Origin of the sequence: Alsobacter soli (genome assembly GCF_003004785.1) — a bacterium.
In the GTDB taxonomy this organism is placed as follows: domain Bacteria; phylum Pseudomonadota; class Alphaproteobacteria; order Rhizobiales; family Beijerinckiaceae; genus Alsobacter; species Alsobacter soli.
In genome coordinates, this window is the sequence record NZ_PVZS01000010.1 from 1 (window position 1) to 56306 (window position 56306).

A 56306-nucleotide genomic window follows, 5' to 3' on the forward strand; every position below is an offset into this window, starting at 1 on the left:
CGGGCCTCGGCCAGCGACTTGCCCTGCTCCGTGGTGAGGAGGACGGCGAGCTCCTCCTTGTTCTTCTCGATCGCCGCGGCGAGCTTGCGCAGCTTGTCGGCGCGCTCGGCGGCGGTGGTCTGGCGCCAGCTCTCGAACGCATTCTGGGCGGCCGCGATGGCGCGGCGGGTCTCGGCGGCGCCGCAGTTCGGCACGACGCCGATGGCCTCGCCGGTGGCGGGGTTGGTGACCTCGATGGTGGCGGCGGAGTCGGCGCCGCCCCACTCGCCCCCGATCAGGTTCTTCTCGCGCTGGAAGGGTAGCAGCTTGGGCATGTTCTCGGATCTCAGAGCGCAGGCATCAGGACGCCGCGCGGGTCTACGTGGTGACGAAGGATTTCCAGTTCCGATTCGCTCGGGTGCTCGGTTTCGGGAACGGCCGAAAGGTCGCCAAGATCGAAGCCCGTAGCGTCCTGCAGGTCTTGGCGGGTGACGCCCCGATGAATGGAGCGCACTTTCATGAGGCCGGCTTCTCGGTCGAAATCGAAGATGCACTTAGGCGTCACCACCAGGCAGGGGCCGCCCCAATCCAGGCCAAGCTTTTTGCGCCCTTCCAGGCCGCCCGGGTACCCGACCCCCGAGACATAATCGACTTTCTGCACGAAGTTGCGCCGGTCGTGGTGAGGCATCATAACGTATTCGCGTCGAAACAGCGTCATGTGCTCGGGCTGCAAGATGGGGCCGACAAGGCGCACCTTGGGCCGGTCGTGCGGGCCGACGCAGACACTGTTGATGTTGCCGACGCGGTCGACCTGCACGGCGCTGCTGAAGCCGAAGCTGACGTCGCCGCGCTTGAGCACGAACTGACCAGGATAGTCGACCATCTGCGCTTCGCAGGGCAGGTCGCGCAACATTGCGCTGTGCTCGGAATCGGGCAGCCGGTCGATCTCGCTAAAATCCGGGTTGTGGTAGCAACCCGCGAGCAGAATCGTCAGGTTAGGCGCATGCAAGCGCTTGGCGAGTTCCATAGCGGCCAGGGGAATTCCGGTCCCGAACAGGGCTGCGGCGGCGCCCGTGAGCAGGCCGGTGAAGCCGACCTCGCCATCGGCGAAGCTCCGAGCGAGCACCACCGCGAGCGTCTCGTTGAGGGTGGCGGGCGCAGTCATGCGAGGCTCCCCAGGTCAGTCAGGCGGGACAGTTGCGCGGACCCAAGCTTGTCCAGGTAGGCGAAGTGGTCAGCCGGACGGCGCACCCATTCGTCGAGGTAGGCGGCGAAGGCCGTGTCCGTGGCGGACGCCTCCACATAGGAGTCGAGGTGGCCATCATCCGAGAGATACCGCCCCAGCGTCGGAGTCGGGTGGGAACCCCAGGGAACCTCGACCACGGCGCTAATCCGATAGGAGGGGAGCTCAACAAAGCGGGCGTGCCGCTTGATGAAGGACTTCGGCACGATCTTCTCGGCTGTGACAATGACGTGCTCGCACGAGCGGCCCATCAGCACGTCGCCGCTCTGGGGGAGCAGGCGGCGGGCGGGAATGACGACGTTGCCCTGCTCGTCAGCGGCGATCGCATGGATAACAACCACGTCCGGGTTCGCGGCCGGAAACGCGTGGAGCGTGCGCCCGGTGATCGGGCAAGGGAATGTCTTGATTTCGTCGTTGTAGGTGACAACGTCGTTGCCGCCCAGGAACTTGGCCGGCCAGAAATCGAAATTGTCCTGGTTGGCCCGGAAACGGTCCCAGCAGGCCATCTCCGGATAGTCGACCACCTTCAGGCGACCGCCCTCGACCGCGCGGCGGAAATTGCGCGCCAGGCCGTGCTTCTCGAGCCCCACATAGGACGTCTCGACCCTGCTCAGGCAGCCGGCGCCGGCGAGCATGTCGACATCGAAGGAATTGGCCGAGCCGATTACGGTCAGTCCTCGGCGATTCTGGCGGATCAACTCGCGCACGAAGGCCATTGGCTTCTGGTAGACGGCGAAGCCGCCAAGGGCCAGCCGGGCGCCGTTCGGAACCCGTCTGGCAGCTTCCGGCAAACTGATCAGCTTGGAGACGAGAGGCGCTTTGCTCATGCCAATCCATCCGCTCGTGAACGCTGCCGGCGGAGCATGCTCCACCAGACGGCGAGGATAATGACGAGGCCCTGGGCGATCAGGAACACGACGGGGTCGATCCCGGCGAGCACCATGCCGTTGCGCAGGACGGCGACGAACATGACGCCCAGCACCGTGCCGATCAAACGGCCCCGGCCGCCGTTGAGGCTGGTGCCGCCGACGATGACCGCCGCGATCACGTCTAGCTCCACGTGCTCGCCTACTGTCGCGCTGCCCGAATTGAGCCGCGAGACGAGCATCACGCCGCCGATTGCGGACAGGACCTGGACGATGACGAAGACGGCGATGCGGATGGTCCGCACGGACACGCCGTAGCGGGAGGCCGTGATGGGGTTGCCGCCGATCGCGTAGAGGTGGCGCCCGAACCGCAGCTGCGACAGCACCAGCCACCCGAGGGCGACCGTGAGGGCCATCAGGAACACCGGCGCGGGCAGGCCGAGGATGGAGCCATACCAGAGGCTGTCCAGCTCCTTCGGCATCGGGCCGATGGTCAGACCGTCGCTTATGTAGAAGCCCATACCACGCAGCGCCGAGAGCAGACCGAGGGTCGTGATGAACGAGGGAATGGCCCAGATCACGCGCAACGCGCCGATGAAGGTGCCGATCAGCACGGCGATGCCTACCGCGAGCGCGCTCGCCGTGACGAGCGACCAGCCAAACTTCACCACCAGCAGCGACATCACCGTCCCGGCGAGGCCGACCGTGGCGCCCACGGACAGATCGATCTCGCCGGCGATGATGACCATCGTCATCCCGACCGCGATCATCGCCACCACCGAAGTCTGCGTGAGCAGCGTCGCGAAGTTGGCTACCGACAGAAAGTTCGAAGCGGTCGCCGAGAAGTAAACAATGAGCGCCGCCAGCGCGATACCGACGCCGATTTCCGCGCGCCAACTGGCCAGGGTGGCTTTCAGCCGCGCCCTGTCGACGCCCTCTCGAGGCTGGGCGAGCGTGCTGTTCATGGACATGGGTCCTCGCAGGGAGAAGCGAGGGGGCTGCCGCCAGCCCCCGTCGCCAATCAGTTGGAGAGGGAGCGGACGAGCTCCAGGTAATCTTTCACCGGCTGAGGGTCGCTCTTCGTATAGAGCTTCACCGGCACACTCACATAGCGAGGCTGGGTTTCGCCCCGCTTGGCCTTCACCGCAGTTTCGACCGCCAGATAGCCGACACGATAGGGCTGCTGGTCGGCGATGGCCTCCACGGCGCTGGCCGGGTCCAGCAGCATCTGCGCCAGGTCCTGGCTCATGTCGATGCCGTAGAGCTTGGTCTGGGTGTTCGCCCGGCGCGCCGCCGCGGCCGCGCCCGCGACCGTGCCGGCGTTGGAGGCCCACACGGCGGTGGTGTCGGGCTTGCGGCGTAGGATATTCTCCAGGCCGTTCGCGCCTTCTTCCGGCGTCGCGCCGCTGACTTCCGCGACGGTCTCGTATTTCAAGCCCTCGAGGGCGGACAGGAAGCCTTGGCGTCGCGGCTGCATGTTGGCGTTGATCGGGGGCAGGGTAATCATGCCGATGGAGGGCTGGCCGCCCTTGCTCTCCAGGTACTTGCGCATTTCCTTGCCGACGGCGGCCGCAAGTTCCCGGCTGTCGACGCCTATGGAGTGGCTGGCGATGGAGGCGTCTTCCAACTTGGTGTCGTATTCCACGACCATGATGTTGCGGTCCTTCGCCCGGCGGGCGGAGGCGATCGAGCCCTGCTTGTCGAGCGGGGGCATGACCAGCACGTCGACGTTGCGGGTGACGAAATCCTCGACGACTTGGCTCTCTGTGGGCAGCTTGCGCTGGTTGAGACCGAACGTGATCGTGGCGCCGTATTTGCCGGCCGCGTCCTTCATGCCGCGCTCGATCTGCTGCCAGAACTGCGAGTCGCGCGCGTAGATGATGGCGCCGATGGTGATCTTGTCCTGAGCCTCGGCAGGGGCGACGCCGGCCAAGCCGGCGGCGGCCACCAGCGCCATCACCGGCGCCTTGAGCCAACGTGCAGCGAACATGTGTCGTCCTCCTGAATGTGGCCGGCCCAAGCTGGGTCCTCGGCGCTTGGCGTTTCCTCGGCGTCTGGCGCGCCCTAAGCAAGAAACGATTTCCGAAAACGTTTCTGTTCCAATGGAGCAGGCCGGAGCTCAAAGGTCAACAGCGAACAGGGCGCGCTCGACGTCTCTGAGGTCGGGAACGACGTCGTGGCCCCGCCTCCGGCAAATCTCCGCACCATCGGCCCAGTCGCTTGCGCCCGACACCATGACGAAGCGGGCCTGGACCGCTTCGGCGGCGTCCAGATCGGCGCGGCTGTCGCCGAAGTAGAGGAGAGGTCGCGCGATTACGCCGGCCGCCAGCAAGTCCAGCACATGATCGGCCTTCTTGCGGTCGCCGCCCCGGATGGCTCCCAGCCGATGAGCGATGCCGCGCCCGCCTAGAAGGACGGCCAAGTCGGCGGCCTCCGCCGCCGACACGACCACGCAGGGGACGCCCTCATTGTGCAGCCTGGCCACGAGCTCCAGGGCGCCAGGAACGGCCGCGCAACCGCCCAACGCGTCCAGCGTGCGCCGACTGAACTCGCTGACGCAGCGATCGGTTTGGTCTCTGAAGTCAACCTGAGGAGCGATTTCGGTGAAGAAATACGCGAACAGGTCGCGCCGATGGAGGCCTGGATGAGCCTGCTGGTATGCCGTGAAGGCGGCGACGGCGTCGCCTGGATGGCCGGCGAGGATATCCCGGAAGATCCCGGCCTTGATCCGGTTGGAATCAAGCAGCACGCCGTCGCAATCGAAGACAACGCCGCCGAACCGGCGAAAGCTCATCCGATCACCTGCTGTGCGATCATCTCGTTGCAACGTTCGGCCGACCAGCCGAGCCACTCGGCCGCGACCTCGCGCGTGTGCTCGCCTACGAGCGGCGACGGCCGACGCACGCCGCCGGGCGTATCGCCAAGCGTGACGGTGATACCGTGGGTGGGGTACGCGCCCGCGCGGGGATGCTCCACCGTGAGGATCTGGTTACGCGCCTTGAGTTGTGGGTTGTCGACCACGTCCGCCATGGTGGAAACCTTAGCGCAGGGGACGCCGGCGCGATCCATCGCCTCCACCACCGCGTCCGCCGCGTGCAGCCTCACCCAGGCCTGCACCTCAGCCTCGATGGCGTCCGCATTCTCCACACGCTTGTTGGCGCAGTCGAAGCGCGGGTCCCGCAGCAGATCCTCCCGCCCCATCGCGTTCGCGAGACGCCGGAACAGCGGGTCGGTTCCGGATGCAATATGGACCCAGGCGCCGTCGGCGGCCTGGAAGGTGTTGACGGGTGACGTATAGCGGTCGCGGTTCCCCTGCCGCCGCATGCCACGGCCGAGCAGCGCCTGCTCCGGAATGGCCGTCATCAACAAGCTGGCGGCGCTTTCCAGGAGGGTCGATTCCACGAGCTGCCCTTGGCCAGTACGCTCGCGCGCAGCGAGCGCGGTCAGCGCGCCGATGGTGGCGTAGAGGGCCGTAGTGTAGTCGACGACGAACGTGCCGGCCATCGTCGGCGGGCCATCCGGCTGGCCGGTGATCTCCATCAAGCCGCTGGTGGCCTGTGCGATCACGTCGAAGCAGGGGCGCTGCGCCAAGGGGCCGGTCTGGCCAAAGCCCGAAATGCGAACCATGATCAGGCGTGGGTTAAGCGCGTGCAGCGTCTCCCAGCCGCATCCCATCTGCTCCATAGTCCCGGGGCGGAAGTTCTCGATCAGGATGTCCGCTTCGCAGGCGAGATCGCGCAGCACCTGCTGGGCCTCCGGCTTGCGGAAGTCGAGCGCGAAGCTGCGCTTGTTTCGATTGTACGTCATGAAGTAGACGCTCTCGCCGCCGAGCTTGGGCTCGTTTCCGCGTGTGTCGTCACCAGTGCCGAGGCGCTCGACCTTGACCACGTCAGCCCCGTGATCGGCGAGCTGCATGGCGCAGAACGGGCCAGCGATGAAGCGCGACACGTCGAGCACCTTCAAACCTTGCAACGCGCTGAACATCTTACTCCTCTCCTGATTGCGGCGGGTTAAGCCCTTCCAGCCCTTCACGCAAAGCGGCGTAGCGCCGCCTCAATCGCGCGTAGCCGGCGACCACCTCGGGATCTGGCTCGACACGGTCGCGGATGCGCACCATTGCCGCGCTCGCACCCCTGAGGCTCGGGTGGATGCCAACGCCCACTGCTGCGATCATCGCGGCGCCAAGCGCCGACGCCTCCACCACCTCGGGGACGATGAGAGCCTTGCCGAGCATAGCGGCGCGGATCTCCAGCCAGAGCCGGGACTCAGCGCCGCCGCCGACGGCGCGAATCTCGTTGACAGTCATTCCGGCGAAGGCCAGCGCGTCGAAGACTTCCGCGACCTCGGCGGCGATCCCCTCGAGGGCGGCGCGGAACAGGTGCCCGCGGCCGTGCTCGAACGCGAGCCCGGCTATCCCGCCGCGCTCGGAGACGTTCCATCGCGGCGTGCGCGAACCGGCCATTACGGGAGCGAAGACGAGGCCTTCGCTTCCGGCCGGGATCGATGCGGCCTCGGCCGTGAGCGCGCGCAGGTCGGCGCCCAGCACGCCTGCAAGCCAGGCGACCGCACCGCCAGTGGCGGCCATGGGTCCCCCGACGCTCCAGGCCTCGCCGACGGGAAAGCGATTCAGCACCAGGCGGCGCAGCGGATCAAATGACGGGCGGTCGACGCAGGCGAGAATGACGTCCGTTGTTCCCATGACATTGACGGCGATGCCCGGCTCGACCATGCCGCCCCCGATGCCGCCCACAGTGCCGTCGGGGCCGCCGACCACGACTGGCGCGCCATGGCGCAAGCCCAGAGCCGAGGCGGCGCCAGGCGTCAGCAGGCCGGCCAAAGCCGTCGCGTCCCGCACCTCGGGGAAGAGGTGGCGCGGAAGACGCAGTTCGGCGATGAGATCGTGACTCCAGGCGCCCCGGGCGACGTCGAACAACAGGGAGTACGAAGCGCCGGCCGGGTCGCACACGGCCTGACCGCACAGTCGCTGCACAAGCCAATCCTTGGCGGTGAGCACCAGGTGCGCCTTCGAGAAAACGTCGGGTTGGCGTTCGCGGAACCAAAGCAGGCGCGGTCCCGTCAGCTCGGGATCGATGCGTCGGCCCGCGACGCTGTAAACGGCTGCCGCTCCGCAACGGCTCTCGATGGCGGCGGCCTGCTCCGTCGCGCGCCGGTCCTGCCACGTGCAAATGGGGGACAAAGGCTCGCCGGAGGCGTCGGTGAGCAGCATTCCGATAGCCGCGGTCACCCCGATGGCCGCGATCCGCGAAGGGTCGGGCTGCAGGTCGCGCACCGCGTCTGCAACCGCGGTCCAGAGAGAAGCCGGATCCGCTTCTGCGAACGCCGATTGATACGCCACGGTAAACGGGCGGCTGGCCTGGCCGAGCGGCTGGCCCGCTGCATCGAACAGAGTCGCACGCGTGCTGCTGGTGCCTGCGTCGATGGCGAGGATTAGGTCACCCGGCATGAAGCGGTCCATTCGGAGGCAAGACCGTAAGTGCGAGCTTGATTGATCTGACGAAAATCATGCGTCCTGGCGCTCGGTGGCGATGTCGCCATAAAGGCACAAAAAACGATTTCCGAAAACGTTTTTTTCTGTTACGCCTCTCACCCATGGGCCAAGGGCCGCAGCCATCCAACAAACACGCAGGAGAGCCGCCGATGACGACTTCGCAACCCGCGCCAGGGAAGATCAGCGCTGCTCGCGCTGTCGTCCAATGCCTCAAGCTCGAGGGCGTGGAGTTCATCTTCGGAGTGCCGGGAGGCCAGACGCTGTCCATCATGGATGCGTTGTTCGACGAGCCCGGCATCCGCTTCATCACCACGCGGGACGAGCGCGCGGCAGCTCACATGGCAGACGCGTATGGCCGCTTGACCGGCAAGCCCGGCGTCTGCCTCGCGACCACCGGTCCCGGCGCCACGAACCTTCTCACCGCCGTGGGCGGTGCCCACCGCGACTCCAGCCCGGTCGTCGTGATCACCTGCAACAACAGGCGTCGCCATATCGGCCAGGACGACAACCAGGACGCGGATCACGTCACACTGTTCCGGCAGTTCACGAAGCTGAGCCGCTTTGTGCCGGACAGCGAGGGCATCCCGCAGGCGGTGCGCGAGTCTTTCCGCGTGGCGACCACGGGCAATCCTGGTCCGGTTCTCCTGGATTTCGCGCGTGACGCCGTCGAGGGCGGCGAAATCGCCTTCGAGCCGATCAAGCCGGAGAAATACCGCTTCAATGACCGCCCGGTCGCGCCGGAAGCGTCCATCGCCGCCGCGGCGCGGGCCCTCGCCAACGCCAAGAAGCCGGTCCTGTGGCTCGGCCGCGGGGCAATCATCGCGAAGGCGAGCGAGGCGGCCATCGCGTTCGCCGAAGCGCTCGGCATCCCCATCGTGACCACATTCAATGGCATTTCCGCCGTACCGGGCGACCACGATCTCTGCTTCGGCCCTCGCAGCCGCTTCGGCACCAAGGTGTCCAAGCATCTGCTGCAGGAGGCCGACTGCATCCTGGCGGTCGGCAACAGCATGAATGCCGCTTCGACCTCGCGCTGGACCCTTCCTATTACCCGCAACATCGTCCAGGTCGATCTCGATCCGGCGATCATCGGCCGCAACTATCCCGTGGAGGTAGGCGTGATCGGCGATGCTGCAGACGCGCTTAGCCGCATCCTCGACCCGGTGCGCGGCAGGGCCACGGCCACCGCCGGCGCGCGTGCCGATTGGCTCGCGACCGCGAAGCGCATGCGCGAAGACTGGCGCAAAGACGTGTTCCAGCCGTCTTACGCCACCTCCATGCCCATCAAGCCGCAGTGGGTGATGAAGGTGCTCGGCGACGCGGTCGACGCGAACACCGTGGTTGTGGCGGACGCCGGGAACCCCGGCGTGTGGACCCACATGCTGCCCATCAAGACGCCTGGCGCCTACATGAAGCCGGTCGGCTTCGGCAACATGGCGTTCGGCCTGCCGGCCGCCATCGCGGCCAAGCTCGCCCAGCCCGGGAAAGACGTGATCGCGATCGTGGGCGACGGCTCTCTCGGCATGAGCATGGGGGACATGGAGACAGCCGTGCGCGAGAAGGCTCCGTTCACGCTCGTGGTGATGAACGACATGGCCTACGGCAACATTAAACAGGAAGAGCTGCACTTCCACGGGCAGCGTTACATCGGCGTCGACTTCGGGGACGTGGATTACACCGGCATCGCCAAGTGCATGGGCGGAAACGGCGAGAAGGTCACGAATCCTGGCGAGCTCGCAGACGCCGTCGCCCGCGGCAAAGCGTCCGGCCAGTTCTACCTGATCGACGTTCGCATCGACGGTTCGGAGAACGTCTGGAAGGATCCGATGTGATGACCACCCCGGGCGCCGGTTCGGACTCCGCCCCGACCTCGCTCGCTCAGCGCTGGCTGGGCGGGCGGTCGGACGAGACCCGCAAGGAACTCGTGCTGCGATGGGTCATGACCAACGCGGCGTTCGTCGGGTTGGTCGCGCTGATCGTGATTTCGACGATGCTATCGCCTTACTTCCTCACGGAGCAGAACCTCTTCAACGTCCTGCGCCAGTGGACAATGGTGGGGTTGATCGCGGTCGGCCTCACCTTCGTCATCATCTCGGGCGGCATCGACCTTTCGGGCGGGGCCATCCTGGCCTGCGGCACGGTGGTTGGCGCCCTCGCGATGTCCAAGCTAGGCGCAGCCGGGGCGATCGTCTCCGTGGTGTTCATGGGCGCCGCGTTCGGATACCTGAACGGCGCCGTAATCACCTGGGGGCGGGTCACGCCCTTCGTGGCGACGCTCGGAACCATGACGGTGGCCCGGGGCGCCGCGCTGATGCTGAGCGACGGCCGCACGGTGATCACGCAGACGCCGGAGTGGTTCCAGTTCTGGTTCGGGCGCGGCTTCATCGGGCCGGTGCCCGCGCCAGTAATCATCGCCGGGCTGTTCTTCGTGGCGGCGGCCATCGCGCTACGCATGACGCGCTATGGGCGGCTCGTCGCCATGGTGGGCGACAACGAGGTGGCCGCCTACCGCTGCGGCGTCAACGTTCCGCGCGTGAAGCGCAGCGTCTACGTGATCCATGGCGTCGGTGCGGCCTTGGCCGGGCTGTTGTTTCTTGGTCGCCTCGGGGTCGGCGAGCCTGCCTCGGGCGCGCTGTTCGAACTCAATGGCATTGCCGCGGTGGTGATCGGCGGCACGCCGTTCACCGGCGGAGCGGGCGGCGTGGGCCTCACCTTCATAGGCCTGATGGTGATCGGGCTCACATACAACATCCTGAACCTGCTCTCGGTGTCTCCCTACGCGCAAGACATCGCGCGGGGCGTGATCATCGTGGTCGCGGTGATGTTCAGCGTCCGGAGCATCCGGGCGAGACGTTGATTCCAATCTCAATCAAAGCAAACAGAACAAACGGAGGAAACACCATGAAGCGCAGCAGCCTCATTGCAAGCCTCGTCACCGGCGCCTCCCTCCTGGCAGGCTACGCTGCGCAGGCGCAGGACAAGGTCTGGAACATCGTCGTCGCCCAGCCCAACGTCGAACACCCGTATCGCGTCGGCGGCATCGACCGGGCCAAGGCCTGGGCCGCGAACCGCAAGGACGTGAAGCTCACGATCCTCGATGGCCGTCGCGACAGCGCTGTTCAACTCGCCGGGCTGGAGGACGCGCTGGTGCGGGGAGCCGACATCGTCGTCATGTCGCCCAACGACTCCAATGCGCTCGCGCCGATCGCCGCCACAGCCAAGCGCGCCAAGGTCCCGCTGGTCATCTTCGACCGCAAGCTGAACGTGCCAGAGAGCGACTACGCCGCCTACATCGGGGGCGATAACGTCGAGATGGGTCGGGTCGCCGCCCGCTATATCGCCGACAAGATCGGCAAGAAGGGTGTCGTGATTCAGATCGAGGGCACGCCGGGCGCCTCCGCCACGACGGAGCGCAAGACAGGCTTCGAAGAGGTGATGAAGCAGTTTCCAGACATCAAGATCTTCAGCTACGTGGGGCACTACCGGATGCACGACGCCGCCGCGGCCATGGAAGACGCGGCCATCGCCCATCCGGACGTCGCAGCCGTATTCGCCCATAACGACTCGATGGCGCTCGGGGCCGGCAAGATCCTCGCCGAGCGCGGCAAGAACAGCCTGCCCATCGTGGGCATGGACGGCGGTCTCGAAGCCTGCCAGGGCCTGAAGGAAGGCAAGATGACCGGGTCGGTCCATTACCCGACCATGTTCCCGGAGTCGCTCGAGCTCGCGATGTCGGTGCTGGCCAACAAGCCCGTGCAGAAGTCGAACCTGGTGCAGACACCGATGCTGACGGCCGAGAACCAGGCCCAGTACTGCAAGTGAGCGACGTGGCGTCGGGTTCACGGCCCGGCGCTCCGTTCTGCCGAGGACCGCATGAGCAACCTTCTCGAACTTCAGGGCGTCACCAAGAATTATGGCGCCGTCCGAGCCCTTAAGGGCATCGACCTCACCCTCCGCGCGGGCGAGGTGCTGGCGCTGATCGGCGACAACGGCGCCGGCAAGTCAACGCTGATCAAGGTGATCTCCGGCGCTATCGTTCCGGACGGCGGGCGCATGCTGTTTGAAGGCCGCGAGGTGCACGTGCGTCGGCCCGAGGATGCCCGCGCGCTCGGCATCGAGACCGTGTACCAGGATCTGGCGCTGTTCGATAACTCCGATATCGCCGAGAACCTGTTTGCCGGGCGCGAGCCCGTGCGGCACATCCTCGGCGTCCCATTCCTGCGCAGAGCGGAGATGCACGCGGAGAGCGCGCGGATCCTGTCCACCCTTAAGATCCACATCCGCTCAACCAAGGCGCTGGTCAAGGAGCTCTCTGGCGGGCAGCGCCAGACAGTCGCCATCGGGCGAGCCGTGGCTTTCTCCCAGCGCATCGTCATTCTCGACGAGCCGACCGCTGCGTTAGGTGTGCCCGAGCAGGAGAAAGTTCTGGAGCTCGTGCAGCAGTTGCGCGGGGGCGGCTATTCGGTCGTGCTCATCAGCCACAATCTGGAGCACATTTTTCGCGTTTCGGACCGCATGCACGTGCTTCGCCAAGGCGAAACAGCGGGCGTGCTGAGCAGGAGCGCAACTACGCCGGAAGAGGTTGTCCAGCTGATCACGGGCGCCAAGCGGCTGGTGCACTGAGGCCCTGACCTGGCTTCTCCTCGCCCCTAAGAAAGGCGCGCAAGGCCAGAACATGGGCGCGGCCGTTTCAAAGGTTTCCCTTCCTCCCTCTCGGGGAGAGGAACGGGTTGCGCCTAGACTCGAAGCACGCGATCGCGCGTTACACCAAGTAAGCGACGAGCGCCTATGCGGTCGAGTGCGGACCAATGGTCGGCCGGGCCGAAGACGTGCGCGTCAAGCCACGCGTCGAGCGTCTCGGGGGCACGGATCGCAGCAACTGCCTCGGCGAGGGCTTGTTCCGCAACCTCGTAACGGGTTTCGCAGGCCGTGGGGTAGGCGCCATAAGGGGCTTCCGCCACGCAAGCAATCGTGGCGCCGGGCAGGCAAGGATCGGTCGCGCGGCGGGTGATCGCCTCGGCGCTGACGATCTGCTCCACCGAGGCGATCACGGATGCCCCGGCTTGCGCCAGCAACAGATCTGGCGACTCGGGCTCCCAGGTCTCCACGGGGAAGCGCACGTCCCCGACCGAGTCGGCCCACTCTCCATGCAGTAGAACGACATCGGGGCGAAGCGCGAGGGAGGGGGCTCCGGCCCCGGACGGCGCAGCCGTCCAGCCCAGTGCGGCGGCGCGGATGCGGTCGCGAACGGCTGGGCCCGTCTCCACGCTCGCGGCGCAGCCGGCGGCCTCCAGCAGGTCAAAGGCGAAGCCGCCATCCCAGCCGACCAGACGGAGACCCGTGCAACCCTGGCGGATGATCTCGCAGATCAGCGCCATGGGCGAGCGACGGCCGTCGTGGCCGCCAATGGCGACGCAGGCGCCGTCGGGTACGCGGCTTACGGCCTCGGCCAGAGACGCTAGCTTCGATCCGGATGTCATGGGCATGCTCTTGGACCTTAGCGTTCGCCGCGGCCGACATAGACCCCCTTGGGGTCGATGACTTCGCGCAGAAGGCGCAGCAGATGGGCGTCGGGTTCCGGCTCCGCTTCGAGCGAAGGCGACGCTTCGATGGGGAAGGCGCAATGCTCCTGGACCGCTGCGAGGGTCTCGCCCGGGTACAGGCGCTCTATCCGCATGCGCTTCGAGTCGGGACCGAAGCCGAGGATAGCGCGGTCGCTGATGACGCGGACCGGGCCGGCGCCCGGAAGACCCGCGGCCTCGCGCGCGCCCGGGCCAGTGAGGAAGCCCGGCGTCGTCAGGTATTGCACCTTCTCGACGAAGCGCTTGCGGTCGAGCCGCGCTATCACGACGAAGCGTTTGGCCATGCTGGCGATGTCGTTCGCACCGCCGCTGCCTGGCAGGCGCACCTTCGGCCGGTGGTAGGGGCCGATCACCGTGGAATTGAGGTTGCCGTACGCATCGATCTCGGCCGTGCCGAGGAAGCCGATATCGACTTTCCCCTGCTGCAGCAGGCTGAGGGCGTAAAAGGTGCCGGCGATCTTGGTGGAGCCGTGCGCCAGGCGATAGTCCCCTACCCCCGTCGCCAGGTCCACGGGACGGGGATCAATAATGCCCGACTCGAACACCAGGTTGACCCGGGGGGCATGCGTCGCCTTCGCGAGGTAGGCCGCCACCATGGGCAGGCCGGTGCCGATGAAGGCGGTGTCGCTGTCGCGGATCTCCCGCGATGCGGCCACGGCCATATATTCGTCGCGACTGACCTCAGCCATGGCTGGCCTCCCGCAGATAGCCGAGCGCCGGATCGACGCGGAGTTGCAGCAGCCGCGTCATGCCCAGGGCGTCGAGGTAGTCGAAGTGGTCAGGAAGGCCGTGCGCCCACCGGTCCAGCCAGACGGCCGTGTCCGGTTCAGTGCGTGAGGCGGCATAATAGTCAGCCAGATGGGCGGAGTCGTGGTCGTAGTAGCCGTAGACGCCTGTGGGATGCGCGCCGTAGGGCAGGTGGACCACCATGTCGACCATCAGCGCAGGAAGCAGCGTCATCTCCGGCTGGCGGCGGATGATGTCGGTGTCCACGATCTCCTCGACGGTGACGATCACCGTGCCCGCAGCGCGCGCCTGCTCCTCGATGACCGAGGTCGTACCGAACAGCTGGACGTTGCCGAGGCGGTCGGCCCGGGCCGCGTGAATCACCGCCACGTCGGGTCTGAGCGGCGAAACGGCGGTGACGACCTCGTGGCCGAACGGCGATTGCATCCGTCGGGCCTTGCGATCGGGCGGCTCGAAGCCGGAGATGGCGAGGATGTCCGTGCCGGCCATGGCCTTCATGGGCATAAAGGGCAGGCCCAGGCCCGCGGCCATGAGGCGGGAGACCATGCCGAAGTGACTGTGATCCTCGACCGCGACCGCGCCGGCTTCGACAGCCTTGGAGAAGCGCTGACAACGGCCATAGCCCTCGAACATGAAGTTGGAGAAATAGACCTTCTCCAGCATTCCGGCCGCCGCCAAGAACTCGGCCACCCAGCATTCCGCCACGCTCATCAGGGTCAGGCGCGAGCGGCCTTGCCGGATGAGTTCGCGGGTAAAGGCCAGCGGCTGGTGGGAATGGGCGAAGCCGCCTGCGGTGAGGGACGCGCCGCTGGCGACGGCCTGCGCGGCCTCGACCAGGGAGACCAGTTTGGAAGGGGTGGCCGCCATCGGGAGTCCTTGCGTAGGGGTTTGGCGTCAGGCCGCCTCGATCCACATCTGGCGGGCGCCTGTGATGAGCGAGACGATGTCATCGCCGGTTACGGACGCGGTCGGGATGTCGCCCACCTTCGTTCCGTGCCGTAACACCACCACGCGGTGGCTCATCTCCAAAACCAGCGGCATGTTGTGGGTGATGAGAACGATGGACACACCCTGGTCCTGCAGCTTGCGCACTGCCTCCATGGCGCGCTTCGTTTCCTGCACGCCAAGCGCAGCGGTCGGCTCATCGAGCAGCACCAGGGAGGACTTCCAGAGTTTGGTGCGCGCCAGAGCCACGGCCTGGCGCTGGCCGCCGCTGAGGCCGGACACGTTGGCGTCCGGGCGGGGCACGTTGATGGACAAGCCCTTCAGGGCCTCCCCTGCTGCGGCGCGCATTCCGCGCTTGTCCAGGAAGCGCAAGGGGCCGATCCCCCAGCTACGCTCGCGCCCCAAGAAGATGTTGTCAGCGACGTTGAGGTTATCGCAGAGACCCAGATCCTGGTAGACGGTCTCAATGCCAAGGCTGCGGGCCACGTCCGTCGACGCGATGGCGACGGGACGCCCGCCGAAGCTGATCTCGCCCCCAGTAGGCTGGATCGCGCCTGAGAGGATCTTGACGAATGTGCTCTTGCCCGCACCGTTATCGCCTACGAGCGCAATGGTTTCGCCCTTCCCGATGCGGAAGTCGATCCCCCGCAGCGCCTGCACCGGGCCGTACGATTTCTTAATGCCGCGCGCCTCGAGAAGAGCCGGGCCGTTCGCGCCGGGTGCCATCTGCATCCTCCCCGCAACCCTAAGCGGGCCACGAAACGATTTCCGAAAACGTTTCTTGGAGACGCAAGCTACACGTGCTATCAGCAGCACGTCAACCGCGGACCTGATCTGCTTGCGATGCGCGTTCTCTCCCGGTCTCTAATTGGACTTGGCTCGTCACCGCTTAGGCGCGGTCGGGCTTGGGAACGCCGAGGAGCCTGAGCTATGAACGACAGGAAGCGCGTGACAATCAAGGATGTCGCCAACGAGTGCGGCATCGCCCTGTCAACCGTCTCCAATGCCCTTGCTGGCAAGCAGCACGTCAGTGAGGAAACGCGCCAGCTCGTCAAGGAGGCCGCGGAACGCCTCGGCTATCGCGCTTCAGCCGTGGCCCGGGCGCTGCGCATGCAGCGCAGCTTCACCATCGGGGTTCTGATCGCGGATGTCGCAAACCCCGCCTTCCCGGATTTCGTACGCGGGGTCGAAGACGTCGCGATTCGCGAGAAGTGCAATCTCCTCCTCTGCAACACGGACGGAGATGAAGAGAAGCAGCTGTGGCACATGCGCGCCTTGCTCGACAGCCAAGTCGACGGCATGGTGCTCATCTCCCAGTACACGGATACGCCACGCGTGCGCGAGTTGCTCGAATCGGGCACGCCTTTCGTGCTCGTTCAGCGCCGCAGCTCGCGGCACGAGGACGACTATGTCGGATCGGACAACGTCGGAGGGATCACCCAAGCTGTTGAGCACCTAGCCGGGCTCGGCCATCGCCGCATCGGCTTCGTGCGCGGCCCTATGGGATCGACCACCGCGGCGGAACGCTTGGATGCCTACAAGGCCGCCATCCGCCGGCTTAAGCTCGATCGCGATTCCGACCTCATCTTCAACGGCGACTACAACCTGCCGACCGGCTACGACGCCGGGCTGAAGTTCCTGTCCATGGCTGACCGGCCGACCGCCATCATGGCCAGCAACGACCTGAACGCCATGGGGGTCATCGAGGCGGCCATGGAACTCGATATCGAGGTGCCTGGCGAACTTTCAGTTGTTGGCCTCGACGATATCCAACTGGCCTCCTTTCGCCGCATCGACCTCACGACCATCCATCTGCAGAAGCGGGCCATGGGCGCGGCGGCGGCCGAGATGCTGATGAAGCGCATCCGCAACCGCAGACCGTCACCGGCCCGGGAGCAGATCTTCCCGACGGGCCTCGTGGTCCGTGGATCGACAGCCCGCGCTCCCCAGTTGGGCGCAGGGTCCAAACGCAAGAAAGAAACTGTGTAGGGGAGGAGCATGGCGGGTTCGCTGGAGGGCATCAAGGTCCTGGATTTGTCGCGCTTTATTGCCGGTCCCATGTGCGGGATGCTGCTGGGGGACATGGGCGCCGACGTCGTCAAAGTGGAGCGAGCCGGCAAAGGCGAAGACGCCCGGGTGATCGCGCCCAAGGTCGGAGGCGAGAGCCTCTACGTGATGATGTACAACCGTAACAAGCGCAGCCTGGAGCTCGATTACCGGAGCGCTGAGGGGCAGCAGCTCCTGCGTGACCTCGCCTCGAAGGCGGACATCCTCATCGAGAATTTCCGGCCAGGCACCTTGGAGAAGATGGGGTGCAGCTATGAGGAACTCGCCGCCCTCAACCCGCGCCTGATCGTGATTCGCATCTCCGGTTTCGGCCAGACCGGACCGCACGCCCAGCGTCCCTGCTTCGATGTGATCGCCCAAGCGATGAGCGGGTTGATGGAGATCACCGGCGAGGCGGGTGGGCAGCCCGTTCCATCCGGCGCCTTCGTGGTGGACCAGGTTACGGGCCTCTACGCGACCGTCGGCGCGCTCGGCGCGCTGCACGCGCGGCAGAGCACAGGGCGGGGGCAGGTGGTCGACGCGGCGCTTCTAGACAGCGCGGTGACTCTCCTCCTGACGGCCATCCCGGAATACGCCCTGTTCGGAAATCAGGCCACGCGAAAAGGCGCGCGCGATCGCTACTCTGCACCTGCCAACAATTATCGCTGCAAGGACGACCGCTGGGTTCACTTCAACGCGGGGAACGACGCGCTCTTCCCGCGGCTGTGTAAAGCCGCCGGACTGGACCATCTGCTCGCCGACAAGCGGTTCAACACGCATGCGGCGCGCATGGCGAACGCCGACGCGATCGAGACGATCGTGGCCGGCTGGGCCGCGCAACACGACTCGGATGTAGTCGTCGAGATCCTCGCCCGGGCCGAGGTGCCCTGCGGCAAGGTCGCCACCATCGCGGAAGTGGCCTCCAATCCGCAACTCCGCCATCGGGACCAGATCGTGGATATCGAGTACCCCAGCGTCGGGAAGGTGCCCATGCACGGCGTTACGGTGAAGCTGTCAGAGACCGCCAACAGCATCCGGCGGCGCGCGCCGCGCATCGGCGAGCATACCGCCGAGGTGTTGGCGGACTGGCTGGGCTGAGTTGTCTCCGAAGCCGAACGACAAAGGGGCGCCGGTAAGCGCCCCTTTTCGTATTCGCGTCCGCCGCCTCGGTCAGACCTCCAGGGCGGGGCTACCGTCGAAGCTGGTGATGGGCGGATAGGCCTTCGGGTCCGTCACGACGTCCAGCACCGTGGTTCCGGGCCGGTCGAAGGCTTCTCGCAGGGCGCCCGCGATTCGGCCTGCTTCGTCGATACGCTCGCCGTGGCAGCCGCAGGCGCGGGCAATGGCCGCGTGGTCAACGGGCTCGAAATCGACCACATCCGTATGGTCGCCGAAGATCACGTCCTCGGCGTGCTTCTGATAGCCGAGGATCTGGTTGTTCAGCACCGCAACGACCACATTGAGCTTCATCCGGCGGGCTGTTTCAAGCTCCGACCAGACATGGGCGAAGCCTCCGTCGCCAGACAGGCAGAAAACGCGCGCGCCAGGTCGCGCGACTTTGGCGCCAAGCGCAAACGGCAGGCCCCAGCCCAGGCCCGCGAGGCCGCGGGGAGTGATGAAACGCATGCCGGGTCGGCGGGCTCGCAGGTAGTTGGCGACCCAGATCGAGGAGTAGCTGGCGTCGGCCACCACCACGTCGTCGTCGCGCAGTTGAGCATCAAGCTCCGACATCAGCCGTTCGGGCCGAATAGGCGCGGCATCCGAGCACATCTGCGCGGCGCTTTCGTTACGCCAGGACTGGCGGCCGGCCGCGATCTGGCGCTCCAGGACCGGCCGCGCTTCGCGACGACGCGACAGGTCTCGCTGGCTCAAGGCCTGGGTTAGCGCGTCAAGCGTCAGCTTGGCGTCTCCCACCAGGCGCAGGGCTTCGTAGTTACGTCCGACCTCCATCCCGTCAACGTCGAGGTGGATGATCGTGGCGCCTTCGGGCAGCAGGCTCCAAGAATCGGTACCGTTCTGGTTGGTGCGGTTGCCCACCAGCAGGATCACGTCGGCCTCGCTCACCTGGTCCCGCAGATGGCGGGCGACGCCGCGCGTGCCCATGAAATAGCCGACCACGCCCACCGACAGGGGATGGTCCTCGCCGACCCCGCCCTTGCCCATGGCCGTCGTGGCGACGGGAAGGCTCGCCTGCTCTTGCAGGTTCGCGAGAGCGTCCTGGGCGCCTGAGAGGTGGACGCCCCCGCCGGCGATCACGAGCGGTCGCCTCGCGCTGGCGAGCAGGTCCGCCGCTTCGGCCACGCGGGCAGGGTCCGCCACGGTGCGGTCGAGTGGGAAGCGACCAAGCGCTACAGATCGGCGAGACGCGGCGTCGGACGGCATGTCGACGAAAAGGTCGATCGGGCACAGCAGCACGGCCGGGCCCATCCGTCCGGTCGCGGCCGCGGTGAACGCCATGTCAACATAGTCGTCGATGCGGTCCACCTCCGTGACGCGCCGGACCCACTTGGCGCAGCCCTTGAAAAGCTCGATGTGGTCGAGATCCTGAAAGGCGTTCTTGTCCGTCTGCTTGCGATGGACGTCTTGGACAATGGCTACCATCGGCACGGAGGCCTTCAGCGCCTCAGCGAGGCCGGCGACGAGCAGCGTCGCGGCGGGGCCGTTCTGGGCTGTGACGACTCCCACCCGGCCCGATACGCGGGCGTAGGCGTCGGCCATTACTGCGCCGGCGTTTTCGGTCCGGTACCCGATCTGGCGAATGCCGAACTGAGGCGCGACGAGATGCAGGGCGGACGGGATGCTTTGGCCGAACACAGCCTCCACACCATGGCGGCGAAGCGCTGCCGCCATGACGTGGGCGCCGGATCCGTTGGCGATGCGCAGGCCGCGCGCGCGTTGCGCTTCATGCTGGGACGACATCAAGGTTTCCTCCTCGTGGCTGGCGTTGGGCGCCGCGTTCGGTTCAGACCCGCATCATCACGCCGCTCGGGTCGATGACCTCGCGCAGGAGGCTCAACTCCTCATAAGTCGGCGCCTGGGTGACCGGGATGTCCCCTTGCGGGAGCGCGGGCTCGAAGCCCATGCGCGAGAGTACGTCTTCGGCGGAAACGCCGGGGTGCAGCGAGCGAAGGCGCATCGCGCCCTCGGCTCCAAAGTCGAACACGGCCTTGTCGGTCACCACAAGGGCGGGCCCGGGACCGGGCAGGCCGAACTCGCTGCGCGGCGTCCCCCGCACGCGGTGGCCGACGCTGGTCACGAAGTCCACCTGCTCAACGAAGGTGCGGCGGTCGAGATCGACCACGATGATGGGCTTGCGCACGAAGGCGAGGTGCTCGGGCTGCGCCAGGCATCCGACCAATCTGACGCTCGGCTGGGCGTATTCGCCGATTGCCGTGATGTTCAGGTTGCCGTAGCGATCGACCTGCGCGGCGGATTCAAACGACACGTCGAAGCGGCTGCGGGCGAGCATGTCGCATTTGAAGCCGGTGTCGGCGGGGCATGCGGCAGCCTGCCAGCGAGTTAGGCTGTCCTGGCGCAGGTTATCCGGCATTCTGGAGAGGTCTGGGTCCAGAAGATTGCCCCAGTAGACGGTGGCCCCGGGCGCTTGCCTCAGTTGGGCGAGGCGGGCGGCGGTGAGCGGAATGCCGACCGCCAGCGTGAACGCGCGGCCGTTGGTGCCCACGCCGACAAAGATCAGGTCGTCATCGCGAATCTCGCGGGCGATGACGCAGGCAGCGAGTTCGTTGACGGTGAAGCCGGAGGGACCGGTGGCGATTGATGCGCTCATGCGTCAGCCCTGCTGAACGGAAAGGGAGGGGAGGCGCGCAGCGGCGCCGCTGGCCTGGAGGTATTCGTCGTGCGTCCGAGGGGTGCGGACGTAGCGGTCGAGGTAGGAGCCCATGGAATCTGGAGTCTTGGCGTGATCGAGGTAGAGCCGTAGGTGCTCTTCGTCTTCGTCGTAGAGGGAATCACAGGCGACCGGGTGGGCGCCGTGTGGAACCTCGACGATGGCCTCGACCCATTGACCCGGGATGTAGGTGAGGGTCGGCTGCGCCTTGACCTGCTCGTGAGGAATGATCTTTTCGACAGTCACGATGAGGCGCCGAGCCCCGCTCGCCATAAGTTGGTCGATGTCGTCGCTGTCGCGCACCACGGGCCACTGGACGTTGCCATACCGGTCGCCCGCATAGCCATGGATGATGGTGAAGTCCGCTTCGGCGGCAGCCACGGCGTGTAGCTTGTCGCCCGTGAACGGGCAGGCCATGGGCCGGATCTGCTCCGGGTTGCGGGTGGCCATGTCGGAACCAAGCAGCGACCGGACCGGCATGAAGGCCAGCCCCGCTGCCGCGGCGCGGAACCGGGCCACGATGGCGCACTCCGAAAAATCGCGCACGGTGATGGCGCCGCTCTGGACTCCGCGCCGGAAGTTGGGCGCGAGGCCGTGGCTGAACATGCCGGCATAGATGCCCTCCCAGCGCCGGACGGCTCCGGCGGCGGCCAACATGTCCGTCGCCGTCGTCGTCGCCCAGGTCAGCAACGTCAGGTCCTTCACGCCGCGGCGAATGAGTTCACGGACGGCGGCGTTGGGCTGGCGCCGCAGCAGGCTTCCGCCAATCGCCAGCGTCGCTCCGGATTGCACAGGGGCCAGTGCGGCTTCGAGAGAAACAAGCTTGTTCTTCATGGCGGCTCCCGACAGGGGTGGGGCGCGCGACGCCCCTGAGATTTCCGATTGATTCGCCGCCTTGCTTTTTCGGCTTGCGCGGATCGTACAAAAACGTTTTTATATCGGTCACGCGCCGCGCCACAAGCCTGAAAATCAGAGCGCGCCTGCATGAAAGCAGATGTCGTGGGAGGAATGATTGGCCGCTGGCCCGCCCTTTCTTGAAGCGCGCAATATCGGAAAGCGATTTCCGGGCGTTGTTGCGCTCGACCAAGTGTCCATTTCCGTCGAACGTGGGCAAATTCATGCGCTGATCGGAGAGAACGGCGCTGGCAAGTCCACGCTGATGAAGATCCTGGACGGCATCTACAAGCCGGACGAGGGCGAGATCTTGCTGGATGGCAAGGCCGTCGTGGTCGCCAGCCCCTTCATCGCGCTTGGCCTGGGTATCAGCATGGTGCACCAGGAGCCCAAGCTGTGCGATCCTCTATCTATCTCAGAAAACGTTTTTATGGGAAGGCTGCCCCGGACATCGTGGGGCCGCGTGGACTGGGCCAAGGCTAACGCCCAATGTGAGAAGCTGCTTGCGCGCGTGGGCCTGCGCCTGGATCCCCGCATGCCTGTCGAAGCGCTCTCGATCGCACAGCGCCAGCTGATCCAGCTCGCCAAGGCGCTGGCGTTCGATGCGCGGCTGATCATACTCGATGAACCAACCGCAAGCCTGACGCCTGTGGAGGTGGACCGCCTTTTCGCAATCGTCCAGGCGCTGCAGGCGGAGGGGGTCAGCTTCCTCTATATCTCGCACCATCTGGACGAGATCTTCCGCATCGCATCGCGCGTCACGGTGCTCAAGGACGGCCGGAAGGTGTCGACGATATCGGTCGCCGAGACCAACAAGGACGCGCTCATCGGCTTGATGGTTGGCCGCGACCTCGGCGAACGCTTCCCGGAGAAGGGGCGGGCGCCCGGCAGGCCGGTGCTGGAGGCGCAGGACATCTCGGGCAAGGGCTTTCGAGACGCCAGCCTCACCCTGCGCGCGGGCGAGATCGTCGGCCTCTCCGGTCTTGTCGGCGCGGGCCGCACTGAGCTCGCCCGGGCGCTGTTTGGGGCCGATCCTATCGCCCGAGGGCGCATCCTGATTGACGGCCATGTCGTCTCGCTGCGCAGCCCGGCAGACGCCATCCGTCGGGGCGTGGCCTATATCGCAGAAGATCGGCGCGACGGCCTGTTCATGCCGCTGTCGGTGCGCGAGAACATTGCGCTCGCCGCGCCCGAGAAGCACAGCCGTCTCGGCGTGCTCGAACCTCGCAAGCAGGCGCAGCAAGCGCGTTCGTTCATTGGTCGCCTCAACGTTCGCACGCCCCACTCCGAGCAGCGGATCGCCTTGCTCAGCGGTGGCAACCAACAGAAGTGCATCCTCGCCCGCTGGCTCCTGAAGGGCGTCCGTGTCCTCATTCTCGACGAGCCGACGCGCGGCATCGACGTTGGCGCCAAGCGCGAGATCTACGCGCTCGTCGACCAGCTCGCCCGTGAGGGCATGGCGGTCCTGCTCATCTCATCCGAACTGCCTGAAATATTGGGCATGGCCGACCGCGTTCTCGTGATGAGCGGCGGGCGCATCACGGGCGAGGTAGAAGGCCAACGTGCCACCGAGGAGCGCCTGCTCGCCCTCGCCCTGCCTACTGAATCTCCGAAGCAAGAGCTGCACGCATGACCGACACCGCCATCACGGAAAGCGCGAGCGCTTCCACGTCCGCGAAGCCCGGCCACGGCGGCGCCATGGGCTTCCTGGTTCGCTATAGCAACGTGCTCGCGCTCGTACTGCTGTTGGTCGCGGCGAGTCTGCTGTCGCCATATTTCCTGTCCTCTCGAAACATCCTGAACGTCCTGCGCGGGGCCACGATGATCGGCCTCGTGAGCATCGGGATGACCTTCGTCATCCTGAACAGGGGCATCGACCTTTCCGCCGGCTCGATTGTCGGGCTATCGGCCGCCCTGATGGCTGCATTCGCGCCTTATGGGGTGGGCGTGGCTGCGCTCGTTGGCGTCGCCGCAGGCGTCGCCGTGGGTGTCGCGAACGGCCTGCTCATCACTCGCCTAAGGCTGCAGCCATTCATTGCGACGCTGAGCACGATGATCTTCGTGCGGGGTCTCGTCTACATCTACACGGAAGGAAGCAACATCATCGTCCGGGACGCCTCGGCCGCCTTCTCCTATCTCGGCTCGGGCTTCCTCGGCCCGGTACCGTTCCCGGTCGTCCTGTTCGCGATCGTCTGGCTGATCGCCGCGCTGACGCTGCGCTACACCGTTTTCGGTCGAACGATTTACGCGGTGGGCGCCAACGAGGAAGCGGCGCGGCTCTCGGGTATCGCCGTCGAGCGCAACAAGGTGCAGGTCTATACCGTCAGCGGGCTCCTGGCCGGCCTGGCCGGTGTGGTCCTGGCAAGCCGGTTGACCGTGGGCGAGCCAAACGCTGGCACGCTCTACGAGCTCGACGCCATCGCCGCCACTCTGATCGGCGGCACCACATTCGACGGCGGCGTGGGCGGAGTCGGGGGCACGGTGCTCGGCGTGCTGATCCTGGCCTTCCTGTCGAACGTGCTCAACCTGCTGAACGTGTCCCCCTACTCACAAATGCTGCTGAAGGGCGTGATCATCGTCCTGGCCGTGGTCATGAGCGAATGGAGAAAGCGGCGCTGAAGCCCGCATTGGAGGAGGAACGATGACTCAAGACACCTTTGGGCGAGGGAGCCGCCGAGAAATCCTGAAGTGGGGCGCTGGCGCAGCGGCTTTCGCCACCGCTCCCGCGATCTGGGGAAGCCAGTCATTCGCCCAGGCGGTTCAGGGCAAGACCGTTGGATTCACCATGTCCTTTTCCAACACGGAGTGGATCAAGCAGCAGCAGGCGGGCGTTGAAGAGACGGCTAAGAAGTACGGCCTCAAGACCGTGGTTTATGACGCCAATGATCAGCCGGCCAAGCAGATCCGCGACATAGAAGACCTCATTGTCCGCAACGTGGACGTGATCATCATTTCCACCTACTACGCCGAGGCGATCACGCCGGCCGTGAAGCAGATCAACGAGGCCAAGATCCCGATCGTGGTGCTCAGCTCTCCCCTCGCCGGCAGCGTGGACTACGCCTGTCACTTGGCGACGGACACCCTGGCGACCTCGCGCTCGGCGGGCGAGTATTACGTGAAGAAGCTCGGCGGCAAGGGTATGGTGGCCCAGATTGAGGGCAAGCCGGGGTCGGTCATCAATCAGCAGCGCGGCAAAGGCTGGCGCGAGGTGATTGACCAAAACCCGGGCATCAAAGTCGTAGGCCACATCGTCGCCAACTACGACCGCACGCAGGCAATCAAGGGCATGGAGGACATGCTCCAGGCCAACAAGCAGATCGATGCGGTCTACTGCCACAACGACGACATGGCGCTCGGAGCCGTGCGCGCCGCCAAAGAGGCGGGCCGCAAGGATCAGATCTGGTTCACGGGCTACGACGGGCTCACCGTGGAAGCGTTGGAAGGCATCTACAAGGGTGATCTTGAGGCCGTTTGGGAATACCTGCCCTTTGGCGCCGAAGGCGTCGAGGCAGCCGTGCAGATCCTTCGCGGCAAGCCGATCAAGAAGACCATCGCTTTCGAGTCGCCGCTCATCACCAAGGCGAACGTAACCGATTGGTATGACCCGGAGAGCCGCAAGAGAAAAGTCCTGCCCTCCCGCTTGACCTTCTGAGCTCCCCGCCCTGACCCGGCCAGGCACGAGCCTGGCCGGGCTCTCACCTGCTCTCGCCGGCCGGAAGAGCCGCCGACCGCTCCCCTCGATCTAGCAAGACGACCCAGGACATGACGATGACCCAGTCGACCGCATCCGCCCCGGAACCCTGGCGCGACCTCACCGACCCTCGCAAGGCCGCCACCGTGGAGGACCTCGAGGCGGGCCTGAAGGAGCCGGTATTTGAGAACCTCGAAATTCCCGAGGAACTCGGTCCGGTTACGATTGTGGTTGACGACCACAAGATCAAGCGCTTCGCCTTCACTCAGGACGATTACGGCGATTGGTATTTCAAGGGTGGAAGCCCGTTTGGCGGAGCCCGCATCGGCCAGCCAGCCCTGCTGGGCAACGACCTCGTCCAACTCTTCACGACGCGCTATCGGGCGAGCAAGACAGTGGGCTTCCACACTGAGGAGCAGATCTGGTTCGATAGCCCGGTGAAGCTCGGTGAGCTGGTCACGCTCTCAGGCAAGTACGTAGAAGCCTATGAGCGCCGCGGTCAGGGGTACGTCGTCATGGAAGCCCAGGCCACCGGCGAGGACGGCCGCAGCATCATCCGTCACCGAGGCGTCGAGATCCTCCGCACCGTACCAGGCCTCATCGCCGGCCGCGGCAGCAGCGAAACGCCAGAGCGCAGAGTAACTGGCGAGGCCCCGGCGAACGCGCGCCGGATTGAGAGGGCGGAGGCCGATTTGGCGGTCGGCGACGTACTGGCGCCCCTGCGCAAGGAATTCACCGCCGAGCAGACCTCCGTGTTTTCGCGCGTCGGTGAATACGTCCGAAATACGCATAACGACCTCGAGATCGCCCGCAAAGGCAAGCTGCCCACCCTCATCGTGCAGGGGCAGCAGCAGTATGGGGCTGCAGCTGAGCTCCTTGCGCGCGCCTTTGGCGCGAAATGGTTCACCAAGGGCTGGCTGAAGATGAAGTTTATCAACACGTTGCAGGTGTTTGACCCTGTGTCTTTCTCCGGCGTCGTTACGTCAATCACCCATCAGCCCGCTGGGTCTCGTCTCGTAGAACTCGATGTCTGGGCCCGGCGTGAGTCAGATGGAAAGCTGACGGCCGTCGGTTGGGCCTCGTGCCAGATCTAGATTAGCCTGATCGTGCGGGAACGCCCCGCCAAGAGGGCGACGCCGCGACAGAGTAAGGGGTGTACGACAAGGTCACGGAACTCACCTCTCGCTCCCTATTGCAAGTGCTCCTTCGGCGGGGGTCGTGAGCTCGCAGTCGCACGTCCTTCATTTCAGCCAAGAAGGAGCGATCGAGATGATTGACGCTTTGCGCGCCATGCCGGGTGAACGATTGAGCTTGTTCGAAGGCTACGTGGACGCCGATGATCGGGCTCGCACTTGTCGAACAACCGCGGAAGCAATTATTCGATACTCGCGACAGCCAGGTGGACGCAAACGTTCCAGCGACTTCCTGCTCTTCAGGGCGATGGCCGTGGGATTCGCTCCTCGGTCGGGTTGCTGACGATCTTTGGCCGGGAGGTCCTGCACGCTCGTTCATTCCTCTCGTGTCACCGTTGCGCCTCTAGCGACTACGGCAAGCGCAGGCCAGCAAGCCGCTTAAATCTGAGCCAACAGGGCCGAAGGGGACTCTCTCAACGTCAGCTAAGGGTCAAGTCCAGCCGGGCAAGCCACTCAAACTCAAGGTCCGAGTTGGGTCGAGTGCAGGCATTGGAGCGGACCGAGGCCAAGAGCCGCTCAGGGTCGCGAATGTCTTTCAGTCTCCCGACCCCAGGCAACTTCGAATCGAGACCGGCAATCGGGATAACGAGGGACCGTTCTAATCTGGCCCGATCACAGCGCGAACGTTCCGGAGCCTGCCCCAATTTTCAGCCTTGCTGACTTCAGGCGAGGCGGTCAGCATTGTTTACAAGTATCTATAAGGGTTTATTTTCTTATTGTGTTCGTAAACTGGATTTGTTCAATGCCCAGGCAGGTGGGTACGACCGGTCGCGCGGCGATCGTCCCAAGAAGCGAGTTCGAACGGCTCCTTGTCGCCATTAAGTGTCGGACCTATCCAGCCCGCGATCGCGCCATAGCTTGCGTCAGCTTCTATCTAGGTCTGCGAGCGAAGGAGATCGCAGCTCTCAGGCTCGACGACATTTACACCAGAGATGGCGAGGTCCGCGCGGTGCTGCACCTGCGGCCTGCTTACAGCAAGAAGGGGCGCATGCGCGACGTCTACATGTCGTCTGAACAGTTGCGTTCTGCGCTCTCGAGCTATCGTCTGGTTCGGCAGGCTGCGTCTTGGTCCGAGCCGCTATTCCCGACCCGAACCGGGCGGCATTTCACGCCCAATGGAATGGTTCAGCTCTTTCGCGATATGTACGCCCAAGCAGGGATCGAGGGGGCGTCCTCGCACTCTGGTAGACGCACGATGATCACCCGCCTGGCCGAAATGGGGGTGGACCTCAAGGCGATCGCCACGCTGGCGGGACACGCCAGCATCGCGACCACGTGCATCTATGTAGAGAATAATCCCGCTCGACTGGCCCGCATCATGGGCCAGGTCGATTTCGACTGAGCTCAGTTGACCGAATTCGATGGGCTCACACCCACTTCGCACAGCATACGATCGAGCTTGTTGGAGAAGAACCCATCCGACAGGACCTCACCCCTGCTGTGCGGGATGACAAGAGCATCGGGTGCGCCGACACGCGTGTAATAGCGTGTTCCGTCTGACTTGCCCCGGTGCCAACCGTTCGCTTTCAGATGTTTGCTGACGCGGAGCTTGTCAGATTGGCGGATGTACGCCCGCTTCACGTCAAGCGCATCGCTCAGCACGTCATCCACGGTCACTCGATGTTTGCCGACGAGATATTCGTCGATCGCCTGCGACCAGGGATCCGCTGCATAGCGCTGTTTCTGCTCTCCGCGCGCCAGCGCTTCCTCCGCCTCCGTCAGATGCCACTGATTGCCAGCCTTGTACAACGCCAAGGCCTCAGCCCAGAGCTGATCGCGATCAGCCGCGAGGGCCACGAGATCAACCTTGTTGCAGGCGACCGGCCAGAAGCGACGAGCGCCTGTTGCATCTCTGAGATACTCGTCCGAGTTCGTTGTACCAATGAAAACGCACTGCCGCGGCACCTTCTCCGCCGTGCGGCCGTAAACAGGGCGGTAGTCGTCAACTGCACGGGAGAGGAAGCCCTTGCTGTCGCCATCGTTCGCTCGCGCGAGGACCGACAGCTCCGCCATCTCTATAATGAACTTGCCTCTCAGCTGGATTGCAGCGTCCCTTTCGTTCAGCTTGGGAGGCATAGAGTCCGTGAACCAGTCCTCACCGGCCAGGACCTTGATCGCGGTGCTCTTGCCGATTCCTTGGTCGCCCTCGAGGATGAGCATGGTATCGACCTTGCAGCCGGGCTCCATGATTCTAGCCACTGCGCTGATCAAGAATTTGCGCCCAACCGCGGCGACATAAGGGGAGTGCTCGGCACCAAAGTAGGTGGAGAGCCAAGCGCTCGTGCGCTCTCGGCCATCCCAGACCAGGCCCTTGAGGTACTCGCGAACCGGGTGAACCGGATTTGCCCGAGCGACGACGAGAGCAGCTTCAGCCACGGCATTCGGCTGCACATCAAGACCAAGCCGCTGCACAGCGACTGTCAGGCACAACCGATTGTGCTCGGTCCATTGCCTGTCGATCGCGGTCCAGGGCGGATCGCGGGTGAGGACCACGGCCTGGTTGAACTCGTCGAAAGCAAGCAACCCTACCAGCTCAGGGCACTCAAGCAGCGCAATGTAAGCGTTGGCCAAAACAGACCTAAGGGGCTGCGCATCTTTGCGATTGGACCGCAGCAACTTGTCTTTCCACTCTTCAGAAACAAGGTCTTCCACGATGTCCTCCCGTAGTGAGCAGGAGGGTAAATGAACTTGCTTGCCGTGACTTGCAAGAGGCTGATGCATGCACAGGTGACGGGCCGACCCGTTGCAAATTCGCAGCTACAACCCTTTGAAATCACTACGAAAGAATGTTGTCAATCTTGCCGGTCTAAATTCAGCGGGGAGCGGACCGGCGGGCAACCCGTTCAGAAGCTACCGTTGAGGTGCTCTAACTCTTGTTTAACCGGCCACAATATCCTGATGTGCGGGCCGCCGGGGGCAGGCAAGTCCATGCTGGCCGCGCGGCTGCCGTCCATCCTGCCGCCGCTGCTGCCGCAGGAGCTGCTGGAGGTCTCCATGATCCAGTCGGTGGGCGGGCTGCTCGCCGGCGGCGCGCTGACGGACCGGCGGCCGTTCCGGGCGCCGCACCACTCGGCCTCCATGGCCGCCCTGGTGGGCGGGGGCATCAACGCCCGGCCGGGGGAGGTCTCGCTGGCGCACCACGGCGTGCTGTTCCTGGACGAGCTGCCCGAGTTCCAGCCGCAGGTGCTGGACAGCCTGCGCCAGCCGCTGGAGACGGGCGAGGTCGCCATCGCGCGCGCCAACCGGCGGGTCACCTACCCGGCCCGGTTCCAGCTGGTGGCGGCCATGAACCCGTGCCGCTGCGGGCGCGCCGCCGAGCCCGGCTACGCGTGCAAGCGCGCGCCCAACGCCCAGTGCATGGCGCAATACCAGGCGCGCCTCTCCGGCCCGCTGCTGGACCGCATCGACCTGCAGATCGACGTGCCCGCCGTGAGCGCGGCGGACCTGATGCTGCCGCCCCCGGCGGAGGGCTCGGCCGAAGCAGCCGCCCGGGTGGCGCGGGCGCGCGCCGTGCAGCAGCAACGCTACGCGGCGCTGGGGGCGGCGGGCGTGTCCACCAACGCGGCGTGCCCGGCGGGGCTCGTCAACGACGTCGCCCAGCCGGACGCGGCGGGCCTGAAGGTGCTGCGCGAGGCCGCGGACGCCATGCGGCTCACCGCCCGCGGCTTCCACCGCGTGCTGAAGCTCGCCCGCACGCTGGCCGACCTCGACGGAGACACGAAGGTTGGCCGCATTCATGTCGCGGAGGCGCTGTCCTACCGCAGCCGGGAGGTGGCGGACGGGTAAGCGCGGGACGTCCCCTGCACTTTCCGCGTTCAGGCCAACCCTTTTTCAATTCCTCGGCGCCATGGTGCGGGGGTGAGGGGTTGATGGGCGCGTTCCAGTTCACCTTGGCCGGCTGGGCTCTCCTGGCCTTCGGGTCGCTTTCCGTCGCGGCGGTGGTCGCGGCGGCCTTTCTCCTGCGCGACTACTTCCGCATGGAGGCGCACGCCAAGGGGCTGGAGGCGCAAAACGAGAAGCTGCACGACGCCATCTGGGAGCTGCGCGAAAGCGAGGACCGCTACCGCAGCCTCATCGAGGGCCAGGACGACCTGATCGTCCGGCGCGACCAGGCGGGCCGGCTCACCTATGCCAACGAGGCCTTCGTGGCCCTTGCCAACCGCCCGCGCGAGCAGCTGATCGGGACCGACTTCCAGATCCCGGCGCTGGAGACCAGCGACGAGCGGCAGGCGCCCGACGGCGCCCGCAGCTTCGACCAGGCGATCGCGACGCCGCACGGCGAGCGCTGGATCTCCTGGCTGGAGACCCCGGTGCGCAGCGCGCGCGGCGACACGGAATTCCAGGCCGTGGGCCGCGACATCACGGCCCGCCGAGAGGCGGAGGCCGCCCTCGCGGCCGAGCGCGCCCGGGCCCAGGCCGCCAGCGAGGCCAAGTCCCGCTTCCTGGCCACCATGAGCCACGAGATCCGGACCCCGCTCAACGGGGTGCTCGGCATGGCCGAGCTGCTGCTCGGCACGCGCATCGATCCGGAGCAGCACACCTATGTGCGCGCGGTGAAGACCTCCGGCGAGGCCCTGCTGTCGATCATCGACGAGATCCTCGACTTCTCCAAGATCGAGGCCGGCAAGCTGGAGCTCTCGTCCGAGCCGTTCGACCTCGCCGCGCTGGTGGAGGGCGGGGTGGAGCTGCTGGCGCCCCGCGCCCAGGGCAAGGGCATCGAGATCGCGGGCTTCGTGGCTGCGGGCGCGCGCCGCATCGTGGTGGGAGACGCCGCGCGCCTGCGCCAGGTGCTCACCAACCTCGCCGGCAACGCGGTGAAGTTCACCGACCAGGGCGGGGTCGGCGTGCAGGTGGAGCGGGACGCCGAGGGCCGCATTGCGTTCAGCATCGCCGACACGGGGGTGGGCATCCCGGCCGACCGGCTGGCGCGCATCTTCGACGAATTCGAGCAGGTGGACGGCTCCGCCTCCAGCCGCCATGGCGGCACCGGCCTGGGGCTCGCCATCTCGCGGCGGCTCGTCGCGGGCATGGGCGGGGACCTCACGGTCGCCAGCGAGCCGGGCCGGGGCTCGACCTTTTCATTCGCGCTCCCGCTCCCGGACGCGCCGGACCAGCCTGCGCAGGAGCCGGAGGCGCGCTTCCGCGGAATGACGGCGCTCGTCGTCTGCCGGTCGCCCTTCGAAGGGCCCTTCATGCTGCGCCGGCTGCGCGAGCTCGGCATGCACGCGCATGGCGTCCCGAGCACGCAGAGCGCCGTGATGCGTCTCAACGAGGGCGGGACAGTGCCCGACCTCCTGATCATCGACGGCGCGCTCGGGGAAGAGGACGCCCGCATGGCGGCGGCGCTCGCCAAGCGGTGCGGGGTCACGCGGCGGCTGGTGCTGCTGTCGCCCTTCGAGCGGCGGTCGTTCGGTCCGCCGTCGGCCGCGGGGTTCGACGGCTATCTGGTCAAGCCCGTGCGGGCGCGAGGGCTCGTCTCCCGGCTCGAGCCGGAGCCGGCCGCGGCCCCCGTGGTCGCCACCATTGCGCCGGCCCAGGGGCCGTCCGCCGCCGTGGCGGTCACTGGCCGCCGGGTGCTGCTGGCCGAGGACAATGACATCAACGCCCTGCTGGCGACCAAGCTGATGCAGCGCATGGGCGCCGCCGTGGACTGGGCCAAGAACGGCCTGGAGGCCGTGGAGCGTTTCAAGGCCTCCCTGGAGCCGGGCGCGGCGCGCTACGACCTGGTGCTGATGGACGTGCGCATGCCGCAGCTCGACGGACATGAGGCCGCCAGGCGCATCCGCGACATGGAGGCGGCTGAGGGCCCGGGCCGCACCCGCATCGTGGCGCTCACGGCCAACGCCTTCGAGGAAGACCGCCGGCTTGCGCTGGCGGCCGGCATGGACGCGACCGTCGCCAAGCCGCTCGACCCCGCCGCGCTCAGCGCGGCGATCGGCCTGGAGGCGCTCGCCAAGTCGGCGTGAGCCTCTCGGGGTTCGGCGGCCTCATCGACCGTCATCCCCGGGGTCCTCCCGGGGATCCACGCGGCGGAAAAGCGTGGGTGGCCGGGACAAGCCCGGCCATGACGCGGAGCGGTCGTTGCGACCGCTGCAAGGCGGGCCAGGGTCCGCGGGCGCCCTGGATCGCTTCGTCACTGCGCTCATTGCGATGACGGCGTCGGTTCGGGTCAGAGCGCGATTGCAGCGGCCTCATCGGCCGCCATCCCCGGTCTCGTCACCGGGGATCCCCGTGGCGGAAAAGCGTGGGTGGCCGGGACAAGCCCGGCCATGACGCGGAGAGGTGGTGGCGAGCGCGCCAAGGCGGGCCAGGATCCGCGGGCGCCCTGGATCGCTTCGTCGCTGCGCTCCTCGCGATGACGGCGTCGGTTCGGGTCAGAGCGCGATTGCAGCGGCCTCATCCGCCGTCATCCCCGGGCTCGTCACGGGGGATCCCCGTGGCGGAAAAGCGTGGGTGGCCGGGACAAGCCCGGCCATGACGCGGAGAGGTCGTGGCGACCGCGGCAAGGCGGGCCAGGGTCCGCGGGCGCCCGGATCGCTTCGTCGCTGCGCTCCTCGCGATGACGGGACGGTCCGCCGTGCCGAGGCGAAGCCGTTACCGAAACGTCCGAATTGTCACATTCGCGTCAGCCGAATATGGTCCAGACGCTGCGGGCGGCGCGAATTGTCTGCGGGCCGGCGCTGGCGTCGCCACCGGCAAACAGGCCAAGGCGCCCATGTCGCAGCAATCGCCCACGGTCACCGCGACCGTCTCCGCCGTTTTCGCGTCCCGAGTCCTCGTGTCCCTTCAACGCCGCTCCGCCGGGCTCCTGGCCCGCGCCGCCTCGCTTCGCCCCGACCCTGCTCCGGAAGGCTTGCAGGGAACGCTCGGACGCATCGGCTCCCTGGAGGTGCGGCTCGCCCGCACCAAGAAGGAGGTCAAGAAGGCCCAGCGGCTGCGCTACCGGGTGTTCTACGAGGAGATGGCCGCCGCCCCCGACATGATGTCCCGGCTGAAGCGTCGCGACATCGACGCGTACGACCTGATCTGCGACCACCTGCTGGTGATTGACCACGAGGCGCCGGCGGCCTTGTTCGGCAAGCCCAACAAGGCGAAGCGCAAGCCCAAGGTGGTGGGCACCTACCGGCTGCTGCGGCAGGATGTGGCCGAGGCGCATGGAGGCTTCTACTCGGAGAGCGAGTTCGATATCGCGCCGCTGCTGCAACGCCATCCGGGCAAGCGCTTCCTGGAACTGGGCCGATCCTGCGTGCTCGCGCCCTACCGGGACAAGCGCACGGTGGAGCTGCTGTGGCACGGCGTCTGGACGTATGTGCGCCGGTACAAGATGGACGTGATGTTCGGCTGCGCCAGTCTGGAGGGCACGGACCCGGCCCGTCTGGCCCTGCCGCTGAGCTTCCTCCATCACCACGCGCCGGCGCCTGCGGAATGGCGGGCCCGGGCGGTGGAGAACCGGCGCACGCCGATGGACGTCCTGGGCAAGGGGGACATCAACCCCAAGGCGGCGCTGCAAAGCCTGCCGCCGCTCATCAAGGGCTACCTGCGGCTCGGCGCGAGCTTCGGCGACGGCGCCGTGGTGGATCGCCAGTTCGGCACCACGGACGTGCTCGTGGTGCTGCCGGTGAGCGCCATCAGCCCACGCTACATCGACCACTTCGGAGCCGAGGCGACACGCCACGCGGCGTGACGGACCGGGTTGCACCCAGTCTCCTGGATCCCCTTCCCCTCCGCGCCTTCGGGCGCTCCGGCCGGGAATGACGGCGGAGAGAGCGAGCCTGGGTGACGACGCGAGCGCCCGCCGCACCCTCGGCCGTCATCCCCGGCGGCGCGCAGCGCCGGGAAGGGGATCCAGGGCCGACGCTGGATCCTTCGCCGACCAATTTGATAGCCTGGCCTTGTAAACCAGGGTCCAGGACACTGCACCCAGTCCCCTGGATCCCCTTCCCCTCCGCCGCTCCGCGGCTCCGGCCGGGGATGACGGTGGAGGGGATTGGGCGCATTCGCCAGGCTTGTCGAGCGTCAGACCCAGCCGCCGTCGACGATGTAGTGCTGGTTGGTGCAGGCGCCGGCTTCGTCGGTGGCCATGAAGACCACGAAGCGGGCGATGTCGTCCGGCACGAGCTTGCGCTTCAGGCACTGACGCTCCATCAGCTCTTTCTCGCCCTCGGGGGTGAGCCAGAGGTCGATCTGGCGCTGGGTCATGATCCAGCCCGGCGCGACGGCGTTCACGCGGATGCCGTAGGGGCCGAAATCGCGCGCCAGCGAGCGGGTGAGGCCGAGCACGGCGGACTTGGCGGCGGTGTAGGCCGCCATGCCGCCCTGGCCGACCATCCAGGACACCGACCCCATGTTGATGATGGACCCGCCGCCGGCGGCCTTCATGTCGTCCAGCACGGCCTGGGCGGCGAAGAACTGGTGGCGCAGGTTCACGGCGATGCGGCCGTCCCAGTATTCGGGCGTGACGTCCTCCGTGCGGTGGCGCTCGTCATGGGCGGCGTTGTTGGCCAGGACCGCGACGGGCCCAAGGGCCGAGCGGATGTTGGCGACAGCCGCGCGCAGGGCGGCGACGTCCGTGAGGTCGCAGTGCTCGAAGCGCACCGTCGCGCCGTGCCCGGAAAGGTCGGCCACCAGGGCCTCGGAGGCCGGGCGGTTGATGTCCAGGAAGCCCACCTTGGCCTTCTGCCGCGCGAAGGCGCGCACGATGGCCTCGCCGATGCCGCTGCCGCCGCCCGTGACGACGACGACCTTGCCTTCCAGATCGGGGTAGATGGCTCCTGCCATGGCGTTCCTCTTCGCATGCGGGGGCGGTTTGTCCCGCCCGCCCGGACCATGGCACAGGGGGCGCCCGGCATCCACCGGGGCATGGCCTTGAGGGAACGACCCAGTCCGACCGTGTCAGGCCAGCACGCCCCGCAGGATCGTGCGGGCGACCTGCCGCGTGGCCTCCGCGAACTGCTCGTCGCTGAGCGGCCGGCCGCCGTTGAGCACCTCGATCTGCCGGGCGAAGTCGGCGTAGTGCTGGGTGGTGGCCCAGATCATGTAGAACAGCACCTTGGGGTCGACCGGGGCGAGCTTTCCCTCGGCGATCCAGCGGCGGACAATGGCGCCGCGGCGGGCGACCCAGTCGGCCAGCGTGGTCTCCAGATGGTCGGTGATGGCGGGGGCGCCGCGCATGATCTCGCTGGCGAAGATGCGCGAGCCGAGCGGCATGGCGCGCGACAGCTCCATCTTGGCGGCGATGTAGCGGGTGAGCGCGTCCTTCGGGTCGTCGCTGTCGTCGAGGGACGACGCGGCGGCTAGCCAGCGGTCGAGCACGCGGGCCATCACGGCGCGGTAGAGGTCGTCCTTGCTGGGGAAATAATAGTGCACGTTGGCCTTGGGCAGGCCGGCGCGTTCGGCGATCGCGCCCGTGGTCGCGCCCTTGAAACCGAGTTCGGCGAAGACCGCCTCAGCGGCCTCCAGAATCAGCCTCTCGTTTTCTTCGCGCCCGCCCCTGCGCGCCCCTGTGCGCGCTTTCTCCCGAGCCGCCTGAGCGGTCACCATCAGCCTCCGAAAAAGTCCCGCTTCTCGCGGCGGGCCATTGTTGACCAAACGGTCAGGGCCATAATAGCCTCGACTCGGCGGGCGCGGGAGACAAAAATCAGCGCCGTTCCCGCGGCTTCCGGCGAGGCTCGCAGCCCGCCGCGTGGGTAGGGGAATTCGGGGATGAGCGGGACGGCGGCCGAGCTCGGCAACGTGCGCATCGACGGCGCGCGCCTGTGGGACAGCCTGATGGAGATGGCGAAGATCGGCGCCACCCCCAAGGGCGGCTGCAAGCGCCTGACGCTGACGGATCTCGACAAGCAGGGCCGCGAGCTGTTCACCCGCTGGGCGGCGGAAGCCGGCTGCACCGTCTCGGTGGACCGCATGGGCAACATGTTCGCCCGCCGGCCGGGCGTCGACGACAGCCTGCCGCCGGTCGTGCTCGGCAGCCACCTCGACACGCAGCCCACGGGCGGCAAGTTCGACGGGGTGCTGGGCGTTCTCGGCGCCCTTGAGGTGGTGCGCACGCTCAAGGACCTCAACATCCGCACCAGGCATCCGGTCGAGATCGCCAACTGGACCAACGAGGAGGGCTCGCGCTATGCGCCCGCCATGGTGTCCTCCGGGGTGTTCGCCGGGGTCTACACGGAAGAGTTCGCCTATTCGCGCGTGGACTCCGAAGGCAAGACGCTGGGCGACGAGCTGAAACGCATCGGCTTCCAGGGCGATCGACCCGTGGGCGGGCGGCCGTTCCACGCCTTCTTCGAGCTGCATATCGAGCAGGGCCCGATCCTGGAGGACGAGAACGTCGACATCGGCGTGGTCACCCACGGGCAGGGCCAGCGCTGGTACGAGATCACGCTGACCGGGTTCGAGAGCCATGCCGGGTCCACGCCCATGCCGGCCCGCAAGGACGCGCTGCTGGGCGCGGCGCGCGTGGTGGAGCTGGTGAACCGGATCGGGCTCGCCAACGCCCCGAACGCGGTGGCGACGGTGGGCATGCTCAACCCCTACCCGAACTCGCGCAACGTCATCCCCGGGCAGGTCTGGATGACGGTGGACTTCCGGCACCCGGACGACGGCGTGCTCGCCGGCATGGACAAGGCGCTCCGGGAGGGCGTCGCGGAGATCTGCGCCGGGATCGGGCTCACGCAAGAGACGCAGCAGATCTTCTACTACCCGCCGGTCGCGTTCGAGGAGAGCTGCGTGGCCGCGGTCCGGGAAGCCGCGACGAAGCTCGGCTATTCGCACCGGAACATCGTCTCCGGCGCCGGGCACGACGCCTGCTACATCGCCCGGGTCGCGCCGACGGCCATGATCTTCACGCCCTGCGTGGACGGGATCAGCCACAACGAGACGGAGGACATCAAGCCCGAGTGGGCGACCGCCGGCGCGAACGTGCTGCTGCAGGCCGCCCTGGCCAAGGCGGAGATCGTCGCGTGACCCGCTAGGGCGCGCGGCTTCGGAAGCATCCCGGGGGCCGCGATCGACCGCGCCCCCGCCTGGAGGGGATCATGTCGACGCTCATCAAGAACGGAACCGTGGTCAACGCCGACCGCACCTGGAAGGCGGACGTGCTGATCGAGGGCGAGCACATCAAGGCGGTGGGCGAGGGCCTCTCGGGCGACACGACAGTGGACGCCGAAGGCTGCTTCGTGTTCCCCGGCGGCATCGACCCGCACACGCACCTCGCGATGCCGTTCATGGGCACGACCACGGCGGATGACTGGGAAAGCGGCACGCGCGCCGCGTTGTCGGGCGGCACCACCATGGTGGTGGACTTCTGCATCCCGGGACACGGCCAGCCGCTGATGGACGCCTGGGCGGAGTGGGACAAGAAGTCGGAGACGGCCTACGCCGACTACGCCTACCACATGTGCGTCACCTATTGGAACGACCAGGTCCGGGAGGACATGGGCAAGGTGGTCGGGAAGGGCGTCACCACCTTCAAGCACTTCATGGCCTACAAGGGCGCGCTGATGGTGAACGACGAGGAGATGTTCGCCTCGTTCCAGCGCTGCGCCGAGCTGGGCGCCATGCCGCTCGTCCACGCCGAGAACGGCGACCTCGTGGCGGCGCTCCAGCAGAAGTTCATGCGGGAGGGCGTCACCGGGCCGGAGGGCCACGCCTATTCGCGCCCGCCGAGCGTGGAGGGCGAGGCCGCCAACCGGGCCATCATGATCGCGGACGCGGCCGGTTGCCCGGTCTACATCGTCCATGTGTCCTCCATCGAGGCCCACGAGGCCGTGGCCCGCGCCCGGGCCAATGGGCAGCGCGTCTATGGCGAGCCGCTGATCCAGCACCTGACGCTGGACGAGAGCGAGTACTTCAACCCCGACTGGGACCACGCCGCCCGCCGCGTGATGTCGCCGCCGTTCCGCAACAAGAAGCACCAGGACGACCTGTGGAACGGCCTGCGCGCCGGCTCCCTGCAGGTGGTGGCCACCGACCACTGCGCCTTCACCACCGAGCAGAAGCGCTTCGGCATGGGCGATTTCACCAAGATCCCCAACGGCACGGGCGGGCTGGAGGATCGCCTCTCCGTGCTGTGGACCGCCGGCGTGGAGACGGGTCGCCTCACCATGAACGAGTTCGTGGCGGCGACCTCCACCAATATCGCCAAGATCCTCAACCTCTACCCGCGCAAGGGCGCGATCATGCCGGGGGCCGAAGCCGACGTGGTGGTGTGGGACCCCAAGGCGGGCAAGACGATCTCGGCCAAGACCCAGCAGTCGGCCATCGACTACAACGTGTTCGAGGGGACGAAGGTCAGCGCCACGCCGCGCTACACGTTCTCGCGCGGCGAATGCGTGTGGCAGGAGGGCAAGCTCACCGGCCAGCGCGGCCGCGGCCGCTTCGTGCCGCGCGCGCCCTTCCCGGCCGACGCGGTGGCGCTGCGCACCTTCAAGGCGATGACCGCCGACAAGGCCGTGGCGCGGTGAGCGCGACGCTTCCAGGCATCATTCTCGGCCGTCATCCCCGGCCGGAGCCGCGCAGCGGCGGAGGGGAAGGGGATCTAGGGGTGGCGCGCGTGGCCCCTGGACCCGCTTCCCGACCTGCTGCGCAGGTCGCCGGAGATGACGGAGAGCGGGCTGCATCACGATGAACAGCGCCATGGCGACGGACAGGGTCGAAGCAGCACGGCAGGCGCCCGCCACCACTCCGCCCGTGATCGCCGCGCGGGACCTGTCCCTGACCTACGAGGCGACGGACGGGCCCGTCCAGGCCCTGTCCGGCATCGACCTCGACATCCAGCGCGGGGAATTCGTTTCGCTGATCGGGCCGTCCGGCTGCGGCAAGACCACCCTCCTGCGCGTGATCGCCGACCTGGAGACGGCCAGCGCCGGGTCGATCACGGTGAACGGCGTCAGCCCGCAGGAGGCGCGGCTGAACCGGTCCTATGGCTACGTGTTCCAGGCCCCGGCGCTCTACCCGTGGCGGTCCATCGCCGGCAATGTGGGGCTGCCGCTGGAGATCATGGGCTATCCCAAGGCCGAGCGGCGCGAGCGGGTGGAGAAGAACCTCGCGCTGGTGAACCTGACGGGCTTCGAGCGCAAGTTTCCGTGGCAGCTCTCCGGCGGCATGCAGCAGCGTGCGTCGATCGCGCGCGCCCTGTCCTTCGACCCGGACCTGCTGCTCATGGACGAGCCTTTCGGGGCGCTGGACGAGATCGTCCGCGACAAGCTGAACGAGCAACTGCTGCGGCTCTGGGACCTGACGCGCAAGACCGTCGTGTTCGTCACGCACTCCATTCCGGAAGCCGTTTTCCTCTCGACCCGCATCGTGGTGATGTCGCCGCGTCCGGGGCGGATCCACGAGACCATTCCCTGCGACTTCCCGCGCGACCGGACGCTCGACATCCGCGAAACGCCCGAGTTCCTGGAGATCGCCAACCGCGTCCGGCACGGGCTGCGGGAGGGGCATTCCTATGAATGAGGCGAGCGCCCCCGCTCTCGGCGTGCTTGCAGTTCGCGTTCTCCCGGCCGTCATCCCCGGCCGGAGCCGCGCAGCGGCGGAGGGGAAAGGGATCCAGGGGCGGCACGCGCCGGGCTTTGCCGGTCCGCGTCATGAGCCTGGCGCCCAGTCTCCTGGATCCCCTTCCCGACCTGCTCAGCAGGTCGCCGGGGATGACGGAGAGCAAGAGGCCGCCATCCGACTTCCCCGATATCTTTTCCCGCGGGGAGAAGGGGGCCGCCATGGCTGACGCGGCGACCCTTCCCGCGATGCGCGCCCGGCGTGGCGGGGCGAGCCGCTTCTTCGCAGCGCTTTGGCGAGGCGCCGTCGGTCCCATCGTGGTGGTCTGCGCGGCGATCGTGGCGCTCTGGTATCTCGGCGCGGTTCTGATGAACGCCGACCTGCAGCGCTCGGCGTTCGAGAACGCCGGGCGGAAGAGCTGGACCACGGCCGAGCTCGTTGCCGGCACGCTGTCGCAGGAGCGTCCGAAGCTGCCCGCGCCGCATCAAGTGGCGCAGGAGCTGTGGAAGACGGTGGTGGACACCCCGGCGACGTCCAAGCGCAGCCTCGTCTACCATGGCGGCGTCACGCTTTCGGCGACGCTGCTCGGGTTCCTGTTCGGGGCCGGGCTCGGGGTCGGCCTCGCGGTGCTGATCGTGCACGTGAAGAGCCTCGAGCGCTCGCTCATGCCATGGATCATCTCGTCCCAGACGATCCCCATCATCGCGCTGGCCCCGATGATCGTGATCATCCTGAACCAGCTCGACATCACCGGCATCGTCCCTAAAGCGGCGATCGCGGCCTACCTGTCGTTCTTTCCCGTGACGGTCGGCATGGTGAAGGGCCTGCGCTCGCCGGACCCGCTGCAACTCGACCTCATGCGCACGTACTCGGCCTCACAGGCCCAGACCTTCTGGTCGCTGCGGCTGCCGGCCTGCGTGCCGTTCCTGTTCGCCAGCCTCAGGGTCGGGGTGGCGGCGGCGCTCGTCGGGACCGTGGTGGCGGAACTGACGCAGTCCGCCGACGGAGGCTTCGGGGCGCGGCTGCTGGCCGGGTCCTACTACGGCCAGACCATCCAGATCTGGGCGGCCATCTTCGCCGCCGCGGCCTGCGCGTGCGCCCTGATCGCCGCGGTCGCGCTGGCGGACCGGATCGTGGCGCGGCGCATGGGGTATGCGCGATGAAGCGGCTGGACTGGCTCGCCATCCTCACCGCCCTCGCCTGCGCGCTGGCGCTGGCGGGGCCGCTCGCGACCGTCGGCGATGCGCCCGGCTGGGGCCGCCCCTACCTGGCGGCGTTGTTCGCCTCCGCCGCGCTGTGCGCCGCCGGCGCCGGCGACTCGGCGCGATGGCGCCTGGGCTCGACCATGCTGGCCCTCATGGCGGCGGCCGGCGGGGCCGCGCTCGTGGCCCTGCTGGGCGCCGGCCTGCAGGGCGCCGCCGCATGGGGCTACGCCGCCGCGCTCGCGGCGGTGTGGCTGGCCGCCTGGCACACGGTGTCCTGGCTGACATCCCTGCGGCTGAAGCCAGGCTGGCCGGCCAGGCTGGCCAACCTCGCCGCGCCGCTGATCTTCGGGCTCACGCTGCTGTTCCTGTGGGAATGCGGGGTCCGGGGCTTCGGCTCCTCCATGATGAAGGCGATCCTGCCGGCGCCCTCGGCCATCGCGGCGCGTTTCGCATCGTCGCTGCCCACGCTGGGGGCGGATTTCGTGCAGACCTTCAAGGGCGTGGCGGCGGGCTACCTGATCGGTTGCGGAGCCGGGATCCTGTGCGCGATCCTGATCGACCGCGTGCCCTTCCTGCAACGTGGCCTGCTGCCGCTGGGCAACCTCGTTTCGGCGCTGCCCATCGTGGGCGTCGCGCCCATCATGGTGATGTGGTTCGGCTTCGACTGGCAGTCCAAGGCCGCGATCGTTGTGATCATGACCTTCTTTCCGCAACTCGTGAACACGGTGGCGGGCCTCGCCTCCGCGGGCGCGATGGAGCGGGACCTGATGAAGACCTATGCGGCGAGCTACGGCCAGACGCTCATGAACCTGCGCCTGCCGGCGGCCCTGCCCTTCATCTTCAACGGGCTGAAGATCAACTCCACCCTGGCCCTGATCGGGGCCATCGTGGCCGAGTTCTTCGGCACGCCCATCGTGGGCATGGGCTTCCGCATCAACACCGAGGTGGGGCGCATGAACATCGACATGGTGTGGGCCACCATCGTGGTCGCGGCGCTGGCCGGATCGCTCTTCTACGGATTGCTGGCGCTCCTCGAGCGCCGGGCCACCTTCTGGCACGCGAGCTACCGCCAGCGCGCCTGAGTTCACCGTCGTTGTGGAGGGAAACACGATGAAGAGGATGTTGCTCGCGGGCCTGGCGCTCGGCGCGCTCGCCGCCGCCACCGCCGCGCAGGCCGCCGACAAGGTGACCCTGCAGCTGAAGTGGGTCACGCAGGCTCAGTTCGGCGGCTACTACGTCGCCAAGGACAAGGGCTTCTACAAGGAGGCCGGCCTCGACGTGACCATCAAGCCGGGCGGCCCGGACATCGCGCCCCCGCAGGTGATCGCCGGCGGCGGCGCCGACGTGATCGTGGACTGGATGCCCTCGGCGCTGGCCTCGCGCGAGAAGGGCGTGCCGCTGGTCAACATCGCGCAGCCGTTCAAGAAGTCCGGCATGATGCTGACCTGCCGGGCCGAGACGGGCATCAAGAAGCCCGAGGACCTGAAGGGCCGCACGCTCGGCGTCTGGTTCTACGGCAACGAATACCCATTCCTGTCCTGGATGGCGAAGCTGAAGATCCCGACCGACGGCTCCGCCCAGGGCGTGAAGGTGTTGAAGCAGGGCTTCAACGTCGACCCGCTCCTGCAGAAGCAGGCCGACTGCATCTCGACCATGACGTACAACGAGTACTGGCAGGTCATCGACGCTGGCATCAAGCCGGAGAACCTCGTCGTTTTCAAATACGAGGACCAGGGCGTCGCCACCACGGAGGACGGCCTCTATGTGCTGGAGGACAAGCTCAAGGACCCCGCCTTCGTGGACAAGATGGCCCGCTTCGTGAAGGCCTCCATGAAGGGCTGGGAATGGGCGCGCGAGCACCCGAAGGACGCGGCGCAGATCGTGCTCGACAACGACGCCACGGGCGCCCAGACCGAGAAGCACCAGACCCGCATGATGGAGGAGATCAACAAGCTCACTGTCGGGTCTGACGGCTCGCTGGACGAAGCCGACTACAAGCGCACGGTGGCGACGCTGCTTTCCGGCGGCTCGGACCCGGTGATCTCCAAGGAGCCCCAGGGCGCCTTCAGCCACGTCGTGACGGACAAGGCGAAGACGCTGAAGTAAGACCAAGCCGAAGCAGTCGCCGTCATCCCCGGCCGGAGCCGCGCAGCGGCGGAGGGGAAGGGGATCCAGGGGCGTGGAGCCGCAAGGCTGGTAAACCGGGCAAACGCGGTGTGCGCTGCCCTGGATCCCCTTCCCGGCCTGCTCCGCAGGCCGCCGGGGATGACGGCCGCGAATCTCCAATACCGCCCTCCCCCGCCGGGGAGGGCTTCGCTTTGAAAGGCCCGCATGTCCCCCCTCAGCTTTATGCTCCCCCTCGCGGCCCTGCTGGCGGCCACCGCCCTTCCCCTCCAGGCGGCGATCAATGCGCAGCTGGCGCGAGGCGTGGGCAGCCCCATTCTGGCGGCGGCCATCTCGTTCGCGGCGGGCTCGGTGGTGCTGGCCCTGGTGGCCGCCGTTTTCGTGCGAGGGCTTCCGTCGGTCGGCGAGATGATGAAGACGCCGCTGTGGCTGTTCGTCACCGGCGGCGCCCTGGGGACGCTCTACGTCACCGGCAACGTGATCCTCGCCCCCAAGCTCGGGGCGGCCACCCTGTTCTCGTTCGCCATCGCGGGCCAGCTGCTGGCGGCGCTGGTCCTGGACAAGTTCGGGCTGCTCGGACTCGCGGTGCGCGAACTGTCGCTCGGGCGCGTGGCGGGGGCCGTGCTCGTGCTGGTGGGCGCCCTCATGGTGCGCCTGCTCTGATCAGGGGCGGTTGTGGCCCCACCAGAAGGTTGTCGGCATGACGGCCGCGCCGGGCGGAGGCTGGTTCGGCCGCGGCTCCGGCCCGGCCAGGATCAGCGCCCAGTACTGCACCGGGCCGCGAGGACCGGGGCCGGTCGCCCGGGCGAAGCCGATGCGGGTTGCGGCGCTCATCAGCAGGTTCTTGCGGTGGCCGGAGGACTTCTTCCAGTCCTCCAGGGCCTCGGTGGGCGAATGCTGGCCCATGGCGACGTTCTCGGACGCCGCATAGGCGCGGATGCCCGCAAGCTTCAGCCGGCTGGGGAAGCTGCCCGCGATCTCGTGCGACATCTGGCCCGCGGCCGCCATGCCGCCCGCCTGATGGGCGGCGGCCTTGTCCAGGGCCGGGTCGGCGGTGACGGCCCCGAGCCCCTCGCCCTTGCGGAAGGCCGAGATGGCCGCCGCCATGGCGGCGGCTTCGGAGCGGGGCGCGGCCGCCTTCTTGGCGGCGGCCGCGGAATGGGCAGGGTTGAGCGCGAGAACGGCGAGGCCGGCGCAGGCGGCCAGGAGGGTCGTGCGGATCATGCGGTCGTCCGGGGCTTTGTCGCTGGGCTTGTGCCGGGCAACCTCGGCCAAATGAAGACACGGCTCGGGACAGGCGGCATTTTGAGGTCGCTTTTCGCCGGAGGCAACCTCCGTTAGGAATGCTGCAATCCCGAGTCGTCAATTTGACGGTTCGCAACTTCGAATTCGTACTTCAAAACGTCTGCGCTCTTCTCCTCTTCGTTAACCTTGTCCATCGACGAGCAAGCGGCGGGGCTCGTCATGGTAAAGAAAATCTTGTACTGATTCCTGCAAAGCTAATCTTCAGGGTCGCGCGCGCGGCCCAAATCAGAAGAGGCGCCGGGGCGGCGCTCCCAGGGGGCTTGCGATGTCGAGCGCTGAGATCACCATCAACGGCAAGGCCGTGCGGACGGAGATCGGGACGACGATCCTGGACGCGGCGCTCGCGGCCCGCATCGCCCTCCCACATGACTGCTGCACCGGGCAGTGCGATTCCTGCCGCGTGACCGTGGGCGCGGGCGTGGACGACCAGGGCACGCGTGACGGAGACACGGTGCTGGGCTGCCAGGCCACCGTGACCGGCAAGGCCGTCATCACGTTCGAGGAGGTCCCGGCGGTCGGGACCCGCATCGCGACGGTGGAGTCCATCCGGCCCCTGTCGCCCGACATCAGCGAGATGGTCGTGCGGATGAACAGTCCGCTGCGCTACCTGCCCGGCCAATATGTGAAGCTCGGCTTCAAGGGCCTGCCCGAGCGCGACTACAGCCCGACCTTCGGCCTCGCCGGCGAGGCTGACGAGACGCTGCTTTATTTCCACATCCGGCGCTACCCGCAGGGCCGGTTCTCGTCCGCGGTGGGACAGGCCATCCGCGAGGGCGCCCGGCTGAAGGTCCGCGGGCCCTTCGGGCACGCCTGGCTGCGCCAGGGGACCGGTCCGCTGGTGCTGGTGTCCAGCGGCACGGGCTTCGCGCCGATCTGGTCCATCGCGGTCGCGGCCCGGCTGGGCCAGCCCGACCGGCCGATCACCGTGATCGCCGGCGCGCGCAACCCGTCGGACCTCTACATGCGCCAGGCCTTCGCGTGGCTGTCGGCCCGCGGGGTGCGCGACCTTACGCTCACCACCAGCGGCGGCCCGGCCTTCGCCGATATGCGCAAGGGCCGGCCGACGGACGCGCTGCCGACGCTGACGCGGGAGCACACCGTGTATGTGGCGGGCGCGCCCGCCATGACGGCGGCCGTGAAGCACATCGCGGAGGCCGCCGGAGCGCAGTGCTACGCGGATCCGTTCGTCATGAACGAGGACCCCCTGTCGCTGCGCACCCGCATCGGCCGGTTCTTCCAGATGTCGGGCTTCGGCGCCAAGAGCGTCGCGCCGGCCGCGTAGGCGGGCCACGCCGAGGGGTCCTCCGGCGCCGCGCTCAGGCGGCGGCGACCTCGGCCAGGAAGGATTTCACGGCGGCGTCCAGGCGCCGGGCCTCGTCGGCCATGCGGGCCGCCATGGCGACGACGTCGACCGTGGCGATGCGCGCGCTTTCGACGGTGCCGCCCAGGTTTTCGACGCTGACGCACAGCGCGCCCGCGCCCTCGAAGGCGGAGGAGACGCTGTCGGCGATCTGCTCGGTCGCCTCCGACTGGTTCTGCACCACCTGGCGGATCACTGTGGTCTCGGTCAGCACGTCCGAGAAGGACTGGGCGATCGTGTCGATCGAGCGGACCGCGTCGTTCGTGGCTTCCTGGATGGCGGCGACCTTGCCGGCGATGACGTCGGTGGCCTTGCCGGTCTCGCCGGCGAGGGCCTTCACCTCGTTGGCCACCACGGCGAAGCCGCGGCCCGCCTCGCCGGCGCGCGCCGCCTCGATGGTTGCGTTGAGGGCGAGCAGGTTCGTCTGGGCGGCGATGCCCTCGATCATGCGCACGACGGCGCCGATCTGGTTGGCCGCCTCCAGGAGGCCGCCGACCTTGCGGGTGGCCGCCATGGCGGTGTCGTTGCCCCGCACGATGACGTCCGCGGTGGCGCTCACCTTGTCGGAAACGCTGCGGATGGCCTCGCTCAGCTGGCCCGTGGCCGAGTCCACCACCATCACGGAGGAGGTGGTCTGCTTGGAGGCGCGGACGGTGGAGCCCGCCTCGTCCTTGGCGTGGCGCGAGATCTCGTCCAGGCCCTGGGCGCTCTCGTTCATGGCGTCCACGCATTCCTGGACGCTCTTCAGGACCGACTGCATCGCGTTGTCGAAGCGGTGGATCGCGGCGTCCAGGGCCGCGCTGCGGCGGCGGACCTCCTCGGCGCCCGCCACGTCGGAGCGCAGCTTGTCGCGTTCCTCCATGGAGCGCTGCAGCAGCAGCACCGCCCGGGCGATCGCGCCGATCTCGTCGCGGCGCTCGACGCCGCTCACCTTGGCGCGCCAGTCCCCCTGGGCGACCGCCGTGACCGCCTGGGTGATGCGGCCGATGGCCTGACTCATGCGCTGGGAGACGAACAGCGCCAGGCCGCCGACCAGGGACAACGCCAGGGCGCCGGCGATGATCAGCCACTCCATCACGTCGCGGGCGTGGGCCTCGCCAATGCGCACGGTTTCGTCGCGCAAGGCGTAGACCTCCTTGCGGGGCACCAGGGCGCAGACGCGCATATCTTCGACCAGATCGACGCAGTTGGCGACGAAGCGATGGTTTTCCGATTCAAGCAGCGCCGCCGCCCCCGGGAGTCGGCGAAGGCGGAGGCCGTCGGCCGGCAAGCCGGAGGTGGGCAAGCCCGAGGCCGACACCACCTCGCCCCCGACCTGGACGATCACCCCCGATCCGGTGATGGTGGCGAAATCCTGGAGGACCTTCTCCTCCGGGCGCAGCTGGCGCAGGCCCACCAGCACGGCCGCAAGGTCGCCGAAGTCGTCGAAGACCGGCTCCGCGAACACCATGGCGAGCAGCGGCCGCGGCCCGAGGTCCAGCTGGGACGCGGTGGTGGAATCGATCCAGACGAAAGCCTTGTGCTCGCGAGGAGAAGCCCGGTCGTTGCCGTCCAGCAGCGGCAGGACCGCCTTCATGAAGGGGCTGCGGCGAAGGGCTTCGTCCATTTGAAGGAGGTCGGCCCGCTTGGACGAGGAGCCGACGACCCTCGACTTGGGGTCGAGCACGACGATGAGGTCGAGGTTGGCGGCGCGGACGGCCGCGTCCAGCGGTTCGCTCATCGCGACCACATTGCGGGACTGGATCCCGCGCACGATATCGGCGCGCTGAGCCACCACGCCCAGCCGCCGGGCCACGTCGTTCTGCAGCGTGTCGATGCGGGCGCGGGCGAGGCCGGCCTGGCTGCCCAGTTGCTCCGTCATCTTGGCGACGGAGAGCCGCTCGAGCTCGCGCGATTGGTCCTGCAGCCCGCTTTCGACGCGCATGACCGTTCCGCCCACGATCGCGACCAGCGCGACGCTGGTCGCCGCCAGGGTGACGGTGATCAGTCGCGCGCTGAGGGAGCGGAAAACGGCCATGGACGGTTCACTGGGCGATCGGCACGCCGCCGAGCCCGCTGATGATGGCGCTGGCCTTGTCGCCGCCCGTGTAGGCGATGAAGGCCTTGGCGTCGGCCGTCACGGTGCTGGCCTTGTGGATGAGACCCATCACGACCGCGCTGGGGTAGCCAGGATCGGTCGGCGCCTTGCCGTCGATCTTGACGACCGCCACCGTGTCCTTGAGCGCGGAGGAGTAGGGGCCGAAGCCGACGGAGCCCTCGACGGCGCGGACCGTCTCGACGGCTTCCTGGGTGGTCAGGGCCGTCTTGGACTTGCCGGTGAGCACGAGATCCTTCCAGCCAGGCATGGAAGCCCGCAGCACGGCGAGCGTGCTGTCGCCGTCCTCGCGACGCACAACCTTGATGCGCAGGTCGGCGCCGCCGACGTCTTTCCAGTTGGTGACCTCGCCCGAATAGATGTCCGCGATCTGCTTGCTGGTGAGCTCGGAGACCTTGGCGTCCGCATGGACGAAGAAAGCCGAGGGGATGCGCACCACGGGGGTGAACACGAGGCCCTGCGCCTTCTCGGTGTCGGAAAGCGGACGGGCGATGCGGCCGATCACCTCGCGGTCGCCCGCGACGGCGACGACCGCGCCACCCGAACCGATGCTCGGGGGCACGGCGACAGGGATCTCGGGGTTGTCCGCCGTGAAGGCGGCTCCGACGGCCCGCAACATTTCGATTCCGTCGCCGGTGCCAGGCACATTCAGGGGACCGGCGGCCGATGCGTTCGAGAATCCGAGCGCAGCGCCGAGGGCGACCAGCGGAAACAGGGGGGTTTTCATAGGGTCTGCCTCAACAAAAGCTTGAGACAGATCTAGCCCTGCCGCTCATTAATATTCGGCAAAAGCAGGCGGCAGACGCCCGCGATCGCAACCTATGGTTGTGAATTCGTGTGTGGGGGGATGATCGGCTCAGACACGACCCAATAGGACGCCGCCTCGACCGCGACGAAGCCCAGCAGGGCTCCGACCAGGAGCCCGGCCAGAGTCACGCCTGCGACGAGCGCCGTGGGCCTGAGATGGCGGGGCCGAGGGGAGGACGGCAGGATGGCGGCGGACATGGGGGGCGCTCCAGGCGACCTTGAATGCGGACAACGCCACATTGCCCCCGGGAGGCCGGTTTTCGAGGTGCCGGAACGCACACCGGGCGCAGCGGGGCTTCAGGAGCGGGCTTCGCCGAACCGCGCCGCCTGCGCCTTCTGGCGCCGGCCCCTGGCCCACAGTCGCCACCCGAGCAGGGCGGCCAGCATCGCCGCATAGGCGACCGGCCACGTGATATCCCGTTTGACCAACCACCAATAGTGGAGCACGCCCAGAGCGGCGATCGCGTAGACGAGACGGTGGAGCCTGGCCCAGGCTGGCCCGCCGAGCCGACGGACCCAGCCCTTGGTCGAGGTGACAGCCAGCGGGGTCATCAACAGGAGCGCCGAGAAGCCGACGGTGACGAAGGGCCGCTTCCAGATGTCCTTCCCGATGGCCGCCGGGTCGAACAGCATGTCGAAGCCCACATAGGCCAGCAAATGCACGACGCCGTAGAAGAAGGCGAACAGCCCCAGCATGCGACGGAACTTGATCGGCCAGTTCCAGCCGCTGAGGCGCCGCAGGGGCGTGACCGCCAGGGTGATGAGCAGAAACTGGAGACACCAGTCGCCGGTGACGTGCTCGATCGTCTCCGCCGGGTTGGCGCCGAGGAGGTCAGGATTCCAGAAGACCCCGTAGACCAGGCGCGCCAGCGGAGCGAGACCGGCTGCGAGAACCAGGGGCTTGGCCCAGCGGGTCCAGCCCGGAGGGGGCGCGCCTCGGCGCGGCGCGCCAGGCTTTCGCACGCGGGCCGGGGCCGGCAAATCAGCGAGCGCCATCAGAAGTTCTTCTTCAGGTCCATGCCGGCGTAGAGCGAGGCGACCTGGTCGGCATAGCCGTTGAAGAGCTCCGTCTGGCGGCTGGCGAACAGCGAGGGCAGCAGGCGCTCGCGCTTCTGGCTCCAACGCGGATGATCCACGTTCGGATTCACGTTGGAATAAAAGCCGTACTCGTTGGCGGCCGCCTTGTTCCAGGCCGTGCTGGGCTCATTCTCGACGAACTCGATCTTGACGATCGATTTCACGCTCTTGAAGCCGTACTTCCACGGCACGACCAGGCGCACGGGCGCGCCGTTCTGGTTCGGCAGGGTTTCGCCGTAGACGCCCAGCGTGAGCAGCGTCAGAGGGTGCATGGCTTCATCGATGCGCAGGCCCTCGGTGTAGGGCCAGTCCAGAACCGGGATGCGCAGGCCCGGCATGGTCTCCGGCTGCATGGCGGTGGTGAACTTCACGTATTTCGCCTTGCTGGTCGGACCGGCGAGGCGGGCGAGCTGGTTGAACTCGAAGCCAACCCAGGGCACCACCATCGACCAGGCCTCGACACAGCGGAAGCGATAGAGCCGCTCCTGCAGCGGCATCTTCAGCAGGGCCTCGATGTCGATGGTCTGCGGCTTCTCCACCTCGCCGGCGATCTCGATCGTCCACGGGCGGGTCTTCATGGCGTCCGCGGAAGCGGCCGGATCGTATTTGCCGGTGCCGAATTCGTAAAAATTGTTGTAGCCGGTGACGATCTTCTTGGCGGTGGGCTCCGCGTCGACGCTAAAAGCGGCGTTGCGGGGGGCGTTCAGAGAGGCGGGGGTGGACGCGGCGGCAGGCGCAGCGGCGCTCGCAGCGCCTCCCCCCAGGGCGAGCGCCCCCAGACCTGCGGCGCCCTGAAGCAGGCGGCGACGATCGAGGAACACCTCGCGCGGCGTGATCTCCGAAGGAGGGATGGACGGGGGACGGAAGGACATCGTGAGTCTCCGGGCAGGCCAGGCGATTGTTGGCCCAGCCTCATGCGCAGATCGCGCAGGATCGCCCCAAATCAAGCGCCCTGCGGCGATCACGGCAACTCACGATCCCGCGTGAGCGGGTTCAGCACGCGGCGAGAAACGCCTCCACGTCCGCCCGGCGCGGAAGCGGCGCGACGGCGCCGTAGCCCAGCGTCGACAAAGCGGCGGCCGCGTTGGCGTAGTCCGCGGACGCGAAGGGATCGCCGGACCGCAGCCATTGGGCCAGAAATGCTCCGTCGAAGGCGTCGCCAGCCCCCGTGGCGTCCACGGCCGCGACCTTGTGGGCCGGAATGACACGGGTCTCGCCCGGGGTCGCCACCATGGCGCCGTCCACGCCCATGGTGAGCGCCACGATCCTGCAGCCGAGGGACAGGTAGAAGCGGCAGATCTCCTCCGGTGAGTGCAGCCCGGTGAGCTGCCGCGCGTCGTCCAGGCCCGGGCGCGCGATGTCGCTCATGGCGACGGCCGCATGCACGATGGCGCGAGCGCGCTCCAGCGGCCACAATCGCAGGCGCAGGTTGGTGTCGTAGCAAACCGCCGTGCCCGCCTCGCGGGCCACCTTGAGCGCGTGAAAGACCGCGTCGCAGGCTGAATCCGAGATAGCCTGGCTGATGGCCGAGACATGGAGAACGCGGGCGGCCGCCACCTGGGCGGCCGGCACTTCGCCGGGGCTCACGAGGCTCGCCGCCGAGCCAGCGCGCAGATAGCTGAAATGGTGCCCCTCGCCATCGTGGCTGATGAAGTAGATGCCGGTGTGAGCTCCCGGACGTCGGATGACCGTAGAGGCGTCGACGCCTTCGCGTTCCCAGAGCCCCAGGATCTGCCGACCGAACGGGTCGTCGCCGAGCGCCGTGAAATAGGCGGCCTTGGCGCCGTTGCGGGCCGCCGAGACGGCGGCGTTGGATGTGTCGCCGCCGTAGCCGGGCAGGAACAGCGTCTCGCCCCCGCGCTCAACCTGGCTGAACTCCAGCATGGGCTCGCCCATCGCCAGAACGTCGAGGCTCTTCATTTCCGGTCCGCTAAATCGTTTGAAACAACCTCCATATTGCCCCCATTGGTTGATCGGCGCAACAAGAGGCATGGTCTTGCCTTGGCTGCGAAATCTGCCAAATGTGGCCGGGGGATGGCGTTGCGCGCGAGCCGGAAACGCGCTTTGCTAAGCGCCACGCTGTCGCTGACGGCCGGGGTCCTTGACCCCGATAAAACACATGAGGGGAAGTTGATGTCACGCCACGCATCCGCCAAAGGCCTGATCGGCCTGGGGATCGCCGCCCTGTTGATGGGCTCGACGGCCGTTTCGGCCAAGACGCTCGTCTATTGCTCGGAAGGCAGCCCCGAGAACTTCACCCCGGCCCTCAACACCACCGGCACCAGCTTCGACGCGGCGCGGCCCGTGTTCAACCAACTGGTGGAGTTCGAGCGCGGCACCACCAACGTGGTCCCGGGCCTGGCCGAGAAGTGGGAGATCTCCGACGACGGCAAGGTCATCACCTTCCACCTCCGCAAGGGCGTGAAGTTCCATTCCACCAAGGACTTCAAGCCGACCCGCGACTTCAATGCGGACGACGTGCTGTTCTCGTTCAACCGGCAGTGGAAGGAGGACCATCCGTTCCACAAGGTGTCCGGCGGGAAGTACGACTACTTCAACGACATGGACATGCCGAAGCTGCTCAAGAGCATCGAGAAGAAGGACGACTATACGGTCGTCATGACGCTCAATGAGCCGAGCGCGCCCATGATGGCCAACCTGGCCATGGACTTCGCCTCGATCCACTCGGCCGAGTACGGCGACTTCCTGCTGAAGCAGGGCAAGCCCGAGCTCATGGACCAGATCCCGGTCGGCACCGGTCCGTTCACCTTCGTGAACTACCAGAAGGACGCGGTGATCCGCTTCAAGGCCAACAAGGACTACTTCGGCAAGGAGAAGGCGCTGGTCGACGACCTCGTGTTCGCCATCACGCCGGACCCGACGGCCCGCCTGGCGAAGCTGCGCAAGGGCGAGTGCCACCATATGGGCTACCCGCGCCCGGCCGACCTGCAGGAGATCAAGAAGGACGCGTCGCTGCAGCTGATGCAGCAGCCGGGCCTCAACATCGCCTACTGGTCGTTCAACACGCAGAAGCCGCCCTTCGACAAGAAGGAAGTGCGCCAGGCCATGAACATGGCCGTCGACAAGGCGGCGATCATCCGCGACGTCTACCTGGGCTCGGGCCAGCCGGCCAAGAACCTGATCCCGCCGACGATCTGGTCCTACAACGACAACGTGAAGGACTATCCGTTCGACCAGGCCAAGGCCAAGGAGCTGCTCGACAAGGCCGGCGTGAAGACGCCGCTCGACATCGACCTCTGGTACATGCCGGTGCAGCGCCCCTACAACCCGAACGGCAAGCGCATCGCCGAGATGATGCAGGCGGACCTCGCCAAGATCGGCATCAACGCCAAGCTCGTGACCTACGAGTGGGGCGAGTACCGCAAGCGCATGCAGCAGGGCGAGCACATCACCGGCCAGCTCGGCTGGACCGGCGACAACGGCGACCCGGACAACTTCTTCTTCCTGCGCGGCTGCGCGGCGGCCCGCCCGGGCGGCCAGAACCTGTCCAAGTGGTGCAACAAGGAGTTCGACGACCGCCTGAAGAAGGCGGCCGCCTCGGCCGACCAGAAGGAGCGCACCAAGCTGTACGAGGAGATGCAGGTCATCCAGAAGGAAGACGCTCCGGACATGACCATCGCGCACTCCATCGTGTTCGAGCCGATGCGCAAGGAAGTGGTCGGCTACAAGATGAGCCCCTTCAACCGCCACGAGTTCTATGGGGTCGACCTGAAGTGACGGACCTGGAGGGCTCGCCCCCTCCGGCGTGAACGACGCAGGACCGGCGGATGCGCGCAAGCGCTCCGCCGGTCCGGTCCTTGAGGCATGGGCTTCCGGACGCGCCGCCCTCGCCGCGCTTCCGACCCGGCGAACGGCGCCTTCCATGCATGCTAGACAGCGGCCGCCGCGGGCGGCGCTGGCGATCCCGCGTAGGATTCGATGATCAAGTTTCTCCTGAAGCGTGCGGCGCTGACGCTGCCCACCTTCTTCGCCCTGATGTTCGTGACCTTCGTGGCCATCCGCATGGTGCCGGGCGACCCGGTCGAGGTGCGGACCGGCGAACGGGGCATTTCGCCCGAACGCTTGGCCCAGTTCCGTCATGAGCTCGGGCTCGACCAGCCGATCTGGAAGCAGTTCCTCGACTATGTGTGGCAGCTGCTGCACGGGGACTTCGGCACGTCGATCGTCACCAACGAGAAGGTGCTGACCGAGTTCTTCTCCCTGTTCCCGGCGACGCTGGAGCTGTCGCTCTCGGCCATGCTGTTCGCCGTGGTCCTGGGCGTCCCAGCCGGCGTCACCGCCGCCGTGAAGCGCGGTAGCTGGTTCGACCACACGCTCATGGGCGCGGCCGTGACCGGCTTCTCCATGCCGATCTTCTGGTGGGGCCTGCTGCTGATCATGCTGGTGTCGGAGCGCTGGGGGCTGACCCCGGTGTCCGGCCGCATCGACCTGATCAACTACTACTTCGAGCCGGTCACCGGCTTCATGCTGATCGACGCGCTGAGGTCGGACCAGCCGGGCGCGTTCTGGTCGGCGCTGCACCACCTCATCCTGCCCACCATCGTGCTGGGCACGGTGCCGCTCGCCGTGATCGCCCGCATGACGCGCTCCTCCATGCTGGAGGTGCTGAGCGAGGACTACGTCCGGACCGCGCGGGCCAAGGGCCTGTCGCCCTTCCGGGTGATCGGCTTCCATGCCCTGCGCAACGCGCTGATCCCGGTGGTCACCATCGTGGGCCTGCAGGTCGGCACGCTGCTCGCCGGCGCGGTGCTGACTGAGACGATCTTCTCCTGGCCAGGGGTCGGGAAGTGGCTGATCGAGGCAATCGGCCGGCGCGACTACCCCGCCCTGCAGGGCGGCATTCTGCTCATCTCGTCGATGGTGATCGTCGTGAACCTCATCATCGACGTCCTGTACGGCGCCATCAACCCGAGGATCCGCCATGGCCGTTGACGCGCTCGCCGCCCAGCCGGCGCAGCCGGCCCCGCCCGGCCCGCTGCGGGCCTTCTGGGCCTCCTTCTCCGAGAACAAGGGCGCGGTCGGCGGCCTCGTCGTGCTGGTCGTCATCGCCCTGCTGGCGATCTTCGCCCACGTCGTGTCGCCCTATTCGCCCTACGAGCAGTTCCGGGACTTCACCAAGCTGCCGCCGGCCTGGGAAGACGGCGGCAACTGGCAGTTCGTCCTGGGCACCGACGCGCTCGGGCGCGACACGCTGACCCGGCTCATCTACGGCGCACGCATCTCGCTGTTCATCGGCATCGCGGTGATGGCGACGTCCGTGGTGGTAGGCGTGCTGATGGGCCTCACGGCCGCCTTCCTGGGCGGCGTCGTGGACACCGTGATCATGCGGATCATGGACCTGATCCTGTCCGTGCCCGGACTGGTGCTCGCCATCCTGGTGGTGGCGGTGCTTGGCCCGAGCCTCACCAACACCATCGTGGCGGTCGCGATCGTGTACCTGCCTAGCTATGTGCGCCTGGTCCGCGCCTCGGCGCTCGGCGAGCTCGGCAAGGACTATGTCACCGCGTCGCGGGTGGCGGGCGTGGGCACGCTGCGGCTGATGTTCGTCACCATCCTGCCGAACTGCCTGGCGCCGCTGATCGTGCAGGCTGCGCTCGGCGTGTCCAACGCCATCCTGGAGGCCGCCGCGCTCGGCTTCCTGGGGTTGGGCGCGCAGCCGCCCACGCCCGAATGGGGCGCCATGCTGGCGGACAGCCGGGAGTTCATCCGCTCCAACCCGTGGATCGTGACCCTGCCGGGCCTCGCCATCCTGGTCACCGTCGTGGCCATCAACCTGATGGGCGACGGCCTGCGCGACGCGCTCGATCCCAAGCTGAAGAGGAGCTGAACCGATGAGCCTCCTCGAAATCCGCAACCTCTCTGTGTCGTTCGCGACTCGCTCCGGGCAGTTCAAGGCCGTGGACGGGGTGGACCTCACCGTGGACCAGAACGACGTCGTCTCCATCGTGGGCGAGTCGGGCTCCGGCAAGTCCGTGGCGATGCTGGCCGTCATGGGCCTGCTGCCATGGACCGCCACCGTGACCGCGGACGCCATGCGCTTCGACGGCCGCGACCTGCTGACGATCTCGGACAGGGACCGCCGCAAGATCATCGGCCGCGACATCGCGATGATCTTCCAGGAGCCGATGACGTCGCTGAACCCGTGCTTCACGGTGGGCTTCCAGTTGGGCGAAACGCTGAAGACGCATCTCAAGCTGGACCGGGCGGCGCGCAAGAAGCGCGCGATCGAGCTCCTGGAGGAGGTTGGCATCACCGACCCCGCGCGGCGGCTCTCGG

At 67.2% G+C, this 56306-nt stretch carries 50 protein-coding genes and 1 pseudogene (1 of these 51 running past the window's edge); 26 read left to right on the forward strand and 25 right to left on the reverse strand.

Annotated elements, in window-relative coordinates; translation table 11 throughout:
* From SLNSH_RS10550 to SLNSH_RS10585, 8 genes are all read right to left on the reverse strand, one after another.
* Window positions 1-314: aldehyde dehydrogenase family protein (locus SLNSH_RS10550; RefSeq protein WP_146140242.1), on the reverse strand; the 314-nt coding region annotated here is incomplete at its 3' end.
* Between the two features lie 11 nt (window positions 315-325).
* A complete protein-coding gene (locus tag SLNSH_RS10555; protein WP_106336843.1) occupies window positions 326-1144 on the reverse strand; it encodes a CoA-transferase in 819 nt (272 codons plus the stop codon).
* Window positions 1141-2049: a CoA transferase subunit A gene (locus SLNSH_RS10560; protein WP_106336845.1), complete on the reverse strand. Its 909-nt coding sequence runs from the start codon at window positions 2047-2049 to the stop codon at window positions 1141-1143. The genes SLNSH_RS10555 and SLNSH_RS10560 overlap by 4 nt, the downstream gene beginning before the upstream one ends.
* Window positions 2046-3053 carry an ABC transporter permease gene (locus SLNSH_RS10565; RefSeq protein WP_210202501.1) on the reverse strand — a complete coding sequence of 336 codons (1008 nt, stop codon included), beginning with the start codon at window positions 3051-3053 and terminating at the stop codon, window positions 2046-2048. Before SLNSH_RS10565 ends, SLNSH_RS10560 begins: the two co-directional genes overlap by 4 nt.
* Before the next feature lie 56 nt (window positions 3054-3109).
* The gene (locus SLNSH_RS10570) at window positions 3110-4078 is read right to left on the reverse strand and encodes a sugar ABC transporter substrate-binding protein (RefSeq protein WP_106336848.1); all 969 of its coding nucleotides are present in this window, start codon (window positions 4076-4078) and stop codon (window positions 3110-3112) included.
* A 129-nt stretch (window positions 4079-4207) separates the two neighbouring features.
* A complete protein-coding gene (locus tag SLNSH_RS10575; RefSeq protein ID WP_146140243.1) occupies window positions 4208-4939 on the reverse strand; it encodes an HAD family hydrolase in 732 nt (243 codons plus the stop codon).
* Window positions 4879-6072 carry a CaiB/BaiF CoA transferase family protein gene (locus SLNSH_RS10580; protein WP_106336852.1) on the reverse strand — a complete coding sequence of 398 codons (1194 nt, stop codon included), beginning with the start codon at window positions 6070-6072 and terminating at the stop codon, window positions 4879-4881. Before SLNSH_RS10580 ends, SLNSH_RS10575 begins: the two co-directional genes overlap by 61 nt.
* A 1-nt stretch (window position 6073) precedes the next feature.
* Window positions 6074-7564 carry a xylulokinase gene (locus SLNSH_RS10585; protein ID WP_106336854.1) on the reverse strand — a complete coding sequence of 497 codons (1491 nt, stop codon included), beginning with the start codon at window positions 7562-7564 and terminating at the stop codon, window positions 6074-6076.
* Between the two features lie 182 nt (window positions 7565-7746).
* Here SLNSH_RS10585 and SLNSH_RS10590 point away from each other — a divergent pair, with 182 nt between their 5' ends.
* The 4 genes from SLNSH_RS10590 to SLNSH_RS10605 are packed head-to-tail and all read left to right on the forward strand — an operon-like array spanning window position 7747 to window position 12220.
* Window positions 7747-9429 (forward strand): thiamine pyrophosphate-binding protein, encoded by a 1683-nt coding sequence (locus SLNSH_RS10590; RefSeq protein ID WP_158266739.1) that lies wholly within the window; start codon window positions 7747-7749, stop codon window positions 9427-9429.
* Window positions 9429-10454: an ABC transporter permease gene (locus SLNSH_RS10595; protein ID WP_106336858.1), complete on the forward strand. Its 1026-nt coding sequence runs from the start codon at window positions 9429-9431 to the stop codon at window positions 10452-10454. The genes SLNSH_RS10590 and SLNSH_RS10595 overlap by 1 nt, the downstream gene beginning before the upstream one ends.
* A 44-nt stretch (window positions 10455-10498) precedes the next feature.
* Window positions 10499-11419 (forward strand): substrate-binding domain-containing protein, encoded by a 921-nt coding sequence (locus SLNSH_RS10600; protein ID WP_106336860.1) that lies wholly within the window; start codon window positions 10499-10501, stop codon window positions 11417-11419.
* Between the two features lie 51 nt (window positions 11420-11470).
* Window positions 11471-12220 (forward strand): ATP-binding cassette domain-containing protein, encoded by a 750-nt coding sequence (locus tag SLNSH_RS10605; RefSeq protein WP_106336862.1) that lies wholly within the window; start codon window positions 11471-11473, stop codon window positions 12218-12220.
* A 113-nt stretch (window positions 12221-12333) separates the two neighbouring features.
* On the opposite strand, the gene SLNSH_RS10610 is transcribed toward SLNSH_RS10605, so the two are convergent.
* Genes SLNSH_RS10610 through SLNSH_RS10625 form a run of 4 tightly spaced genes read right to left on the reverse strand, consistent with a single transcriptional unit; the run spans window position 12334 to window position 15687 of the window.
* Window positions 12334-13077 carry a CoA-transferase gene (locus SLNSH_RS10610; protein WP_158266740.1) on the reverse strand — a complete coding sequence of 248 codons (744 nt, stop codon included), beginning with the start codon at window positions 13075-13077 and terminating at the stop codon, window positions 12334-12336.
* A 17-nt stretch (window positions 13078-13094) separates the two neighbouring features.
* A complete protein-coding gene (locus tag SLNSH_RS10615; protein WP_106336866.1) occupies window positions 13095-13868 on the reverse strand; it encodes a CoA-transferase subunit beta in 774 nt (257 codons plus the stop codon).
* Window positions 13861-14793 carry a CoA transferase subunit A gene (locus SLNSH_RS10620; RefSeq protein ID WP_106336868.1) on the reverse strand — a complete coding sequence of 311 codons (933 nt, stop codon included), beginning with the start codon at window positions 14791-14793 and terminating at the stop codon, window positions 13861-13863. Before SLNSH_RS10620 ends, SLNSH_RS10615 begins: the two co-directional genes overlap by 8 nt.
* A gap of 27 nt (window positions 14794-14820) precedes the next feature.
* Entirely contained in the window at window positions 14821-15687 is an 867-nt protein-coding gene (locus tag SLNSH_RS10625) for an ATP-binding cassette domain-containing protein (protein ID WP_245422239.1), read from the reverse strand.
* 114 nt (window positions 15688-15801) lie between these two features.
* On the opposite strand from SLNSH_RS10625, the gene SLNSH_RS10630 reads away from it, so the two are divergent.
* Both SLNSH_RS10630 and SLNSH_RS10635 read left to right on the forward strand, forming a co-directional pair.
* Window positions 15802-16860 (forward strand): LacI family DNA-binding transcriptional regulator, encoded by a 1059-nt coding sequence (locus tag SLNSH_RS10630; protein ID WP_106336869.1) that lies wholly within the window; start codon window positions 15802-15804, stop codon window positions 16858-16860.
* Between the two features lie 9 nt (window positions 16861-16869).
* On the forward strand, window positions 16870-18015 hold the full coding sequence (locus SLNSH_RS10635) for a CaiB/BaiF CoA transferase family protein (RefSeq protein WP_106336871.1): 1146 nt from the start codon (window positions 16870-16872) through the stop codon (window positions 18013-18015).
* 72 nt (window positions 18016-18087) lie between these two features.
* Here SLNSH_RS10635 and SLNSH_RS10640 read toward each other — a convergent pair whose 3' ends face one another.
* From SLNSH_RS10640 to SLNSH_RS10650, 3 genes are read right to left on the reverse strand one after another with little or no spacing between them, the layout of a single operon-like run.
* On the reverse strand, window positions 18088-19836 hold the full coding sequence (locus SLNSH_RS10640) for an acetolactate synthase catalytic subunit (RefSeq protein ID WP_106336873.1): 1749 nt from the start codon (window positions 19834-19836) through the stop codon (window positions 18088-18090).
* Window positions 19837-19879: 43 nt separating this feature from the next.
* Window positions 19880-20704: a CoA-transferase subunit beta gene (locus SLNSH_RS10645; RefSeq protein ID WP_106336875.1), complete on the reverse strand. Its 825-nt coding sequence runs from the start codon at window positions 20702-20704 to the stop codon at window positions 19880-19882.
* A 3-nt stretch (window positions 20705-20707) separates the two neighbouring features.
* Window positions 20708-21598, reverse strand: coding sequence for a CoA transferase subunit A (locus SLNSH_RS10650; RefSeq protein WP_106336877.1), 891 nt, complete (start codon window positions 21596-21598; stop codon window positions 20708-20710).
* 178 nt (window positions 21599-21776) lie between these two features.
* Here SLNSH_RS10650 and SLNSH_RS10655 point away from each other — a divergent pair, with 178 nt between their 5' ends.
* From SLNSH_RS10655 to SLNSH_RS10675, 5 genes are all read left to right on the forward strand, one after another.
* Window positions 21777-23291, forward strand: a complete 1515-nt coding sequence (locus tag SLNSH_RS10655) for a sugar ABC transporter ATP-binding protein (protein ID WP_106336879.1) — start codon at window positions 21777-21779, stop codon at window positions 23289-23291.
* The gene (locus SLNSH_RS10660; protein ID WP_210202502.1) at window positions 23288-24277 is read left to right on the forward strand and encodes an ABC transporter permease; all 990 of its coding nucleotides are present in this window, start codon (window positions 23288-23290) and stop codon (window positions 24275-24277) included. The genes SLNSH_RS10655 and SLNSH_RS10660 overlap by 4 nt, the downstream gene beginning before the upstream one ends.
* A gap of 22 nt (window positions 24278-24299) precedes the next feature.
* Window positions 24300-25310, forward strand: coding sequence for a substrate-binding domain-containing protein (locus SLNSH_RS10665; protein WP_106336881.1), 1011 nt, complete (start codon window positions 24300-24302; stop codon window positions 25308-25310).
* A 116-nt stretch (window positions 25311-25426) separates the two neighbouring features.
* Window positions 25427-26443: a hotdog family protein gene (locus SLNSH_RS10670; protein ID WP_106337127.1), complete on the forward strand. Its 1017-nt coding sequence runs from the start codon at window positions 25427-25429 to the stop codon at window positions 26441-26443.
* Between the two features lie 841 nt (window positions 26444-27284).
* A complete protein-coding gene (locus SLNSH_RS10675; protein ID WP_106336883.1) occupies window positions 27285-27884 on the forward strand; it encodes a tyrosine-type recombinase/integrase in 600 nt (199 codons plus the stop codon).
* 2 nt (window positions 27885-27886) lie between these two features.
* Here the strand turns inward: SLNSH_RS10675 and SLNSH_RS10680 are convergent, their stop codons facing one another.
* Window positions 27887-29194: a virulence-associated E family protein gene (locus SLNSH_RS10680; protein ID WP_158266741.1), complete on the reverse strand. Its 1308-nt coding sequence runs from the start codon at window positions 29192-29194 to the stop codon at window positions 27887-27889.
* 231 nt (window positions 29195-29425) lie between these two features.
* Here SLNSH_RS10680 and SLNSH_RS10685 point away from each other — a divergent pair.
* The 3 genes and pseudogenes from SLNSH_RS10685 to olsB all read left to right on the forward strand — a co-directional run.
* Window positions 29426-30328, forward strand: a pseudogene (locus tag SLNSH_RS10685) (ATP-binding protein); the annotation flags it as partial.
* An 83-nt stretch (window positions 30329-30411) separates the two neighbouring features.
* Entirely contained in the window at window positions 30412-32508 is a 2097-nt protein-coding gene (locus tag SLNSH_RS10690; protein ID WP_106336889.1) for an ATP-binding protein, read from the forward strand.
* 749 nt (window positions 32509-33257) lie between these two features.
* Window positions 33258-34226, forward strand: a complete 969-nt coding sequence (olsB, locus tag SLNSH_RS10700; protein ID WP_106336893.1) for a l-ornithine N(alpha)-acyltransferase — start codon at window positions 33258-33260, stop codon at window positions 34224-34226.
* Window positions 34227-34558: 332 nt separating this feature from the next.
* Here the strand turns inward: olsB and SLNSH_RS10705 are convergent, their stop codons facing one another.
* Window positions 34559-35320 carry an SDR family NAD(P)-dependent oxidoreductase gene (locus tag SLNSH_RS10705; protein ID WP_106336895.1) on the reverse strand — a complete coding sequence of 254 codons (762 nt, stop codon included), beginning with the start codon at window positions 35318-35320 and terminating at the stop codon, window positions 34559-34561.
* Between the two features lie 114 nt (window positions 35321-35434).
* Window positions 35435-36082 carry a TetR family transcriptional regulator C-terminal domain-containing protein gene (locus SLNSH_RS10710; protein WP_106336896.1) on the reverse strand — a complete coding sequence of 216 codons (648 nt, stop codon included), beginning with the start codon at window positions 36080-36082 and terminating at the stop codon, window positions 35435-35437.
* Between the two features lie 162 nt (window positions 36083-36244).
* Here SLNSH_RS10710 and SLNSH_RS10715 point away from each other — a divergent pair, with 162 nt between their 5' ends.
* The 7 genes from SLNSH_RS10715 (at window position 36245) to SLNSH_RS10745 (ending at window position 44028) form a co-directional block, all read left to right on the forward strand.
* Window positions 36245-37504 (forward strand): Zn-dependent hydrolase, encoded by a 1260-nt coding sequence (locus tag SLNSH_RS10715; protein ID WP_106336898.1) that lies wholly within the window; start codon window positions 36245-36247, stop codon window positions 37502-37504.
* A gap of 71 nt (window positions 37505-37575) precedes the next feature.
* Window positions 37576-39003 (forward strand): dihydropyrimidinase, encoded by a 1428-nt coding sequence (gene hydA / locus SLNSH_RS10720; protein WP_106336900.1) that lies wholly within the window; start codon window positions 37576-37578, stop codon window positions 39001-39003.
* Window positions 39004-39175: 172 nt separating this feature from the next.
* The gene (locus SLNSH_RS10725) at window positions 39176-39997 is read left to right on the forward strand and encodes an ABC transporter ATP-binding protein (protein ID WP_106337128.1); all 822 of its coding nucleotides are present in this window, start codon (window positions 39176-39178) and stop codon (window positions 39995-39997) included.
* Between the two features lie 260 nt (window positions 39998-40257).
* Window positions 40258-41199, forward strand: coding sequence for an ABC transporter permease (locus tag SLNSH_RS10730; protein ID WP_106337129.1), 942 nt, complete (start codon window positions 40258-40260; stop codon window positions 41197-41199).
* The gene (locus SLNSH_RS10735; RefSeq protein WP_106336901.1) at window positions 41196-42323 is read left to right on the forward strand and encodes an ABC transporter permease; all 1128 of its coding nucleotides are present in this window, start codon (window positions 41196-41198) and stop codon (window positions 42321-42323) included. Before SLNSH_RS10730 ends, SLNSH_RS10735 begins: the two co-directional genes overlap by 4 nt.
* Before the next feature lie 28 nt (window positions 42324-42351).
* Window positions 42352-43347, forward strand: coding sequence for an ABC transporter substrate-binding protein (locus tag SLNSH_RS10740; RefSeq protein WP_106336903.1), 996 nt, complete (start codon window positions 42352-42354; stop codon window positions 43345-43347).
* Window positions 43348-43572: 225 nt separating this feature from the next.
* Window positions 43573-44028 (forward strand): DMT family transporter, encoded by a 456-nt coding sequence (locus SLNSH_RS10745; RefSeq protein ID WP_245422241.1) that lies wholly within the window; start codon window positions 43573-43575, stop codon window positions 44026-44028.
* Here SLNSH_RS10745 and SLNSH_RS10750 read toward each other — a convergent pair whose 3' ends face one another.
* Complete coding sequence (locus SLNSH_RS10750) at window positions 44029-44589, reverse strand: CAP domain-containing protein (protein WP_146140244.1); 561 nt, start codon at window positions 44587-44589, stop codon at window positions 44029-44031. It lies immediately after the preceding gene.
* A gap of 346 nt (window positions 44590-44935) precedes the next feature.
* Here SLNSH_RS10750 and SLNSH_RS10755 point away from each other — a divergent pair, with 346 nt between their 5' ends.
* Window positions 44936-45952, forward strand: a complete 1017-nt coding sequence (locus SLNSH_RS10755) for a 2Fe-2S iron-sulfur cluster-binding protein (RefSeq protein WP_106336907.1) — start codon at window positions 44936-44938, stop codon at window positions 45950-45952.
* A gap of 34 nt (window positions 45953-45986) precedes the next feature.
* Here the strand turns inward: SLNSH_RS10755 and SLNSH_RS10760 are convergent, their stop codons facing one another.
* From SLNSH_RS10760 to SLNSH_RS10785, 6 genes are all read right to left on the reverse strand, one after another.
* Entirely contained in the window at window positions 45987-48047 is a 2061-nt protein-coding gene (locus SLNSH_RS10760) for a methyl-accepting chemotaxis protein (RefSeq protein WP_106336909.1), read from the reverse strand.
* Between the two features lie 7 nt (window positions 48048-48054).
* Complete coding sequence (locus SLNSH_RS10765; RefSeq protein WP_106336911.1) at window positions 48055-48852, reverse strand: PstS family phosphate ABC transporter substrate-binding protein; 798 nt, start codon at window positions 48850-48852, stop codon at window positions 48055-48057.
* Window positions 48853-48944: 92 nt separating this feature from the next.
* Window positions 48945-49130 carry a hypothetical protein gene (locus SLNSH_RS10770; protein ID WP_106336912.1) on the reverse strand — a complete coding sequence of 62 codons (186 nt, stop codon included), beginning with the start codon at window positions 49128-49130 and terminating at the stop codon, window positions 48945-48947.
* A 99-nt stretch (window positions 49131-49229) separates the two neighbouring features.
* Window positions 49230-49928 carry a protein-methionine-sulfoxide reductase heme-binding subunit MsrQ gene (locus tag SLNSH_RS10775; RefSeq protein ID WP_196240237.1) on the reverse strand — a complete coding sequence of 233 codons (699 nt, stop codon included), beginning with the start codon at window positions 49926-49928 and terminating at the stop codon, window positions 49230-49232.
* Window positions 49928-50881 (reverse strand): protein-methionine-sulfoxide reductase catalytic subunit MsrP, encoded by a 954-nt coding sequence (msrP, locus tag SLNSH_RS10780; protein WP_106336914.1) that lies wholly within the window; start codon window positions 50879-50881, stop codon window positions 49928-49930. Before msrP ends, SLNSH_RS10775 begins: the two co-directional genes overlap by 1 nt.
* A gap of 121 nt (window positions 50882-51002) precedes the next feature.
* Window positions 51003-51929, reverse strand: a complete 927-nt coding sequence (locus SLNSH_RS10785) for a sugar kinase (protein WP_106336916.1) — start codon at window positions 51927-51929, stop codon at window positions 51003-51005.
* Between the two features lie 213 nt (window positions 51930-52142).
* Here SLNSH_RS10785 and SLNSH_RS10790 point away from each other — a divergent pair, with 213 nt between their 5' ends.
* The 4 genes from SLNSH_RS10790 to SLNSH_RS10805 form a co-directional block, all read left to right on the forward strand.
* A complete protein-coding gene (locus SLNSH_RS10790) occupies window positions 52143-53747 on the forward strand; it encodes an ABC transporter substrate-binding protein (RefSeq protein WP_106336918.1) in 1605 nt (534 codons plus the stop codon).
* A 201-nt stretch (window positions 53748-53948) separates the two neighbouring features.
* Window positions 53949-54962 (forward strand): ABC transporter permease subunit, encoded by a 1014-nt coding sequence (locus tag SLNSH_RS10795; RefSeq protein ID WP_106336920.1) that lies wholly within the window; start codon window positions 53949-53951, stop codon window positions 54960-54962.
* On the forward strand, window positions 54952-55857 hold the full coding sequence (locus SLNSH_RS10800) for an ABC transporter permease subunit (RefSeq protein ID WP_106336921.1): 906 nt from the start codon (window positions 54952-54954) through the stop codon (window positions 55855-55857). Before SLNSH_RS10795 ends, SLNSH_RS10800 begins: the two co-directional genes overlap by 11 nt.
* Before the next feature lie 4 nt (window positions 55858-55861).
* Window positions 55862-56306, forward strand: the beginning of a protein-coding gene (locus tag SLNSH_RS10805; protein WP_106336923.1) for an ABC transporter ATP-binding protein. The gene runs 545 nt beyond the window's last position; only the first 445 of its 990 coding nucleotides appear in the window; it begins with the start codon at window positions 55862-55864; the stop codon falls past the right edge of the window.

What these genes read in the sequence shown, in the direction of transcription:
- SLNSH_RS10555 (WP_106336843.1), bottom strand. Translation starts at nt 1,144, where the DNA reads ATGACTGCGCCCGCCACCCTCAACGAGACGCTCGCGGTGGTGCTCGCT.
- SLNSH_RS10560 (WP_106336845.1), bottom strand. Translation starts at nt 2,049, where the DNA reads ATGAGCAAAGCGCCTCTCGTCTCCAAGCTGATCAGTTTGCCGGAAGCT.
- SLNSH_RS10565 (WP_210202501.1), bottom strand. Translation starts at nt 3,053, where the DNA reads ATGAACAGCACGCTCGCCCAGCCTCGAGAGGGCGTCGACAGGGCGCGG.
- SLNSH_RS10570 (WP_106336848.1), bottom strand. Translation starts at nt 4,078, where the DNA reads ATGTTCGCTGCACGTTGGCTCAAGGCGCCGGTGATGGCGCTGGTGGCC.
- SLNSH_RS10580 (WP_106336852.1), bottom strand. Translation starts at nt 6,072, where the DNA reads ATGTTCAGCGCGTTGCAAGGTTTGAAGGTGCTCGACGTGTCGCGCTTC.
- SLNSH_RS10585 (WP_106336854.1), bottom strand. Translation starts at nt 7,564, where the DNA reads ATGGACCGCTTCATGCCGGGTGACCTAATCCTCGCCATCGACGCAGGC.
- SLNSH_RS10590 (WP_158266739.1), top strand. Translation starts at nt 7,747, where the DNA reads ATGACGACTTCGCAACCCGCGCCAGGGAAGATCAGCGCTGCTCGCGCT.
- SLNSH_RS10595 (WP_106336858.1), top strand. Translation starts at nt 9,429, where the DNA reads ATGACCACCCCGGGCGCCGGTTCGGACTCCGCCCCGACCTCGCTCGCT.
- SLNSH_RS10600 (WP_106336860.1), top strand. Translation starts at nt 10,499, where the DNA reads ATGAAGCGCAGCAGCCTCATTGCAAGCCTCGTCACCGGCGCCTCCCTC.
- SLNSH_RS10605 (WP_106336862.1), top strand. Translation starts at nt 11,471, where the DNA reads ATGAGCAACCTTCTCGAACTTCAGGGCGTCACCAAGAATTATGGCGCC.
- SLNSH_RS10610 (WP_158266740.1), bottom strand. Translation starts at nt 13,077, where the DNA reads ATGACATCCGGATCGAAGCTAGCGTCTCTGGCCGAGGCCGTAAGCCGC.
- SLNSH_RS10615 (WP_106336866.1), bottom strand. Translation starts at nt 13,868, where the DNA reads ATGGCTGAGGTCAGTCGCGACGAATATATGGCCGTGGCCGCATCGCGG.
- SLNSH_RS10620 (WP_106336868.1), bottom strand. Translation starts at nt 14,793, where the DNA reads ATGGCGGCCACCCCTTCCAAACTGGTCTCCCTGGTCGAGGCCGCGCAG.
- SLNSH_RS10630 (WP_106336869.1), top strand. Translation starts at nt 15,802, where the DNA reads ATGAACGACAGGAAGCGCGTGACAATCAAGGATGTCGCCAACGAGTGC.
- SLNSH_RS10635 (WP_106336871.1), top strand. Translation starts at nt 16,870, where the DNA reads ATGGCGGGTTCGCTGGAGGGCATCAAGGTCCTGGATTTGTCGCGCTTT.
- SLNSH_RS10640 (WP_106336873.1), bottom strand. Translation starts at nt 19,836, where the DNA reads ATGTCGTCCCAGCATGAAGCGCAACGCGCGCGCGGCCTGCGCATCGCC.
- SLNSH_RS10645 (WP_106336875.1), bottom strand. Translation starts at nt 20,704, where the DNA reads ATGAGCGCATCAATCGCCACCGGTCCCTCCGGCTTCACCGTCAACGAA.
- SLNSH_RS10650 (WP_106336877.1), bottom strand. Translation starts at nt 21,598, where the DNA reads ATGAAGAACAAGCTTGTTTCTCTCGAAGCCGCACTGGCCCCTGTGCAA.
- SLNSH_RS10660 (WP_210202502.1), top strand. Translation starts at nt 23,288, where the DNA reads ATGACCGACACCGCCATCACGGAAAGCGCGAGCGCTTCCACGTCCGCG.
- SLNSH_RS10665 (WP_106336881.1), top strand. Translation starts at nt 24,300, where the DNA reads ATGACTCAAGACACCTTTGGGCGAGGGAGCCGCCGAGAAATCCTGAAG.
- SLNSH_RS10670 (WP_106337127.1), top strand. Translation starts at nt 25,427, where the DNA reads ATGACCCAGTCGACCGCATCCGCCCCGGAACCCTGGCGCGACCTCACC.
- SLNSH_RS10675 (WP_106336883.1), top strand. Translation starts at nt 27,285, where the DNA reads ATGCCCAGGCAGGTGGGTACGACCGGTCGCGCGGCGATCGTCCCAAGA.
- SLNSH_RS10690 (WP_106336889.1), top strand. Translation starts at nt 30,412, where the DNA reads ATGGGCGCGTTCCAGTTCACCTTGGCCGGCTGGGCTCTCCTGGCCTTC.
- olsB (WP_106336893.1), top strand. Translation starts at nt 33,258, where the DNA reads ATGTCGCAGCAATCGCCCACGGTCACCGCGACCGTCTCCGCCGTTTTC.
- SLNSH_RS10705 (WP_106336895.1), bottom strand. Translation starts at nt 35,320, where the DNA reads ATGGCAGGAGCCATCTACCCCGATCTGGAAGGCAAGGTCGTCGTCGTC.
- SLNSH_RS10710 (WP_106336896.1), bottom strand. Translation starts at nt 36,082, where the DNA reads ATGGTGACCGCTCAGGCGGCTCGGGAGAAAGCGCGCACAGGGGCGCGC.
- SLNSH_RS10715 (WP_106336898.1), top strand. Translation starts at nt 36,245, where the DNA reads ATGAGCGGGACGGCGGCCGAGCTCGGCAACGTGCGCATCGACGGCGCG.
- hydA (WP_106336900.1), top strand. Translation starts at nt 37,576, where the DNA reads ATGTCGACGCTCATCAAGAACGGAACCGTGGTCAACGCCGACCGCACC.
- SLNSH_RS10725 (WP_106337128.1), top strand. Translation starts at nt 39,176, where the DNA reads ATGGCGACGGACAGGGTCGAAGCAGCACGGCAGGCGCCCGCCACCACT.
- SLNSH_RS10730 (WP_106337129.1), top strand. Translation starts at nt 40,258, where the DNA reads ATGGCTGACGCGGCGACCCTTCCCGCGATGCGCGCCCGGCGTGGCGGG.
- SLNSH_RS10735 (WP_106336901.1), top strand. Translation starts at nt 41,196, where the DNA reads ATGAAGCGGCTGGACTGGCTCGCCATCCTCACCGCCCTCGCCTGCGCG.
- SLNSH_RS10740 (WP_106336903.1), top strand. Translation starts at nt 42,352, where the DNA reads ATGAAGAGGATGTTGCTCGCGGGCCTGGCGCTCGGCGCGCTCGCCGCC.
- SLNSH_RS10745 (WP_245422241.1), top strand. Translation starts at nt 43,573, where the DNA reads ATGTCCCCCCTCAGCTTTATGCTCCCCCTCGCGGCCCTGCTGGCGGCC.
- SLNSH_RS10750 (WP_146140244.1), bottom strand. Translation starts at nt 44,589, where the DNA reads ATGATCCGCACGACCCTCCTGGCCGCCTGCGCCGGCCTCGCCGTTCTC.
- SLNSH_RS10755 (WP_106336907.1), top strand. Translation starts at nt 44,936, where the DNA reads ATGTCGAGCGCTGAGATCACCATCAACGGCAAGGCCGTGCGGACGGAG.
- SLNSH_RS10760 (WP_106336909.1), bottom strand. Translation starts at nt 48,047, where the DNA reads ATGGCCGTTTTCCGCTCCCTCAGCGCGCGACTGATCACCGTCACCCTG.
- SLNSH_RS10765 (WP_106336911.1), bottom strand. Translation starts at nt 48,852, where the DNA reads ATGAAAACCCCCCTGTTTCCGCTGGTCGCCCTCGGCGCTGCGCTCGGA.
- SLNSH_RS10770 (WP_106336912.1), bottom strand. Translation starts at nt 49,130, where the DNA reads ATGTCCGCCGCCATCCTGCCGTCCTCCCCTCGGCCCCGCCATCTCAGG.
- SLNSH_RS10775 (WP_196240237.1), bottom strand. Translation starts at nt 49,928, where the DNA reads ATGGCGCTCGCTGATTTGCCGGCCCCGGCCCGCGTGCGAAAGCCTGGC.
- msrP (WP_106336914.1), bottom strand. Translation starts at nt 50,881, where the DNA reads ATGTCCTTCCGTCCCCCGTCCATCCCTCCTTCGGAGATCACGCCGCGC.
- SLNSH_RS10785 (WP_106336916.1), bottom strand. Translation starts at nt 51,929, where the DNA reads ATGAAGAGCCTCGACGTTCTGGCGATGGGCGAGCCCATGCTGGAGTTC.
- SLNSH_RS10790 (WP_106336918.1), top strand. Translation starts at nt 52,143, where the DNA reads ATGTCACGCCACGCATCCGCCAAAGGCCTGATCGGCCTGGGGATCGCC.
- SLNSH_RS10795 (WP_106336920.1), top strand. Translation starts at nt 53,949, where the DNA reads ATGATCAAGTTTCTCCTGAAGCGTGCGGCGCTGACGCTGCCCACCTTC.
- SLNSH_RS10800 (WP_106336921.1), top strand. Translation starts at nt 54,952, where the DNA reads ATGGCCGTTGACGCGCTCGCCGCCCAGCCGGCGCAGCCGGCCCCGCCC.